The organism is Streptomyces sp. STR69 (genome assembly GCF_024519455.1).
Taxonomy (GTDB): Bacteria; Actinomycetota; Actinomycetes; order Streptomycetales; family Streptomycetaceae; genus Streptomyces.
The window spans coordinates 56,235-113,905 of the sequence record NZ_JALJRY010000032.1 but is presented as its reverse complement, the minus strand read 5'-3'; the positions used below and the strand labels follow the sequence as shown (position 1 = coordinate 113,905).

The window sequence follows — 57,671 nt, the reverse complement described above, 5'->3', positions numbered from 1 at the left end:
CTCCTTCACGATGAGCGCGCGTACGGCGTTCGGCAGGGTGGTCATGGTGCCGGTGCCGAATCCGAGCCAGCGGGCGTAGGACATGGTCGACTTGATGTCCACGCCGGGGCGTACGGCGTTGGCGGAGGGCATCGCACCGAGGTAGAGCCAGTGTTCGCCCCGGGTGGTGGGCACGACGTGTGTGGGCGGCAGGTTCTGGCGGGCCCACGCGATCGCGGTGGCGTTGTCCAGGTCCACGGCCGTCAGCCCCGCTCCTCCGGGGTGGTAGGCGACCGCTTCGGCGTGCAGCCAGGCGCGGCGCCAGGGGCCGGAGGTGATGACGTGTGGGTCGGTGGTCGCGGCGGCCCACGCGTGGCAGACGCCGGGGCAGGCGCACGGGCCCGGGGTTTTCATGTTGGGCCGGCCGCCGCAGGCGTTGTTGGCGCAGCGGCGGCAGTTGCCGAACGGTACCTTCCCGGCTCGTAGGGGCAGTGGGGGCAGGCCGGAGGCGGCCAGGTCGAGAGCGGTTTGGAGGTGCTCTCCCCGAAGGAGGGTCGGTTGGGTCATGCTGGAGACCTCCGCAGGTCTGTTGAGGACTGGAGACAAGGGCGGCCCGGCTTTGGCGAGACGGGGCCGCCCTTGACATTCGCGGGAGTGCTCAGGCCGCTTGCCGGCCGGGGAGGAGCCTGCCGTCGGGGGTCCGGTGCAGGGCTCCGCTCTCGGTGAGGGTCTTGATCTCGCGGGAGACGGTGCCCTTGTTGAGGCCGGTCGTGTCGGTCACGTCTTTGGCAGTGCGGGCCCCGGAGTGCACGGCGGCGAGGACCTTGTCCCGGTTGGTCACCGCCCCGACGGGTGAGGGCGTGTTCTTGACCAGGTGCAGCGGCGTACGCGGAACCCGTCCGCCCGTGGGCGGGGCCGGAGTCCAGATCGATGTGGGCAGGGCGCGTACGCCGGCGTCGTCGAGGGTCCAGGTGCGCAGCATGCGGGGCCCGTAGCCCTTGAGGTAGCCGTGGCCTCGGTATGCGCGGCCGTCGGGGATCTGGTGGGGTGCGTAGTGCGCGCAGTCGTCGAGGGCGACCTGGGCTTGTGTCGTGCCGGCCACCCGCAGCGAGAACCGGGTGAGGAGGTTGGGTGCGATCAGCTTGTGCACGCCCGGCGCCCCGCCGTCGGTCAGCGGGTACTGCGTGGCCCACCACAGGACGACACCGCGCGAGCGGCCGAGCGAGGACAGCTCGATCAGCCGCTGCAGCCGGTCTTTGTCCTTGGTGATCAGGGCGAGGATCACCTGTCCCTCGTCGACGACGACGGTGAGCTGCCGGCCGTCCCACACGCTGATGCCACGCGCCTTCATGTCGGTCTTGCGGCGGGTCATCTCCGCGTGCGCCTGGTCCACGGCGTCGGTGATGTCGTCGCGTTCCACGGCGACGCGGCAGACCGGTTCCCAGATGTTGGCCTCTTCGCCCTTGCCGTCGATCAGGAGCAGGTCGCCGCGCAGGTGGGCGGTGGCCATAAGAGGGCGGAAGGACCAGGACTTGCCGGTGCCGGAGGCGCCGGACACCAACAGCCGCTCGTCGAACGGGATCAGGACTTCATCGCCTGTCTCGGTGTCCAGGCCGAGGTTCATCATCAGCGGGTCGGACGGGATGCGGTCCGGGGTCCACAGGGAGGGGACGCCCGCGGCTGCCGAGCGGGTGGCGAGGGTGAGGACGGCCCAGCCGCCGCGTGAGGCGGAGGTGATCCGTATGCGCAGCGCGGTGCGGGCACCGAGCAGCGCACGGATGGAGTCGGCCTTGTCTGCGAGTGTCTTGACCGTCCATGTCCCGTCCAGGCGGATCTCACAGCGGATGCCGCCCGGCTCCATGGCCGGGGGCGTGGTGACCGTGCCCGACAGACCACGATCCGGGGCGTGCTCGACCCAGTACGAGGGGTCGAGGCGTTCCATGAGCTGACGCTCTTCCACCGAGACCGACTCGTCCACCGGCACGCGGAGCCTGCGCCGCCCGAGCGCGAGAGCGGCCACGTTCGCCCCGATCAGCACGGCCGACGTGGTGGCCGGCCAGAGGGTGAGGTGCGCGGTGGACAGGAGCGCGGAGGCGATCGTGCTGGGCACGGCGTGCATCGAGTGCGCCTGGATGGCGCGGGCCTTGAGGGTGGTGGGGTAGTTCACCCGGGCGGCCTTGAGTTTGGCGCGGGTGTCGCGCTCGTGGCTCAGGGCTGCCTTGGCCGCGACGCGGGCGGCGCGGCGGCCGGCCGCGAACGGGTTGTTCGACGCGGCGCGGGCGGCGTGTTGCTGGGACTTGGCGGTGGCGTGTGTGGAGCGCGCGGCGTTGTGTTCCTTCTGCGCGGCCATGAGCTGCTTCAGGTGCTCGGGGGTGCGCAGCTTGTTGCGCCGCTCGGCTTCAAGGTCCCAGCGGGCCGCGAACGGAGCGCACACCGGGGCGAGTGAATCGAGTGCCGTGGTGGTGGTGTTGGTGGTGGTCGACCATGCTTGCTTCCAGTCCACGTAAGGGTCCTCCAAGACCGTGGATGAGGGCCGGTGCGCCGTTGCGTGGCGTCACCGGCCCGTTGGGTTGCAGGGGAGTGGTGCTGTCGGTTGCGTCGAGAGCGCCGGTTGCACCCCTGCAACCGCATCTGACCTGCGATGTTGCAGAGTTGAGGGGTGGGGAGGGGTGGGGCCCTACGCGCACGCGCGCGTAGAGCGGCGGAAAATGAGGCTGTGCAACCCACTCACGGGGCCGTGAACGGCCGTTCATGGTCCGGGGGATGTGCACCCACACGCGAGGGGGTTCGGGTTCTGTGCGGGCCGCCTACGGCTTCCGCCCGAATCAGGGCGGGCGGAAGCCGTTCAGTGCTTGGGGCGGGCGAGCTTGAGGGTGATGCCGCCAACGCTGATGGGGCCGGCGGTCTGGGCGATGACGGTGACCGCGTGGACGGCGGTGTCGAGGAGCGCGCACAGGGCGGCGACCAGTCCCCAGCAGCCCATGGCGGTGGCTCCGGCGACGACGACCGGGAACAAGTAGTGGCCCAGGGGGCGCCCGTTGTGGTCGGTGGCCTGGACGATGACGACGACCGGCTGCCCGGTGGCTTCGGCGCGGCGGTAGACGTCGGCGGGAAGGTGCGGGGCGATGATCCCCGGCGGGTCACGATGTGCCATCTCAGGGCTCTCCCTCAGGTCAGTTGGAGTCGGCGCACGGCATGCACACGCCGAGCGAGGCGGGGGAGGGCGAGACGCCACCGGTAGGAGGGCAGCGACCCACTCGCGTGCGCGGTAGTCATCAGCGGCCGGTACCGGCGAGATCGACCGGAACGCCGCTGACCGCGCCGCGCAGTTCGGCGTAGCGGGTCGAGACCCAGCCCACCGACCAGCCGCACAACTCCGCAGCCGTGCGCACCGACATCCCCTCGGCATGCGCGGCGGCCACGATCGCGCGGGCGTCGTCCTCGGACAGCTTCTCCGTGGCAGGACCGGCGGACAGCAACGCGGCCCGTTCACGCGCCGCCCGCTCCTCGCGCTCCGCCTGTTCACGACGCTCCCGCTCAACACGCTCGCGCTGCTCGCGTTGAGCGCGTTCGGCGGCCTCACGTTCACGGCGTTCACGCTCCCGCTCCCGCTGTTCACGCTCACGGTCCGCGCGTTCACGCTGCTCGCACTCGGCACGCTCCCGCGCCTCTTCACGCTCCCGTTCCTCACGCCGTGCGACGGCCTCCCGCTCGGCCTGTTCACGGGCCATGCGTGCCTCATGCTCACGCTGTTCACGCGCCAGTGCCGCCGCATGCTCACGTTCCTCACGGGCCCGCCGTACGGCCTCATCGCGCCGCTCGATCGCAGCGCGCTCGCGTGATTCCCGCTCCGCTTGCTGCTTGGCTTCCAGCGCCAGCACGGCGGCGGTGATCGCGCGCCGGTAGGCGAGTCCGGTCTCTGCCGTGACGATCAGCAGCAGCGGGGCGACCGCGTGCACGGCCACGCCCACCAGGTCGTTCTTCAACGCGGAGTCGGCGACGTTGAGGGCGAGAGTCATGCAACCGGTCATCCACCGCAGCGCGATGGGCCACCGCCCGCCGTTGCCCCCGAGCCGGGCGAGCACCGCGTCCAGCCTGACCACGATGACCACCGCCGCATCCACCACCAGGGGCAGGATGGGCGCGGTCCAGGCCCACTGGGCGGGGGTGTGGGCGGAGGCGAGCGGGGTGACGGTGAGGATCGAGTAGAGCATCGCGCCCGCCACGATCAGCCACGTGCCGGCCGACAACGCCCGCTCCGCCGAACGGATATGAGCAGCGTTCATACGCTCACCCCCGACCATGAACACACCCGAATCGCCGCGATCAGGACCATCGGAGAGGCGGGGTCGTCGGGGGTCTCGCTGTCCTCGGTCCACTCCCACTCAGCGCCCGGCACCGGCGCGAAACCGAGCACGCTGAGCGCGTCCGTACGGTCCATGAACGTCGGAACCGAGTGGCCGAACCGGTGCTCCGGCCACTGCTCGGTGGTGTTCAGCAGGACCACGTACAGACGCCAGCGGCCAGCGCGGACGGACATCTGCGCGGTGAACTCCCGCACGGCGTTCTGGCCGCTCATGCCGCACCGCCCCGGTGGGCGGTCGCGGCCTGGCCCGCCAGCGCGGTCAGTAGCCGGCGGCGGGCCCGGCGGATACGCCGCACGTCCAGCTCGCTGGGGGTGCGGTCCATGGTGATGATCTGCGCGTCCAGCAGGTCGACGTCCGCAAGGATCGCGGGCATCTCCAACTCGATCGCGTCCAACTCGGCGTCCGTCGGCTCCGCGAAGTCTGCGAACGCGGTAACAGCCTCTTGAACAGTGACGATGTGGTCCATTGGGTCGTGTGCCCTTCCACAGGTGAACGGCCCGAACAGCGGCCCCGGTGTTCCAGCACCGGGGCCGCGCGCCGTTGAAGGTGAAGCCGCGCAGGCTGCGCGGCGCGACCAAAGATCGGCCGCAGTGCCCCGACCGGGAGTTGAACCCGGCCTACGACCATCGGGGCGGTTGCGCTGTACCGCGCACGGGACAGGACCCGCACGCGCCCGCCCTCTTGCTTGCGGAGGTGGGGCGGATTTCCCTCAGGTGCACTCTGTTGAGTTGTCAAGGAACGACCAGCTCAGGGCCCCCATGGCGTGCTAGGAGCTATCCCGAACCGACATGCCATGGCGAGCCCAAGGGCAGCCATCCCCCCGCTGTCCTAGGACTGCGGGGGGCGTGGGAGGACTATGGCATCGCAGTCCTAGGACTGTCAACAGTCCTAGGACTGTGCTTCACTAGTGCGTGTCGAAGGGAGTTCTGCTGTGGCACCGAAGTGGCGTGAACTGGCGGACCGGGTCGCGGAACAGATCAGGAATGGCGACTACGCGCCAGGGGCTCAGTTGCCCCAGATCAGGGAGCTTGTAGAGGCCGGCGAAGGCTCAAAGGCCACCGTCCATCAGGCGTACAAGGCGCTTGAGGCCGAAGGCCTCGTGACGTCGACACGAGGCCACGGCACGATCGTGCGTCCGCGCTCTGCCCTCAAACGGCTCGGCATCACCCGCTACGACAAGGTCAAATGGCGGGACAGCGACGAAGTCGCGTTCATCGCTGATCGCGTGGCGTCGGGGCGTGCCTACGACCGGAACGAGCAGACGCAGACCGTCAACCGCGTCGCGGCGGACACGATGATCGCTGAGGGGCTCGGTGTCCCAGTTGGCTCACCGGTGTATGCACGTGCTCGCCTCGTGAAGGAGGGCACGCAACCGACGCACACCTTGACCAGCTACTACAGGCCCGAACATGTCGAAGGAACCCGCATCGTCGATCCAACGCCAGGCCCCGCCGGCCGTGGCGGCGGATATCGGGTGCTCTACGACGCCGGGTACGAGATCGACCACATGAAAGAGGCGTTGTTCGCTCGCGTGCCGACAGCGGACGAGGTGAAACTCCTACAACTTCCTACGGGTGAACCCGTAGTTGAGCTTCACCGGACGACATACACAGCAGATGGCACAGTGGTCGAGTTCGCCGTCGGCATCCACGCAGCCTCGCGGTTCGCCTGGGAGTACGAGTTCGAAGTCCCCGACTCCGCCCGGGACAAGGCCAAGGAAGGTTCCGCGTGATCTCCGCTCAGGACTGGGAAGATGCCCGGCTTCTCTGGGACTTCCAGTTGATGCATCACGAGCCGCGTCCCTGCTCGGTCGGCCTCGGTCTTGGCAGCCACGACCTGGGCGTAGCCGACACCACCGTTGACCTGTACCGGCGCGGCATGATGCCACTGATCGTCTTCACGGGCGCGACCAGCCGGACGACACAGGGCCGCATGCCGCGCGGCGAGGCCGAGCACTATCGGGACCGTGCGCTTGAACTCGGCGTTCCCGCGGACGCCATCCTCGTCGAGCCCCATGCCCGGAATACCGGGCAGAACATCACCCTGTCCCGCGCCCTGCTCACAGAGCGCGGAATCAAGGTGTCCTCCGTGCTTCTCGTCAGCAAGCCCTACGAGGAACGTCGGGCCTACGCCACGGCCCGCAAGCTCTGGCCTGAGGTGGAGTTCGTGAGTGCGTCGACTCCCATGACGCTCTCGGCGTACGCGGACTCAATCCAGGACGCACGGCTTGTCATCGACATGCTCGTCGGATCTCTTCAACGGCTGCTGATCTACCCAGCTCAAGGCTTCATGATCCAACAGGACGTACCCGACGAGGTGATTCGGGCGTATGAGCGGCTTGTGACGAGGGGTTTTACGAGCCGAGTCGTTCCTGAGGCTGCGGGAAGTGCTGGCAGCTCAAGTGCTTGAGTCCTCAGGGCGCACCGGCACGAGCAGGGACGGCCGATCGACGCACGGCTCGGCGTGGACGTAGCCGTGGATCGCTCCCGCCGAGTCGCTGTCGAATGGGCGTCGCTCGTACGGCTCGTCGTCCTCGATCGGCTCCCAGCAGGCGCCGCACAGGCGTTGGCCAATCTGCTCGGCGATCTCGTCCTCGGCGGTCGGTGAACCGAGCGGCCCGGGGTGCAGGTACAGGGTCAGCAGACCGCGGGCTGTGACTGCGAGGTCGTACGTATCGGGGAGTTGGGCGGTCGGGGAGCCTGTGGTCTCTTTCAGGAGGTGAGACGTGCGTACGAGGATATGGACCGCTGTACGCCGGGTCTCGCCTCGCATGCGGGGCGAGAGGTTCCGTACCTCCGGTGCCAGGAGCTGCACGTGTCCCTGAAGCGTCTCGTTCAGGGTGCCCAGCGCGTCTCCGGTCGGCAGACGGATGCTCAACAGCACGGACTCGTAGGTGTGTTGGATCGTGTCGGCGTCGACAGGTAGCAGCGTGTTACTCACCGGCCGTCGCCTCCACGAGTCGGTGCAGGCCGTACGCGACGAGCTGTGAGACGGCCTCTGGGCTGCACAGGTGGCCGGGGCCGTCCATCGGTACGCACCAGCGCGATCGGCCCAGGCTCGGGTTGGTCGCGATGACGTCCGGCACACCGAGGAAGCAGCCCGGTTCGAGGCATTCCGCGTGCACCTGGCGGGACTGGTCGCGCCACTCCCGCCGGTCCACAGCGCTGCGGGGCACGAGGATGTAGTAGCGCTGGATGTGCGTGTCGACGAACACCGGCCCTCCGTACAGCGCTTCGGCGAGGAAACCGTCGATCTTCTGCACGTCTTCCGTTCCCGAGGCGGCTTGCACGAGGGTGGCCGAGAGGCGCACCGCGGTGAAGAGGGCCCCGCACCGCAGGAGTGCGACGCCCATCATCGACCACTCCGTGCGCGCCCTCTCCCTGTCCGGCGCCGACAGCAGGAGCCACTGACCAACCGCCAGGTTCCGCTCCGCTCTGGTGTGAACGAAGACACCGGGCTGCGCCTCGACGGGCCCGAGGGTTTGGGTGGTGTCGGGAATCGTCATCCGTGGGCCTCCGCGGGCAGACAGCCGGCGGGCCCGAAGGCGGCGCCGAGCGCGATCGGATCGGTCAGGCGTCCAGAACCATCCGGCCGCTCCAGCCACACGCGGCCCCCGGCAGGCCGGTTGAGGGGCGGGCAGTACAGCGGCCACCCAGGCGGGTGCACAGTGAGCCGCGTGATGTCGTCGAGCTGGTGGGCGGCGCCAGGCGGGATGAGCCACCAGGCGCATTCGGCCTCGGGGTAGGCGAGCACAGGGCCGAGCCGCTTCGGCGGTACGCGCTGCATGGCGACGACGGTGCGCAGGAGCGGGGCCTCGGCGGCGAGCCAAAGGCGGCCGGTCGGAACAGGGGCGAGGCCCCCGGCGGACCATGACCGAAGGGCGTCATCTGGGGTGGGGTGGGCGCCGGTGAGCCACTCACGGCCCGCGTGACGCGGTGTGCCCCGGCGGGTACTGGTGGACATGCCCAGGACCGTAAGGAAGCCGGTTGCTGCAATGAGCAGCGATTTCTCCTGATTTCCCACAAGGCCGGAGAGGCTTCCGGAGGTTGCTCACATCAGGTCGAGTGTCGCCCGCGCGCGAACGATGACCCGGTGCGCCTGGGGACCGGTGACTGCGGCCTGTTCGAGCTCGTTCCACACCGTCCGGTACAGGTCGACCTCGGCACGATCGGTCAGACGCAGTTCCGCGCCGATCGTCTCGACCATGACGAGCCGGTCATCGAACAGCCAGAAACCATGCGTGGGCACGACCGTGAGATCCGCGCCCAGCGGCACGATGCCGAGGTGTACCGAGGACATGCCGAACACCCCGGTGAGCCGGTCGAGTTGGCCGGCCATCACCTCGCGTGGGCACAGAAGCATGTGGAGGGCGGGCTCCCAGATCAGAAATCTGAAGTCCCGGCCGGGCATGTAGAGGGCCTGTTGGCGTTGCATGCGCGCGTTGACGCCGGCCTCGATGTCGGGCGGCGTGCGATGCAGGGCGGTCGTGCGCTGGAACATGTGCCGGGCGTACTCCGCGGTCTGAAGCAGGCCCGGGATGCAGGCCGTCTCGAAGTTGCGGACCTCGGCGGTCGAGTTCTCCGTGGCCTGCCAGGCCTCTTGCCGGGCGCGTACGCCGGCGGCGAGTTGCCGTCGCCATGCCGCGTAGTGCGTCTCCAAGGAACGGAGACGGCCCATCAGCTCGGCTTGCACCTCCGGGACGCCGAGGGCGCTGGCCAAGGCACGCAGGTCCTCGGCGGTCGGAGACTGCTTGGCGTTCTCCAGCTTGGACACCTTCGACGGCGGCCAGCCGAGCTCGGCGGCGAGCTGCTTTCCGTTCAGCCCGGCCTCGACGCGCAGCTCACGCAGCCGAGCGCCGAGGGCGATGCGGGCGGACTGGTAGTCGCTGCTCACTGGGGGTGCGTGTGCTCCTTCTCGTACTCCTCGAAGGTCACCGCGGAGCGCCATGCCGCATCGCGGTAGCTGGTATGGCGCTGGATCTCGGCGGGGTCGTCGGACAGTGCCACTCCGAGGAATCGGTCGTTCTCCCCGAACTTCAGCAGAGCCACGGTCCGGTTGTCGAACAGCCAGAAGTCGTACAGGGGCAGCCCGAGGTTCGCGACGAGGGAACGTGCCAGGTAGCGGATGTCCTCGCCCGCGGCGAGGTTCTGGGGTGTTCCCCACAGCTCGAAACGCAGGTAGTCGGACGGAGGTTCGTCGACGACGCGGACGCGTTCGACACGCTTCCCCTTGGCGGTCTCCTCCCGCATCAGACGTAGCCACGGCTCGAACCAGTCGAGGCCAGGGTCTTCGCCGACGAGGAAGCGCCGATACGGCTCGTCCTCCTCCGGAATGCCGTACGAGGTCCGCACCTCCAGCCGGAACGCTGCGGCCTGGAAGTCCCGGAACAGCTGGAGAAACGCCTCGCCGGTGACCAGATCAGGCACCGGTCACCTTCCCGGCGTAGAGCTCGAAAAGCACAGCCGGAACGACAACGGCATCCTCGCCGGGCTTGACCTTCAGGAGCTGGCTTCGCTTCTCGGGGTCATTCAGTGCGAGGCCCTGAACGACGATGTCACCCGTCTCGGTGTCGCGATAGAAGCTGGGGCAGCCGCCGCCCTGTGAGGTGTTGCTGCTGCCGAGAAACTCAAGTGCCATGGTATCCGCCTCCCGTGTCGGGGTTGGGCTGCCAGTGTGCTCGGCATGGCGCGGTCACGGGCTTCGATTGCTCGAAATTTCTCGACAAGTTATCAGGACGGCCAGATCCCCTGACGTGGCGGTGTTCGTACACGCTCAACTCCACCAGCACGGGCCCGACCCTCCTGATGCGCCGCATCCAGGCGCACAGCCAAAGCAGAGGCAAGCGGTGTCAAGCATCAACCGAGACACGACAGCCCCACGCGTTACAACTTTCTCTACTAATTCGAGCAGAGGAACTTGCCGACGAACTTCGCGAGGCGGGCCCTGCCGAGGTGCAAGTCTTCGGAATCGAGGGCCCAACATGGTCACTCGTCAAGACCGTCGAACAGCAGCCTGGCGAGGGCCCTACCGATGACCTAAGCACGTCTGACGTGGCTGCCGCTCAAATGGCTGAGCAATATCCGGAGTTGCTCGCCGCTAGTTCGCACTTGCTTGCGCTGCGACGTGCCCCGCAAGTGCCTCTACGTAAAGGCAATACGTGTGGTCAGCGAAAACCTATCCGTCTTAGCACGGATGCAGCGACAGGGTCCCCATTGGCTTAGACTATCTTCAGATACCGAGGCGAAAAGCTATCGGTCGATCTTGAATCGTCGCATCGCGATTGTGGCTTGGCGTAGCTTTATCGTGAAGTCCTCGCTTCGGGCAACCTTGTCAATTCCCTGAGTCCTATTTCCCCTAAGTGCACTACGGTATTCGCGATCCAGAAGGTTTACCATGGCACCAAGAAGGGCGTCCGTCAGGTGTTCACTCCTGATGTTCAGGATATCTCTCTGCGCTGGTCGCCTCATTCGCGTCAGAGTGAAAGAGCTCATATATGCAACGTGGTATCGCCAGTTCTCGGCAGTCTCACCTAGTAATGGTCGATCCTCGGCATATTGCGCCAAGAACTCGCCGATTCGTATATGTATATCAAGGACGAGACCGTATAGGTCGATATCATTTTCGGCCGAGAAGACCTTATAGTAGTGCGAGTCGTCCAAGAGGAGCGATTCCGAGTACTTGAGGGCGGTGTGCGGCTCTCCCACAATAAACGCAGTGTATTCTCGCGCCAGCCGTGACATGCTGACCACTTGCTCCAGCGTCACACCCAGATTCTTGTAGTAGTTCGCCCGTCGCTCGTAGTAGTACCTGTCGCGTGCGAGTGCTTCCTCAATATCCTTCTGGATCTTCTCGGTAGCACGAAGCGCACCCGGTGGGAGCTGCGTCTGACTGTTGGTCGCACGAATGATGACGTCTCTCGCGCTCCCTGCGGACGGAGGAACCATAACCCTGACGAGTACCGAGCGGTCATTGTGGTGCCCGGCGTTTTGGAAATGATTGAATATCTCGTGGCTCGTCTGCAGCCCGTTCACGATCTGAGGATCCCTGACTACGATTTTCTTTCCGGCGATCCTGACCTCTTCCGCTACAATGGTCACACCGTTATTGAACCACCAAAAATCTTCGCGGTGGTTAGACCTCAGAGTCTCCTCAATCGCACTATTGACGGAAGTGCGCCCCGCATAGTCTCGAACGTTAGATTCGAATAATTCGAGACGTAGCGCATCATTGGGTGAAGTGATGAAGTTGTAGTATTCGTCGAGACGCACCAGGCAAACATAGCCTTCGCCAAGTGATGTACTCATGGGAGTCTCCATGAATATCATTTCGGAGACGGTTGAAGCGCCCCGAGCTGATAGCTCCCTGAGTTCCGCTGCCCCCAGGTACTCGACATTACATTTCGTTTGAGACGCAACCTTGGCTAATTCGCGAGCCAGCCGGGCACCTTTCGCCTGAACGTTAGGGTGCGGTGATTCCACTGACCGGGTGGCGTAGATCACCTTGATCGAAATTTCAGGGAATGATGACGCGAGAGCTTCTAGGACATTGAGGAATCTGCCAGTGCGGTCCAACAATTTGGCATTCGTTGATTCGGCTAGCTCTTTGGGGTTGCGATCCATATCGAGCAGCAAGGGAAGGTGATAGTGCAGTTTCTCAAAGGCCGTCTCTTGGAATCCTGGTGAGATTTTTGCCTGCAGGATGACGAGTTGGATCTTCTTGGCCCGAACCGTCACGTGGCGCTCAATGTTGGCGGATACATAGCGATCGTCAACGAAAACCCAAAGCCCATCGACTCCGCAATCGTGAGATCCATCAACAATTCCATCTCGGAGTTCGTCAATGTCTAGATCGAGATCTTGCAGTGCCGTACTCGCAGCAAAGTAGTTAAAAAAGTCGTCCATCTTTTGATTCGGTGCGAGCCGACGCCTTTGGTCCTCAAGGATGCGGTCTAGTAGGCGTTGATCGTTACTCTTCACAGCCATCTGCGGAGCCCCCCCCACCTGCCACGCACCCATACGACTTGCGAACTCTCATCTTGGCTATGAGCCACCCGAGTCGGCAAGATGCAAGGCTCAACTTGACTGTCGAGGCCCAGACTCGGGGCTGCCGTATACGCTCAAAGTTCCCCGCCCTACTCAAGACCCAGGGGCGGCGCGGGCACGCCGCCCCTGCACGACCCCGCACCCCCCGCATCCGATGACCTACTGGCGGACGCTCTAAGACCCAGGTCAGGTGACCTGTAGTCGCGTGATCTTGGGGACTGTAAATCTGTCGTAGCCCGTCTACTGCCTGCCGGGAGCGGCGAGTGTCTTCTGGGCTCCGGCAACGAACCTGCTCCTCAGCGTGTCTAGGCTGCCCGACGCGACACCGTACTGTTGGACGACTTCGTCTGCGGCTAGTCCTGGATACCGCAGGGCATTGGCTGCCTGGAGCATCGCCTCATAGATGGCCTGCGCCAGGTTCGCCATGTCATCAGGGCCAGTGACCGCCACTGTGGTTGCAGACCGTTTCAGCGCGGCGAGGGCAGCATTGGCGGGTGTCCAGAGCTCCCTGCGATCCAGGCCTTCACGCCATTCCGACGATATGCGGACGGTTGTGATCGGGCCAAGAGCCGCCTGGACCGCGTCGCACTGGTCGAGGACCGTTGCGAAGGCCGCACGCCGCTCATCACGCAGGCGGTGCCGGACGTCAACTGCCTCTTGATCTGTCACCTGTCTACGGGTCGCCTGTGCCTGTACGTAGGCTCCTCCCAGAGCCCCGAGTAGTGTGCCTGCGATCCCGAGCGCGGCTGCCCACACAGCTGCATTTCCTTGATCCATGCGGCACATCATGCCCCCAGAGGGGTGCTGCGGGCAGAGGCCTGACGGCTTGTCGTTGATCTTGCATCGGTGTCTTAGCCGGGCCGCCTGTGGGCCGTCAAAGGGGGGCCCACAGCGACCAACAACGGCCAATGACAACCCCTCGACCACAGGTCAGCGCGGCGCCAACGTCGATCGCCCAAGGTTGCTCCAGCCGACGTCACTTCCTGCGCAACAAGCGGCAGGAGTGGGAGGAGTACCGCAGCGAGGTCACCGCGTTCGAGCTGCGGAAGGACCTGCCGGTGCTCTAGCCCGGCCCGTTCTGCTTCTGTCCTACCTCACGAACGCGGGGGACACGGCCGCGGTGCTGATGCGCCGCGGCTTTCCCGTGCCGTCCGCCGGTACCGCGTACAGGTCCGCGCCGTAGTCGCCGGGCAGTGCGTAGACGATGGTGTGGTCGTCCCGCCACACCGCCTGGTCGTCCACGCTGCGGGGCTCCGCCAGCGAAGTCTCTTGCATCGTGCGGAGGTTGAGCACGTACAGGTGCCACGGGGCGTCCTTCGGGAGGCCCTGCACGCGTTTCTTGTAGGCAATGCGGGTGCCGTCGGGCGACAGGGACGGGCATTCCACGTTCGTGTGGATCGTGGTGACCGTCCGAGCGCGCAGGTCGCCCTTCACCAGGTACGTGCTGCCCTTTGTCGCCAGCGTCGCGTAGAACGTGCGGTCGTCCGCCGCGAAGGTCACGCCCCAGAAGTTGGCGTCGGCCGCGTGGTGGACGTGACCGTCCTTGAGGATGCGGAACGACTCCAGGGACGGGGTCAGTCGGCCCGTCCTGGTGTCGACGATCGCCGCTCGCGTGGAGAAGTTCGTACCCGCGTAGGAGTCGCCGCCGACGAACGCAGTCCAGGCCGCGAAGTGACCCGTGGGGGAGACACGGGCCCGGGAGGGGATGCCGGGGACGTCGTAGTGGGCCTTCACTTTGAGGTGGGCGTCGAGGATCAGCGCGCGGTAGGTGTCCGTGACCGTGCCGTGGACCGCCTGGAGGCAGACTCCCGTGCCCGAACTGGCGTAGAAGCGGAGGCACTTGAGGCCGGAGGCGGTGCGTGGGCCGGAGGGGTCGGAGGCCGGGACCGTGGTCAGTTCGTCCCGGTGGGGGCCCCAGGCCATGTTGCGGAACACCATGGTGCCGGGCGACACGAGGGTGACCCGGCCCGCGGTGACCTGCGGGCCGCCGGGCTGGACCTGGTCCCGCTGCCCGGCACGCGCCGACGCGTGGAGTACCGAGGCGACGGCGATCCCTGCCAGCAGGACGATTGCCGTGGTGAGCACGAGGACGCGGTTGCGCAGGGTCATCGGACAGGCTCCAGTACTGATCGGCCGGGACGGAGTCTCAGCGCGAACACCGCGCAGACCGCCAGTGCCGCCGCCGACGCCATGAGCGCCGCCCGGTCGCCCCACAGCGTCCACGCCGCCCCGAAGCCCAGCGAGCACACGAACCTCGCCGCCGCCTGGCCTGTCTGCACCAACGCGAGCCCCGACGACCGCAGTTCCTCCGGCACGCTGTCCGAGGCCGCCGCCATCAGTACGCCGTCGGTCGCCGCGTAGAAACCGCCGTGCAGGAGGAGGACGGCGTAGGGGAGGGCCGCGCCGTGCCAGGAGGTCAGCAGCAAGGCGTACGCCGTGAGGAGGGCGCCGTGGCCGGCCAGGAATATCCGCCAACGGCCGACGCGGTCCGCCAGGCGGCCCAGTGGTACGGCGAGCAGCAGGAAGGCCGCCGCCGTGCCCAGGGGGAGCAGGGCGAACCAGCGGTCGGGGACGCCGAGGCGGCGTTGCAGGAGCAGGTACACGAAGGAGTCGCTGACCGTCGCCAGGCCCAGCAGCAGCGCGCAGAGGGTGATGCGGCGGAGGTCGCGACGGGCGAGCAGGGCGAAGGCGGCGCGCAGGGTCGGACGTACGACCTTCTCGGCATCCGGTACCGGTGCCGGTGTTGGTGTCCGTGTTGGCGCCGGCACGAACAGCACCAGCACCAGGACGCCGATCACCGCCACGCAGAAACTCACCGTGAACACCGCGTCGTACCCGTCGACCGTCGCCCGCAGGATCAGGAACGCCACCAGCGGGCCGAGCAGCGCGCCCGCCGTGTCCATCGCGCGGTGTACGCCGAAGGCACGACCCCGGTTCTCCGGGGTGGAGGAGAGAGAGATCAGCGCGTCGCGCGGTGCCGTGCGCAGGCCCTTGCCCGTGCGGTCGGCGGCCAGGATCAGGCCGATGGGGGTGAGGGTGTGGGCCAGGAGCAGGAGGGGTTTGCAGGCTGCCGAGACGGCGTAGCCCACGCCCGCCACCCACTTGTGGCGCCCGCCGCCCCGGTCGGCGAGGTGGCCGCCGGCCAGGCGGACGAGTGCCGAGAAGCCGTTGTAGATGCCGTCCAGGAGACCGAAGCCCAGCGGTGACAGGCCGAGGCCCGTCACCAGGTACAGCGGCAGCACCGCGGTCACCATCTCGGAGGACACGTCGGTGATCAGGCTGACCGCGCCGAGTGCGAAGACCGTGGGGGCGACGACGGCGGACACCCGCGCCGTACTACGGGCAGTACCCGTAGTACCCCCGGCACTTGGTTCGGCGTTGGCGCGGCTGTCCGCCACGTACATCTCAGGACGCCCAGATGCCGGTGATGTCTGCGGCCGAGGCCGCGTTGCCCGCGTGGGTGGACAGGCCCTGGGAGTCCTCCAGGGTCCGCAGCAGGTTGTAGTGGTTGTACGTGGTCGAGGACGTGGCGCCCGCGGTCACCGGCTGGCCGTAGAGGACCGTCGGGATGCGGTTGCCGCTGAGCAGGTTGTCCTCGTCGAAGGTGACGACGAGCAGGCTGTTGTGCGTTTTGGCCCAAGTCGCGTACGCGCCGAGGTTGTTCTTCAGCCAGGTGTCACCGGTCGCCACCGAGCAGTCGTGCATGTCGCTGCACAGGTTGGGCGTCACGAAGGAGATGTCGGGGAGCGTCGTGTAGTCCGTGGGGAACTGCGCGAAGGTCTTCGCCGTCGACGTTGCGACGTTGGAGAAACCGAACCACGGGTTGTGCTTGCGCGCGTAGGTGCCGCTGCTGCACGTCGTCGAACCCTGGCTGGGCAGCGTCTCGTTGTAGCTGGCCCAGGTGCCGCCCGCCGCCGTCACCTCGGAGGCGAGGTTCGCGGCCGAGGAGAAGCCCGCCGTGTAGCAGCTGTCGCTGGTGATGCCCTGGGTGGAGCCGGAGAACAGGGCGAAGTAGTTCGGCTGGCTCGGGTGGGTGATCCCGTACGACTGGGTGAGGGCGGCGCCGCCGGACGCGAGCGAGTTGATGTAGGGGGCACTGGAGGAGCCGATGACCTGGCTGTAGGCGTGGTTCTCCATCACCACGACGACGACGTGGTCCGGGGTCGGCACCACGGTCGCGGCGTGCGCGGTCGAGGCGGTGCCGAAACCGGTCCAGACCCCGACGGCGGCTGCCGAGAAGGCGAGCGCGGACGCCACGACGGCGCGGCTGCGGCGGTACACGGAACCAACGGAACCGCTGGAACTGCCAGGACTGCTGGAACTGCCGGAATTGCCAGAACTGCCGGACACTTCAACCTCCGGGTGGGGGGAGGACGGGGGTGACGGTGCGGACAGAGCATGCACACGCCAAAATGCCCGCATCCCACCGCTCCCAACCCGATGGATGAAGAAGAGATGAACTACTGCTGGTGGCGAACTACTGTTGCGGGCCGGCCAGTTGGGCCAGCACCTGGTGCAACGGCTCGGTGGCCCGCTTCCGGTACTCCTGGATCGCCCAGCCGTTGCCATCAGGGTCCTTGAAGTACATGAACGTCGCCCCGTCCTGCGGTGCGAACTGCACCGGCTCGCTGACCTCAAGCCCGCGCGCGGTCAGCTCGTCGTAGGCCGCCTTCGCGTCCTGCACGCAGAGCTGCATGCCGTGGTACGTCCCCGGCTGCGGCGTCCCGGTCGGCACCTGCAGGCCGTCGACCAGCGCGATCGAACAGCCGGACCCCGGCGGCGTGAGCTGCACGATCCGCACGCCTTCCATCACCTCGCCGTCGAGATCCACATGGAAACCGACCTTGTCCTGGTAGAACGCCTTGGCCCGGTCCACGTCGGAGACGGGGAGAAGGATCACTTCGAGGGTCATGTCCATGGCTTGACTCCTTTGTCAGGCACGTCTGTCAGGCGTGTCACTCGAACCGCCAACGCGTCTGGCTGAACGGCTCCCCCTTACCGAAGCCGAAAACCGTGCGGGGCGCCACAGCGAAGACGAACGCGTACCCGCCACCGTGGTGGAAGGCCCCGTCCCGCACATCGAAACGCCAGAAACTGCCGTACTTCGCCTCCCACGCGGCGGCCAGCTCCCGCAGCCTGCCCTCGTCCTCGACCCGCACCGCCGCACCCTCGACGACCAGGTCGTATCCCTTGTCCCAGGTGCTCGTGCCGGTCGTCAGCACGACATGCGGGTTGTCGGCGAGGTTGCGCGCCTTGCGCTCCTCCGGCCCGGTGCAGAAGTGCAGCGCCCCGTCCGCCCACACCGCCGGCAACGGCGTCACATGCGGGCGCCCGTCGGGCCGCACCGTCGAGATCCAGAACTGCTCGGCCGCCGAGAGCCGCGCCTCGGCCGTGGCCCAGTCGGGCGCGGTGGCCGCCGGGTCGCTGTAGCGGGGGTCGAGACGGGTTCGCGGTGCGTTGTCGGTCATCGGACACCCCTGGGCCGTGTCCCTGAGTCGTACGTCATCGGCTTCCCTTCCGAAGTCGTCGGTCGTCCCCCGGCGGAGACCCCGTACCCCTCCGGTAGTGGAGACCCCATACCCCTCCGGAACTCATCGCCGCACGCCCCGGCGCCCCCGCCCGCACCTGCGGTTAGGCTCGGGACGTCACGACCTAGATCGGAATGACCTAGATCGGAATGACCCAGATCCGCACGACCTTGATCCGAGGGAGGCCGAGGATGACGGCGCCGGGACGCAGAAGCAGTACCTTCACGCGGCTGCTGCGGCACGGTTTCACCGATCCCTCGGCCGCCGAGCGGCTCCTGGAGAGCGCGGAGCTGGCGCCCATAAGGAACGACCCGGTCCTGTTGGAGGCCCTCGGCGCCACCGCCGACCCCGACCTCGCCCTTCAGGGTCTCGTACGACTCCTGGAGGCGCAGCCCGAGCCCACCGCCCGGCGCGAGCTGACGGACACGCTGATCGCGGCGAAACCCCTACGGGACCGGCTGCTCGGTGTGCTCGGCGCCTCCGCCGCCCTCGGCGACCATCTCGACCGGCACCCGCGCGACTGGCACGCCCTCGTCATGTACGAACCCCGCGACCTCCACCCCGGGGTGGAGGAGTTCGAACGCGGGCTGGCAGAAGCCACCGACCCCGTCGCCCTCCGCGTCGCCTACCGCCGCTGCCTGCTGTCCATCGCCGCCCGCGACGTGTGCGGCACCACCGACCTCGCGCAGACCGCCGCCGAACTCGCCGACCTCGCCACCGCCACCCTGCGCGCCGCCCTCGCCATCGCACGCGCCGCCGCACCCGACGACGCCGCGCTGTGCCGGCTCGCGGTGATCGCGATGGGCAAGTGCGGCGGCCACGAGCTGAACTACGTCTCCGACGTCGACGTCATCTTCGTCGGCGAGGCCGTCGACGGAGCCGACGAGGGCAAGGCGCTCCGCGCCGCCACCAAGCTCGCCGCGCACATGATGCGGATCTGCTCCGAGACCACCGTCGAGGGCTCCATCTGGCCCGTCGACGCCAACCTCCGCCCCGAGGGCCGCAACGGCCCCCTGGTCCGCACCCTCGCCAGCCATCTCGCCTACTACCAGCGCTGGGCCAAGACCTGGGAGTTCCAGGCCCTGTTGAAGGCCCGCCCGGTGGCCGGCGACCTCGCGCTCGGCGCGGAGTACGTCGCCGCCCTCGAACCCCTCGTGTGGAAAGCGGCCGAGCGCGAGAACTTCGTCAACGACGTGCAGAAGATGCGCCGCCGGGTCGTCGAGAACATCCCCGCCGCGGAGATCGACCGCGAACTGAAGCTCGCCCCCGGCGGCCTGCGGGACGTCGAATTCGCCGTCCAGCTCCTGCAGTTGGTGCACGGCCGCGCCGACATCTCGCTGCGCAGCGGCACCACGCTCGTCGCGCTCCAGGCCCTCGCCGCCGGCGGCTACGTCGGCCGCGAGGACGCCGCCCGGCTCGACGACGCCTATCGCTTTCTGCGCACCATGGAACACCGCATCCAGCTCTACCGGTTGCGCCGCACCCACCTGGTCCCCGTGGAGGAGGCCGACCAGCGCCGCCTCGGCCGCTCGATGGGCCTGCGCACCGACCCGGTGGCCGAGCTGAACCGCGAGTGGAAACGGCACGCGACGGTCGTACGACGCCTGCACGAGAAGCTCTTCTACCGCCCACTGCTCGACGCGGTCGCCCAACTCGCCCCCGGCGAGGCCAAGTTGAGCGCCGAGGCGGCCCGCGAACGCCTGGTGGCCCTCGGCTACGTCGACCCGGCCGCGGCCCTGCGCCACATCGAGGCCCTCGCCTCCGGCGTCACCCGCAAGGCCGCCATCCAACGCACCCTGCTGCCCGTCCTGTTGGGCTGGTTCGCGGACTCCGCCGACCCGGACGCGGGCCTCCTCAACTTCCGCAAGGTCTCCGACGCGCTCGGCAAGACCCCTTGGTACCTACGGCTGTTGAGGGACGAGGGCGCCGCCGCCGAGAACCTCGCCCGCGTCCTGTCGGCCGGCCGCCTCGCCCCCGACCTCCTGATGCGCGCCCCCGAAGCGGTCGCCCTGCTCGGCGACGGCGACGGCGGCAGCGGCCTCGAACCCCGCGAACGCGCCCACCTGGACCAGGAGATACTGGCCGCGGTCGGCCGCGCCGACGACGCCGTCCAGGCGGTCACCTTCGCCCGCGGCGTCCGCCGCCGCGAACTCTTCCGTACGGCCGCCTTCGACATCGTCGGCTCCTACGGCACCGAGACCCAGCCCGCCGCGGCCGACCAGGGCGCCCTGGTCGACCGGGTCGGCGGCGCCGTCTCCGACCTCACCGCGGCCACCCTCGCCGGCACCCTGCGCGCGGTCGTCCGCGAGAGCTGGGGCGACACCCTGCCCACCCGCTTCGCCGTCATCGGCATGGGCCGCTTCGGCGGCCACGAACTGGGCTACGGCTCCGACGCGGACGTCCTGTTCGTGCACGAACCCCGCGAGGGCGTACCGGAACGCGAGGCCTCCGAGGCGGCCAACAAGGTCGTCTCCGAGATGCGCCGGCTGCTGCAGGTCGCCAGCTCGGACCCGCCCCTGCTGATCGACGCGGACCTGCGTCCCGAGGGCAAGTCGGGGCCACTCGTACGGTCGTTGAACTCCTACGAGGCGTACTACCGCCGGTGGTCCCTGGTCTGGGAGTCGCAGGCGCTGCTGCGGGCCGAACCCGTCGCCGGGGACGAGGAGTTGGGGCGTCGGTTCATCGAGCTGATCGATCCGCTGCGGTATCCGGCCGAGGGGCTCGGTGACGACGCCGTACGGGAGATCCGGCGGTTGAAGGCGCGGATGGAGTCCGAGCGGTTGCCTCGCGGCGCGGACCCTACGCTGCACACCAAGCTGGGGCGTGGGGGGCTCTCCGACGTCGAATGGACCGTGCAGCTCATGCAGTTGCGGCACGGGTGGGTCGAGTCGGGGCTGCGGACCACGCGTACGCGGGGGGCCCTTGCAGCGGCGTGCGCTGCCGAGTTGATCTCGGCGGAGGACGCCGCGACCTTGGACGAGGCCTGGGTGCTGGCGACGAGGGTGCGTAACGCGGTGATGCTGGTGCGGGGGCGGGCGGGGGACACGTTTCCCTCTGATCCGCGTGAACTGGCTGCTGTGGGGCGGTACTTGGGGTACGGGCCCGGTCATGTGGGCGACATGCTCGACGACTATCGGCGGACCACGCGGCGGGCCAGGGGTGTGGTGGATCTGCTCTTCTACGGGGCGTGAGCGGGTTGTTCTTCGGCCGACCGCCGATGGGGGCCGGTCGCGCAGTTCCCCGCGCCCCTTCAGGGGCGCTCCAGTGAGCGTTGGCCTGAGAGCGAACCGGTGGCCACCGCCCGCGGCAAGGCGTACGGGAAGGCGCCGTACCAGAGGCGGGAGACCGTGAGGCCGAAGGCCAGGCAGAGCATGCCGCCGACGGCGTCGAGCCAGAAGTGGTTGGCGGTGGAGACGATGACCATGAGGGTGGCCGCCGGGTAGAGGAGGCCCAGGATGCGGACCCAGGGGAGTTTCGCCAGGGCGAAGATCGTCAGGCCGCACCACAGGGACCAGCCGATGTGCATGGACGGCATCGCGGCGTACTGGTTCGACATGTGCTTCAGGTCGCCGGAGGCCATCGAACCCCAGGTCTGGTGGACCATGACGGTGTCGACGAAGTGGCCGCCGTTCATCAGGCGGGGCGGGGCCAGCGGGAAGAAGTAGTAGCCGACCAGGGCCACGGCCGTGGTCGCGAAGAGGACCAGGCGGGTCGCCGCGTACCGGCCCGGATGACTGCGGTACAGCCACACCAGGACACCCAGCGTCACCACGAAGTGCAGCGTGGCGTAGTAGTAGTTCATGCCGACGATCAGCCAAGTCACCGAGTTCACGGCATGGTTGACCGACTGCTCGACGGCGATGCCGAGGTGGTTCTCCACCCGCCAGAGCCAGTCGGCGTTGCGGAGCGCCTCACCCCGCTGTTCCGGAACCGCGTTGCGGATCTGTGAGTACGTCCAGTAACTCACCGCGATCAGCAGGATCTCGAACCACAGCCGAGGCCGGCGCGGGGTCCGCAACCGGCGCAGAAAACCCTGCCCCGCGGCGTCCGCGACGGGGCTCGGAACGGCTTCTTCACGGCCTTCCAATGTCGTCACGGTGGTCTCACCCATAGACACAAAGTCTGCCAGAAAAGGCTTCCGCGACCGATCATCCCTTGGTCGGGTCCGGCTCGCATGTTCTACGACGAGAAGAGTCCCCGTACTACTACCAGCGCACGGGAAGCCGCCTTGGTTTCTCCCCCTTAGGGACGATTCCGTTCCCCGGGCGCCGAAGCCGTTGAACCCCGTACCACCAGTTCCGGCATGAACACGAACTCACTGTGCGGCGCAGGGGTCCCGCCGATCTCCTCCAGCAACGTCCGCACCGCCGCCTGTCCCATGGCCGGCACCGGCTTGCGGATCGTGGTCAGCGGCGGGTCGGTGAAGGCGATCAGCGGGGAGTCGTCGAAGCCCACCACCGAGACCTCCCGGGGCACCTCCAGACCCCGCTGCCGGGCCGCCCGTATCGCGCCGAGCGCCATCATGTCGCTCGCGCACACGATCGCCGTGCAGTCGCGGTCGATCAGCGCGGCGGTGGCGGCCTGCCCGCCCTCCAGCGTGTACAGCGAGTGCTGGACGAGCCGGGTCTCCACGTCCTCGGCGGTCAGGGCCAGCTGGTCCTGCATCGCGCGGACGAAGCCCTCGATCTTGCGTTGTACGGGTACGAACCGCTTGGGGCCCAGGGCCAGACCGATGCGGGTGTGGCCGAGCGAGACGAGGTGGGTGACGGCGAGGGTCATCGCCGCGCGGTCGTCCGGGGAGATGAACGGCGCCTGCACCTTCGGCGAGAAGCCGTCCACGAGCACGAACGGCACGCCCTGCGCCCGCAGTTGCTCGTAGCGCTGCATGTCCGCGGAGGTGTCCGCGTGCAGTCCGGAGACGAAGATGATGCCGGCGACCCCGCGGTCGACGAGCATCTCGGTCAGCTCGTCCTCCGTGGACCCGCCCGGGGTCTGGGTGGCGAGCACCGGGGTGTAGCCCTGCCGGGTCAGCGCCTGGCCGATGACCTGGGCCAGGGCGGGGAATATCGGGTTCTCCAGCTCCGGCGTTATGAGACCGACCAGGCCCTCGCTGCGCTGCCGCAGCCGTACCGGACGTTCGTAGCCGAGCACGTCGAGGGCGGCGAGGACGGATTGGCGGGTGGTGGCGGCGACGCCCGGCTTGCCGTTGAGGACGCGGCTGACGGTCGCTTCGCTCACCCCCGCCTGGGCGGCGATGTCGGCAAGCCGTGTGGTCACGGGAGTGGACTGTACCGGCCGTCGGCGCGCTGCGGGTTGCTGCGTCATCGCGATCCCTCGTGTTCTGGTCAACGTACGACATGCGGCAAGTGCTTGCAGAGTCTTGCACAAGTGTCCCATTGCCCGCTCAGCCGCATCAACACTGGGTTGCGCGAGGGTCGAGGAGAGGTCACGGGCGGGTAACTCTCCCGCCGTCTTGCAGTTTTTTGCAGCAAGGACTTTCGCAACGCTTGCATCGCTGTTACGTTCGGCGACGCCCGGCGGCGGCGAAGGAGCGGTCGGCGAGTCACAGGGGCGGCGGACGGGCCCGCCCCCTGCGGCACACGGGCTTTCACCCTCAAGGAGAACTCATGCGGCGTGGCATAGCGGCCACCGCGCTGGTGGCGTCCCTCGCCCTCGCGGCGACGGCCTGCGGCGGCAGTGACAGTGACAGCGGCAAGTCGGACGGGCCGGTCACCATCACCTGGTGGGACACCTCCAACGCCACCAATGAGGCACCGACGTACAAGGCCCTGGTCGCCAAGTTCGAGGCCGCCAACAAGAACATCAAGGTCAAGTACGTCAACGTGCCCTTCGACCAGGCGCAGAACAAGTTCGACACCGCCGCCGGTTCCAAGGGCGCCCCGGACGTGCTGCGTTCGGAGGTCGGCTGGACCCCCGCCTTCGCGAAGAAGGGCTACTTCCTGCCGCTCGACGGCACCGAAGCCCTCGCGGACCAGGCCAAGTTCAAGCCGAACCTGATCACGCAGGCCCAGTACGACGGCAAGACGTACGGTGTGCCGCTGGTCACCGACACCCTCGCCCTCGTCTACAACAAGGCGCTCTTCGCGCAGGCCGGGATCACCCAAGCCCCCACCACCTGGGACGAGTTGAAGACCGACGCGGCGACGATCAAGGCGAAGGCCAAGGTCGACGGCTACTGGGGTTCCACCCAGGCCTACTACGCGCAGACCTTCCTCTACGGCGAGGGCACCGACACCGTCGACGCCGCCGCCAAGAAGATCACCGTGGACTCCGCCGCCGCGAAGAAGGCCTACGGCACCTGGCTGAGCCTGTTCTCGGGCACCGGTCTGCACAAGGCCGACACCACCGCCGACGCCTACGCCCACATCCAGGACGCGTTCGTCAACGGCAAGGTCGCCGCGATCATCCAGGGCCCCTGGGAGATCACGAACTTCTACAAGGGCTCGGCCTTCAAGGACAAGTCCAACCTCGGTATCGCGCAGATCCCGGCCGGCTCCACCGGCAAGTCCGGTGCCCCGACCGGCGGTCACAACCTCTCGGTCTACGCCGGCTCGGACTCCGCGCACCAGAAGGCGTCCCTGAAGTTCCTCAACTTCATGACCTCCGCCGCCTCCCAGTCGACGATCGCGCTGAAGAACTCGACACTGCCGACCCGCGACGACGCCTACACCGCCGCCGTCAAGGCCGACCCGGGCATCGCCGGCTTCCAGGGCGTCCTGGGCGTCGCCCAGCCGCGCCCGGCGCTCGCCGAGTACAGCTCGCTGTGGGGTCCGCTGGACACCGAGCTGCCCAAGGTCGCCGGTGGCAAGGAGTCCCTCGACAAGGGCCTGAGCAACGCCGAGTTGGCGATCGCCAAGCTGGTCCCGGACTTCAGCAAGTAGCCCCGAGTGGCCGTCGGATCCGCCAGATCAGGTACTGGGGGGACGGATCCGACGGCCATCGGCCTGAGCCGCCGCAGCCCTGAACTCGCCGTACCCGCTTGAACTTCCAGAAGGTGTCGAACGAACCATGACAGTCGCCATCGACCGCGCGACCGGCAAGCGCCACGGTGACCGCGCACCCCGCCCCGGGCCCGGCCAACGCCTCAGGTCCGGCTACCAGAAGCACTGGTACGCGTACGCGATGATCATCCCCGTGGTCGTCGTGCTCGGCGTCCTCGTGCTCTACCCCCTGGTGTACGGCCTGTACCTGACGCTCACCGACGCCAACAGCCTCAACACCGCGCGCACGATCGGCGTCAACCACATCGACGCCACCTACAAGTTCATCGGGTTCGACAACTACAAGGACATCCTGTTCGGCCCGACGTCGTACGACCGCTTCTGGTCGCACTTCATCTGGACGATCGTCTGGACCGCGGTCTGCGTCACCCTGCACTACACGATCGGCCTGGCCCTCGCCCTGCTGCTCAACCAGAAGCTGCGCGGACGCACCCTGTACCGGCTCCTGCTGATCCTGCCGTGGGCCGTCCCCACCTTCGTCACCGTGTTCGGCTGGCGCTTCATGCTCGCCGACGGCGGCATCATCAACACCGCGCTGCACACCCTGCACCTGCCCCAACCCGACTGGCTGGAAAGCACGTTCTGGCAGCGGTTCGCCGCGATCATGGTCAACACCTGGTGCGGTGTGCCGTTCATGATGGTCTCGATGCTCGGCGGTCTGCAGTCCATCGACGCCTCGCTGTACGAGGCCGCCGAGATGGACGGCGCGAGCTCCTGGCAGCGCTTCCGCCACGTCACCCTGCCGGGCCTGAGGTCGGTCAGCTCCACCGTCGTACTCCTCGGCGTCATCTGGACGTTCAACCAGTTCGCCGTCATCTTCCTGCTGTTCGGCAACACGGCCCCCGACGCGTCGATCCTCGTCACCTGGTCGTACTACCTCGGCTTCGGCCAACAGCCGCGTGACTTCGCCCAGTCGGCCGCCTACGGCATCCTGCTGCTGGCCATCCTGATCGTCTTCACCTCCTTCTACCGCCGCTGGCTGAACCGCAATGACCAACAGCTCGCGATCTGAGACAGGAGCCCCCATGAGCAGTACGACCGACACCCCGCCCCAACGGGTGCGCCGCCGGGGCGAGTTGAGCCGCTCCGGCACCCTCGCCTCGCACGGCATCCTGATCGTCGCGAGCCTGATCGCGCTCTTCCCGATCGCCTGGCTGGTCTTCCTCTCGCTGGGCCCGGACTCGGACGACTACCTCCACCCGGCCGGCATCTGGAAGAAGATGACGTTCGGCAACTACTCGTTCGTGCTCCAACACACCGAGTTCTTCGACTGGTTGAAGAGCTCGATGATCGTCTCGCTCGGCACCTCGTTCATCGGCGTGACGATCGCCGCGACCACCGGCTACGCCGTCTCGCGGATGCGTTTCCCCGGCTACCGGAAGTTCATGTGGGTCCTCCTGGTCACCCAGATGTTCCCGATAGCGGTACTCATCGTGCCGATGTACCAGATCCTGGCGGACCTGCAGCTGATCGACAGCTACCTTGGTCTCATCCTCGTCTACTGCTCGACCACGGTGCCCTACTGCGCATGGCTGCTGAAGGGCTACTTCGACACGATCCCGTTCGAGATCGACGAGGCCGGACGCGTCGACGGGCTGAACCCCTTCGGCACGTTCGCGCGACTGATCCTGCCGCTCGCCAAGCCGGGCCTGGCGGTCGCCGCGTTCTACAGTTTCCTCACGGCTTTCGGCGAGGTCGCGTTCGCGTCCACGTTCATGCTTTCCGACACGAAGTACACGTTCGCGGTCGGGTTGCAGACGTTCGTGAGCGAGCACGACGCGCAACGCAACCTGATGGCTGCGACGGCTGTGCTGATCGCGATACCTGTGGCCGCGTTCTTCTATCTCGTGCAGAAGAACTTGGTCACCGGGCTTACTTCGGGCGGCACGAAGGGCTGACGACGGGTTCGTTGTCGGCTGCGGCGCCGTCGTGGCTGGTCGCGCAGTTCCCCGCGCCCCTTGAGGGGGGCGCTGCCCCCTCACCCCCTGAGACCCGGGGCGGCCGTAACGTCCATCCGACCCCGCTGACGTTACGGCCGCCTCGCCCCAACTTCCGTTACGTACCAAGGACGCCATGACCCAGCAGCACTCGGCCATCGCCCCGGCACCGAACCCCGCCAAAGCCAAGCGCGGCGACTGGTGGCGGGATGCGGTCATCTACCAGGTCTATCCGCGCAGCTTCGCCGACAGCAACGGCGACGGCATGGGTGACCTGGAGGGCGTACGCTCCCGACTCCCGTATCTGCGTGACCTCGGTGTCGACGCCGTCTGGCTCAGCCCGTTCTACGCCTCCCCGCAGGCGGACGCGGGCTACGACGTCGCCGACTACCGTGCCGTGGACCCGATGTTCGGCAATCTGCTCGACGCCGACGCGCTGATCCGTGACGCCCATGGTCTCGGTCTGCGTGTCATTGTCGACCTCGTTCCCAACCACTCCTCGGACCAACACGATTGGTTCAAGCGGGCGTTGAGGGAAGGCCCGGGCTCGCCGCTGCGGGAGCGCTATCACTTCCGCCCGGGCAAGGGCGAGCACGGCGAACTCCCGCCCAACGACTGGGAGTCCATCTTCGGCGGCCCGGCCTGGACCCAAGTCCCGGACGGGGAGTGGTACTTGCACCTCTTCGCGCCCGAGCAGCCCGACTTCAACTGGGAACATCCGGCGGTGGGCGACGAGTTCAGGTCCGTCCTGCGCTTCTGGCTCGACATCGGCGTCGACGGATTCCGGATCGACGTGGCCCATGGGCTGGTGAAGGCGGAGGGGCTGCCCGACCTCGGCTCGCACGACCAGGTCAAGCTGCTGGGCAACGATGTCATGCCGTTCTTCGACCAGGACGGCGTGCACGACATCTACCGGCAGTGGCGCCTGGTCCTCGACGAGTACGCGGGCGAGCGCATCTTCGTCGCCGAGGCGTGGACCCCGACCGTGGAACGGACCGCCAACTACGTCCGCCCGGACGAGCTCCACCAGGCCTTCAACTTCCAGTACCTGTCGACGGATTGGGACGCGAAGGAGCTCCGTACGGTCATCGACCGGACACTGGAGGCCATGCGGCCGGTGGGCGCCCCCGCCACCTGGGTCCTGTCCAACCACGACGTCACCCGGCACGCCACCCGCTTCGCCAACCCGCCCGGCCTCGGCACCCAGATCCGCACGGCCGGGGACCGGGAACTGGGCCTGCGCCGGGCCCGCGCGGCGACGCTGCTGATGCTGGCGCTGCCCGGCTCGGCGTACGTCTACCAGGGCGAGGAACTCGGCCTGCCGGATGTCGTCGACCTGTCGGACGAAGTGCGCCAGGACCCGGCCTACTTCCGCGGCGCCGGACAGGACGGGTTCCGTGACGGGTGCCGGGTGCCGATCCCGTGGACCCGCACCGGATCGTCGTACGGTTTCGGGAACGGCGGGAGTTGGCTGCCGCAGCCGGACGGCTGGGGCGAGTTGAGCATCGAGGCGCAGACCGGGACGGCCGGCTCGACGCTTGAGCTGTACCGGGCCGCGCTGGCCGCCCGCCGCACGCAGCCCGACCTCGGCGCGGGCGACTCGGTGGAGTGGCTGCGGGCGCCCGAGGGCGTACTCGCCTTCAGGCGGGGGGAGTTCGTGTGTGTCGCGAACACGAGCGGGGAGTCGGTGACGACGTCGGCGTACGGCCGTCTGCTGCTCGCCAGCGGTGAGGTGACCGAGGCGGACGGCGAGGCGAAGCTGCCCGCCGACACGACGGTCTGGTGGACCACCACCCCGTAACGGCGAAGTTCTTGCAGCAACTTCACACGGCCCGCTGCCCTTTTGGGCGGCGGGCCTTTAACATCTGGCCACCGCAAGGTTTCCACGGGATTTCAGCAAGAACCTTCAAGAACCTTCAACGAAGAAGGAACCCCACATGGCCAGCAGTAGATCACTTGCAGGCGCCTTCGCCCTCGCCGCCGCGACGGCGGTCCTGGTGCCCGGCACCGCACACGCCTCCCCGCCCGGCACCAAGGACGTCACCGCCGTCCTCTTCGAGTGGAACTTCGCCTCCGTCGCCAAGGAGTGCACCAACACCCTCGGCCCGGCCGGCTACGGCTACGTGCAGGTCTCCCCGCCCGCCGAGCACATACAGGGCTCGCAGTGGTGGACGTCGTACCAGCCGGTGAGCTACAAGATCGCCGGGCGGCTCGGTGACGCGACCGCCTTCCAGAACATGATCAACACCTGCCACGCGGCGGGCGTGAAGGTCGTCGTCGACACGGTCATCAACCACATGTCGGCGGGCAGCGGCACCGGCACCGGCGGTTCGTCGTACACGAAGTACAACTACCCCGGCCTGTACTCCTCGTACGACATGGACGACTGCACCTCCTTGGTCAGCGACTACGCCAACCGCGCCAACGTGCAGAACTGCGAACTCGTCGGCCTCGCCGACCTGGACACCGGCGAGGAGTACGTCCGCGCCACCATCGCCGGCTACATGAACAGCCTCCTCGGCTACGGCGCCGACGGCTTCCGCATCGACGCGGCCAAGCACATCCCGGCGACCGACCTCGCGAACATCAAGTCCCGGCTGAGCAACCCGTCGGTGTACTGGAAGCAGGAGGTCATCTACGGCAGCGGCGAGGCCGTCCAGCCCACCGAGTACACCGGCAACGGGGACGTCCAGGAGTTCCGCTACGCCTACGACCTCAAGCGCGTCTTCAACAACGAGAACCTCGCCTACCTGAAGAACTACGGGGAGGGCTGGGGCTACATGAGCAGCTCGGTCGCCGGAGTCTTCGTCGACAACCACGACACCGAGCGCAACGGCAGCACGCTGAACTACAAGGACGGCGCCAACTACACGCTGGCCAACGTCTTCATGCTCGCCTACCCCTACGGCGCCCCGGACATCAACTCCGGCTACGAGTGGTCGGACACGGACGCCGGACCGCCCAACAACGGTGCGGTGACGGCCTGTTGGCAGGACGGCTGGAAGTGCCAGCACGCCTGGCCGGAGATCAAGTCCATGGTCGCCTTCCGCAACGCCACCAGCGGCCAGTCCCTCACCAACTGGTGGGACGACGGCAACGACGCGATCGGCTTCGGCCGGGGCAGCAAGGGCTACGTGGCCGTCAACCACGAGTCGTACTCGCTGACGCAGACCTACCAGACGTCACTGGCCGCGGGCACGTACTGCAACGTCCAGAACAACACGTCGGTGACGGTGAACTCCAGCGGGCAGTTCACCGCCACCCTCGGCTCCAACACGGCGCTGGCGATCTACGTCGGGAAGCCGACCTGCTGATCCATCCGCTGCGTCCCGATGACGGCCAGCAGGCGCAACGCCTCCTCCGACGGTGAGCCCGGGGTGGCGGTGTAGATCACGACCTGCTGGTCCCGGTCGGTGATGTCGAGGGCGTCGCAGTTGACGGTGACCGGGCCAACCACCGGGTGCTGGAAGGTCTTGGTCAGGGTGGGCTCGGCGGACACGTCGTGCGACTCCCACAGCCGACGGAACTCCTCGCTTCCGGCGAGGAGTTCGGCCACCAGCCCGGTCACCGCCGGCGAGTCGGGGTAGCGGGCGGCGACGGCACGCAGCCGCTGTGCCGAGTGCCGGGCGAAGGCGTCGACGTCCGACACCCCGTACAGCCTGCTGCCTTCCGGGCGCGGGGTGAGGAAGGCACGGCGCAGGAGGTTGCGGTCGCGCGGGGGCAGGGCGGAGAAGTCCTCCATGAGGGCGGCGGCGAGATCGTTCCAGGCCAGTACCTCGAAGGTCGCGGACGTCACGAAGGCCGCGGCCTGCGGCAGCCGGCGCAGCAGGTCGAGAAGGCTCTGCCGCACCTCGCGCGAGGGCCCGGGCGGCGGTCCGGGCGGAGCCCCGGCGAGGTGATGGAGATGCCCGCGCTCGGCGTCCGACAGCCGCAGCGCCCGCGCGAGACCGCCCAGCACCTCCCGCGACGGACGCGGCCCCCGGGCCTGTTCGAGCCGTGTGTAGTACTCGGTCGAGATGAACGCCAGCTGCGCCACCTCCTCGCGCCGCAGCCCGGGTGTACGGCGACGCGGACCGCGCGGCAGCCCCACCTCGGCGGGGGAGATCCGCTCGCGCCTGCTGCGCAGGAACGCTGCGAGTTCTTGCTTGTCCACGCCCCCAGTGTGCGCCGGGCGCGGGGCCCCATCCAGGTACCGCCGGTGCCTGGATGAGCCGTGGCCTCGGGGCCAGGCTCGAAGCCATGGAAAACACCGCGATTACCCACCAGGGCCTGCTGACCGACAAGGTCGCCTTCATCACCGGCGCCGGCCGCGGTATCGGTGCGGCTGCCGCCCGGCTCTTCGCCCGCGAGGGCGCCCGGGTCCTGCTGGCGGCCCGCACCGAGGACCAGCTCAAGGCGGTCACCGAGGAGATCCGCGCGGCGGGCGGCACCGCGGACTACGTGGTCTGCGACCTGGCCGACGCGGCGAGCGTCCGCGCCGCCGTTGACCGCACGGTGCAGGTCTACGGCCGCCTCGACATCGCCTTCAACAACGGCGCGATCGCCCAGCACCCCGGCCCCCTGGACGAACTCCCCGAGCCGGACTTCGACCACATCACCAGCGTGAACCTCAAGGGCGTATGGCTGGCCATGACCGCGGAGGTCAAGGCCATCCGTGCCACCGCCTCCGGCGGCGCCATCGTCAACAACTCCTCCATCGGCAGCCTCCGGGCCAACCCCGTCCTGCCCGTCTACGGCGCCCTGAAGCGGGCTGTCAACAGCCTCACCCAGTCCGCCGCCGTCACCTACGGCCCCGAGGGCATCCGCGTCAACGCGGTCGCCCCCGGCGGCACGCTCACCGAGATGGTTCGCGACTGGGACGCGGCCACTCCCGGCGTCATCGATCGTATGAAGTCCATGACCCCGCTCGGCCGCACGGCCGCCCCCGAAGAGATCGCCGAAGCCGCCCTCTGGCTCCTCAGCGACCGGGCCTCCTTCGTGTCGGGCGCGATCCTGCAGGTGGACGGGGGAGCGGGCGCGTGAAAGGCCGCCACCGGCGGCGCAGCTCCCGGTGGCGGCCCGCCCCGCCGTGAGGTCAGGGCGTGACGTCGATGTGCCGCGCCAGCGCGGTGACCGACAGGTCGCCGTGGTCGACCCACTGGGGGAAGGCCAGCGTCTTGTGCCGGGTGGAGCCGGGCGGGGTGATCTCCAGGAAGGAGGCGCGCACCGCGCCCGACGTGCCCGTGTTGGCGTGGGTCCAGGCGACGACGGCCTCGGCGCTCTGGCCGTCCTTGAGGGTGAGGGTCTTCTTCCCGGGGTTGTGCGCGTACCAGGTGTTGCCCCAGTGGGTGTGGGCCGTGAGCTTCTTGTGCGCGGAGTTCTCCAGACCCAGACCCGGGTAGCCGCGCAGCGCACAGGTCTTGCCGCTGAGGTTGCGCAGCGTGATGACGACACCCTGGTGGTTCATGCCACCGGCGAGCTGCCGGCCGAAGCCGGCCTTGAGCGCCCCGGCGGAGCAGGTCGGCGTCGCCTTCGCGGTGCTCGTGGAGGTCGCGGCGTTCGCGGTGGTCGCCCAGGCCGCGAGACCCAGCCCGGCGACGGCGGCCAGACCGATCACCGTACGCCCGAAGCGGCGGTCGGCGCGGTGCCGGGGCTTGGCGGGGCCGGCCTGGGCGGTGGTGTTCTGCTGCTCGTTCACGATGATCGTGCTCCCACTCCTGCTCCGCGACGCGGGCCGCTGTGTGCGCCCCGCGCCCTCCTTTGGTGTCGTGCACTGAGTCCGATGCGCGCCACCGCGGATTTGTTCGGAGAAATGAGCGGGAGTTCGAGAAGAGCTACTTCCAGGTGTCGCTCGCCGTGTAGCCGGACGAGGTGCCCGTCGTGTACGAGCGGTTCGTGCCGGACTCCCAGGTCACGGTCCCTGAGCTGTCCTTCTTGATGTACTTGTACGCGAAGGTCGTGCTCTTGGGGACGATGACGAGCTTGCTCCAGGTCGGGTACGACGCCGAGGACAGCGGGATCGCGTCGCTCGTGTTCCAGGAGCCGAGCGAGGCGATCGAGCCGACGACGTAGACGTTCGTGCCGAGGGTGGTGGTTGCCGTCTCATTGAAGGTGACGTCGGTGGCGTCGGCGTCGGCCACGTTCCAGGAGTTGTTGAGCGAGACCCCCGAAGTGGTCGTCGTGGCGGCCCTGTTGGCGTTCGACTCCCATGTGACGTTTCCGGACGAGTCCTTCTTGATGTACTTGAAGGCGAAGGACGTGTTGGTCGGCACGCTCACCGCCCCGGACCAGACCGGGTAGCCGGACGAGGACAGTGCGACCGCCTTCGAGGTGTCCCAGCCGCCCAGCGCGTCGATGGAGCCGACGACGTAGACGCTCGTGCCGGACGTGGTGGCCGCGTACTCGTTGAAGGTGGCGGTCACCGTGGAGCCGGACGAACCGCCGCCGCCGGTGTCGTCGCAGCCGACCGTGCAGGTGTAGGAGGAGTTGTAGAAGGCGATCGCGCTCTTCGCCGGGATGGTCAGGGACGCGCTGCCGCCCGCGACGGTGACGGTGGACGCGCCGCCGTCGACGACGTTCGAGTACGTGCCGTCGGCCATGCCCGTGGTGAAGGTGTAAGTCGCCGCCGAAGAGCCGTTGTTGAGCGCGAAGAAGCCCGCTCCGCTGCGGCCGAAGCCGATCACGCTCGACGACTTGGTCTGCCAGTCGGAGACGGCGGCCGTGTCGACCGTGTTGTGCCAGGCGACCATGCCGACGACCCCGGTGTCCCGGTCGAGGCAGTACCAACTGCCGCCGGAGCAGTCCGTGTCGGTCGCGAACCCGGACGAGTTCGGCGGTGCCTGGTCGCTCTGCGTCCACTCCCAACTGGCGTACACCGTCGGCGTGGACCACTTGTAGGCGAGCTGGAAGAGGTTGGCGAGCTTGTAGGTGTCGCCGTCCTTGTAGCTCATGTGCAGACCGTTGCGCTCGGTGTCGTGGTTGGTCACGAAGGACACCGAGTTGGCGGCCGGGAGGATGCCGCTGCTCTCCAGGGAGGACAGGTCGCTCACGTTGCCCTGGAAGGCCGACTTCATCCTGCTCGCGTAGGTGAAGTCGAGGACGTCACCGGAGGCGTAGTAGTCGCTGGGCTGCGGGGTCGAGCCCGGATAGATCTCCTGGAAGACGTACGGTGCGGCGCCCGCCGTCGTGCTCGTCAGCTTGCCCTCGATCGCCGCCAGGTCGGTCTCGGGGATGTGCTTGGCCGCGTCGATCCTGAACCCGTCGACGCCGAGGGCGAGTTGCTTGTTGAGGAAGTTCGCGATGCCCGCGCGGACCGAGTCCGAACCGGTCTTCAGGTCGGGCAGGCCCAGGAGTTCGCAGTTCTGGACCTGGGTGAGGTTCGAGTAGTCCTGGATGGTCAGGTCGGAGGTGGGGCAGTCCGCGGAGGTGTGGTAGTCGCCGGGGTCCCAGTCCGGGGTGTCGTACTTGCTGGTGATCGTGGTGCCGTTGTAGCCGGTACCGGTCTGCGCGGCGGTGTGGTTGATCACCGCGTCCGTGTAGACCTTGACACCCGCCGTGTGGCACGCGCTCACCATGCTCGCGAACTGGGCCGCCGTACCGAAACGGCTGTTCAGGTTGTACGAGTACGGCTGGTAGACGTCCCACCAGTAGTAGTTGGTCTGCTTGAGCGACTCGGCGGGCGGCGCCACCTGGACCGCGCCGTAGCCGGCCGGGCCCAGTACGTTCGTGCACTCCGAGGCGATGGAGTCCCAGTTCCATTCCCAGAGGTTGGCGATGACGTCGCCCTTGGCGGAGGTGTCCGCGTGGGCGGTGGCGGCGGGGAGGGCGACCACGCCCGCCAGGGCGAGGGCCCCGGCGGCCACGGCACCGGCCGCGCGCCTGATGGTTCCCGGTGTTCGGTATCTGCTCATGAGCGGCTCCGAAAGGGGGGTTCGGGGTTCAACAACTGGTGAGCGTGGGCCAGCTGAGAAGGACACGTCAAGGTTGCGGATGAAAGTTCTTTCTGTGACTTTCACATGTCTTGCTGCAACCCTTGCGTCAGCGATACCGTCTCGCCGGGGTCGGACCCGAACTGAGCCGCGATCGCAAGGAGTTCACGCCTGTGATACCGAGATGGCCGGCGCCCCGCACGCGCCGTACCGAGCGCCGGAGAAGGGCCACGGGCATCGTCGTCGCCGCACTTCTCGCGGCGTTCGTCCAACCCCTCGCCGCCCACGCCGCGACCCCGCCCGCACCCCCGTCCGACGCGAAGCTGGCGGCCACACCCGCCCGGCACGACGACACCCGCGAGCAGTTCTACTTCGTGATGCCGGACCGCTTCGCCAACGGTGACACCTCCAACGACCGGGGCGGGCTGACCGGTTCACGCCTCAGCACCGGCTACGACCCCACCGACAAGGGCTTCTACCAGGGCGGCGACCTCAAGGGCCTGACCGACCGGCTCGACTACATCAAGGGCCTCGGCACCACCGCCATCTGGATGGCCCCGATCTTCAAGAACCAGCCCGTGCAGGGCACGGGGGCCGACGCCTCCGCCGGCTACCACGGTTACTGGATAACGGACTTCACGAAGGTCGACCCGCACTTCGGCACCAACAAGGACCTCGCGACCCTCATCTCCAAGGCCCACGCCAAGGGCATGAAGGTCTTCTTCGACGTCATCACCAACCACACGGCCGACGTCGTCGACTACGAGGGCAAGTCCTACGACTACCTCTCCAAGGGCGCCTTCCCCTACCTCACCAAGGACGGGCAGCCCTTCGACGACGTCGACTACGCGGACGGCACGAAGACCTTCCCCGCCGTCTCCACCTCCTCCTTCCCGAAGACCCCGACCGTCCCCGCCGACAAGGCGGACGTGAAGGTCCCGGCCTGGCTCAACGACCCGACGATGTACCACAATCGCGGCGACTCGACCTACGTCGGCGAGAACGCCACCTACGGCGACTTCTCCGGCCTCGACGACCTGTGGACCGAACGGCCCGAGGTCGTCAGCGGCATGGAGAAGATCTACGAGAAGTGGGTGCGCGACTTCGGCGTCGACGGCTTTCGCATAGACACCGTCAAGCACGTCGACATGCCCTTCTGGACCCAGTGGGCGACGGCTCTCGACAAGTACGCCGCCGCGCACGGCCGTAGGAACTTCTTCATGTTCGGCGAGGTCTACTCCGCCGACACGTCGGTCACTTCGCCCTACGTCACGCAGGGCCGCCTGGACGCCACGCTCGACTTCCCCTTCCAGGACGCGGCCCGCGCCTACGCCTCGCAGGGCGGCAGCGCGCAGAAGCTCGCGAGCGTCTTCGGCGACGACTACAAGTACACGACCGACAAGGCGAACGCCTACGAGCAGGTCACCTTCCTCGGCAACCACGACATGGGCCGCATCGGCTACTTCCTCGACCAGGACAACCCGAAGGCCACCGACGCCCAGCTCCTCGCCAAGGACAGGCTCGCCAACGAGCTGATGTTCCTCAGCCGTGGCAACCCCGTCGTCTACTACGGCGACGAACAGGGATTCACCGGCTCCGGCGGCGACAAGGACGCCCGCCAGACGATGTTCGCGTCGAAGGTCGCCGACTATCTCGACGACGACGAGATCGGCACCGATCGGACGGCGGCGAGTGACTCCTATGACTCAACTGCCCCGCTGTACAAGGAGATCGCCGCTCTCTCCAAGCTGCGCAAGGACAACCCGGCACTGACCGACGGTGTGCAGACCGAGCGTTTCGCGGCCGACGGTGCCGGTGTCTACGCCTTCACGCGGACCAGTGGCAGTGCCGAGTACGTCGTCGCCCTCAACAACGCCGATACGGCCAGGACGGCGACGTTCGCGACCGGTTCGCCGGACATGAAGTACCGGGGGATCTACGGGACTTCGGCCGACGCGTCGAGCGGCGCCGACAACAAGGTGACGGTCACCGTCCCGGCCGGTTCCGCGATCGTGCTCAAGGCGGTTGGTTCCCTTGCCCGGCCGGTGAGCAAGCCGACGATCACCCTCAAGGCCCCGGACGCCGGAGCGACCGGCATCGTCGAGCTGGGCGCCGACGTCAACGGCGGCCAGCTCAACAGGGTCGTCTTCGCCGCCCGGACCGGCAACGGCAAGTGGCAGACGCTCGGTTCCGCCGACCACGCCCCGTACAAGGTCACCCAGACCATCGGCAAGGACGTGGCGCCCGGAACGGCCCTGCGGTACAAGGCAGTTGTGGTCGATTCCACCGGGCGCACGGCGAGCGCGACAGCGGCCTCCACCTCCGGCATCCCACCCGCCGCGGAGATCCCCACCGCCTCCTCCCGCGACTACGCGGTCGTCCACTACAAGCGCACCGACGGCGACTACGACAACTGGGGCCTCTACGCCTGGGGCGACCTGGCCGACGGCGAGGCGACGACCTGGCCGGCCAGTCACCCGTTCGTCGGGCGTGATGCCTACGGCGCCTTCGCCTACGTCAAGTTGAAGCCAGGGGCGACGAACGTCAGCTTCCTGGTGATCGACAAGGACGGCAACAAGGACGTCTCCGCCGACCGTTCGATCGATGTCACCAAGACCGGCGAGGTCTGGATCGAGCAGGGCAAGGAGGCCGTGCAGACTCGGCGCCCGGAGTATCCGGCGCAGGACACCGCCAAGGCCGTCATCCACTACCACCGGGCGGACGGCGACTACAGCGGCTGGGGGCTGCACGTCTGGACGGGTGCCGCGAACCCCACCGACTGGTCGAGCCCGCTGCAGCCGGTGAAGACCGACACCTACGGCGCTGTCTTCGAGGTGCCGCTCAACTCCGGTGCCAGCAGCCTCAGTTACATCCTCCACAAGGGTGACGAGAAGGACCTGTCCACCGACCAGTCGCTCGACCTCAAGTCCAACGGGTACGAGGTGTGGCTGCTGAACGGCCAGGAGAAGTACCTCCTGCCGCAGCCCGCCGGCAGCGCGGCGGCCCTCGACCTGACCACCTCCAAGGCGGTCTGGATCGACCGGAACACGGTCGCCTGGAACGGGTCCGATGCCGCCGCCTCCACCCAACTCCTGTACTCCCACGACGGTTCGATCGCCGTGCAGGACGGCACACTGACGAGCGACGACGAGCGCCGGCTGCGGCTGTCGAAGACCACGCTCACCGACGCGCAGAAGGCCAAGTTCCCCTATCTGAAGGACTACACGGCCTGGTCGGTCGATCCACGTGACCGGGACCGGGTGCGAGGGGCCCTGACCGGACAGCTCGTCGCCTCCCAACGGGCCGTCAACGGTGCCGTGTTGGCGGCGACCGGGGTGCAGATCGCCGGTGTCCTCGACGATGTGTACGCCGGCGCGACCAAGGCCGAACTCGGTCCGACCTTCCGCAACGGCCGTCCCACGCTGGCCGTTTGGGCGCCGACGGCGCAAAACGTGTCCCTCGATCTCGACGGCTCGCCGAAGAAGATGAGCCGCGATGCCACCACCGGCGTCTGGTCCGTCACCGGTCCGGCCTCCTGGAAGAACAAGCCGTACCGGTACGTCGTGAAGGTGTGGGCACCGACCGTCCGGAAGGTCGTCACCAACCAGGTCACCGACCCCTACTCGGTCGCCCTCACCGCCGACTCCGCGCGCAGCCTCGTCGTGGACCTCGACGACAAGTCCCTTGCCCCCAGCGGCTGGTCGAGCCTGAAGAAGCCCAAGGCGGTGGCGCTGAAGGACGCCGAGATCCAGGAGCTGCACATCCGGGACTTCTCCGTCGCGGACAAGACCGTCCCCGCGAAGGACCAGGGGACGTATCTCGCCTTCACCGACAAGAACAGCGACGGCTCGAAGCACCTGCGGTCGCTGGCCGAGTCGGGGACGTCGTACGTGCATCTGCTGCCCGCCTTCGACATCGCCACGATCCCCGAGAAGAAGTCCGAGCAGTCGACCACCGACTGCGACCTCGCCTCCTACGCGGCCGACTCGGAGCGGCAACAGGCGTGCGTGGCGGCCGTCGCCGCGAAGGATGCCTACAACTGGGGTTACGACCCTTACCACTTCACGGTTCCGGAGGGTTCGTACGCGACCGATCCGGACGGCACCGGCCGTACCGTCGAGTTCCGGAAGATGGTCAAGTCGCTGAACGAGGACGGGCTCCGGGTCGTCATGGACGTGGTCTACAACCACACGGCGGCCAGTGGTCAGGCGGACTACTCGGTCCTGGACAAGATCGTGCCCGGCTACTACCAGCGGTTGCTGGCCGACGGCAGCGTGGCCACCTCCACCTGCTGTGCCAACACGGCCACCGAGAACGCCATGATGGGCAAGCTCGTCGTCGACTCCGTGGTCACCTGGGCCAAGGAGTACAAGGTCGACGGCTTCCGCTTCGACCTCATGGGGCACCAGCCGAAGGCCAACATCCTCGCCGTACGCAAGGCGTTGGACGCGCTGACCCTCGCGAAGGACGGCGTCGACGGCAAGAAGATCATCATGTACGGCGAGGGCTGGAACTTCGGCGAGGTCGCCGACGACGCCCGTTTCGTGCAGGCCACGCAGAAGAACATGGCCGGCACGGGCATCGCGACCTTCTCCGACCGGGCCCGTGACGCGGTGCGCGGCGGCAGCCCCTTCGACGCCGACCCCGGTGTCCAGGGCTTCGCGTCCGGGCTCTACACCGACCCCAACTCCTCCACGGCGAACGGCACTTCGGCCGAGCAGAAGGCCCGTCTCCTGCACTACCAGGACCTCATCAAGGTGGGCCTGAGCGGCAATCTCGCCAAGTACCGGTTCACCGACACGGACGGCAAGGAGGTCACCGGTGCCGAGGTCGACTACAACGGCACGGCCGCCGGATACGCGGACGCGCCCGGCGACGCCCTCGCCTATGTCGACGCGCACGACAACGAGTCGCTGTTCGACGCGCTGACGTACAAGCTGCCCGCCGGGACCAGCGCCGCCGACCGGGCCCGGATGCAGGTCCTCGCGATGGCCACCGCCGCCCTCTCGCAGGGGCCGTCCCTCTCCCAGTCCGGGACCGACCTGCTGCGCTCCAAGTCCCTGGACCGCAACTCCTTCGACAGCGGCGACTGGTTCAACGCGATCCACTGGAACTGCGCCGACGGCAACGGCTTCGGACGGGGGCTGCCGATGGCGGCCGACAACGCCTCCAAGTGGCCGTACGCGAAAGGCCTGTTGACATCGGTCAAGGTGGGCTGCGGGCAGATCGAGGGGGCCTCGGCCGCGTATCAGGAGCTGCTGAAAATCCGTACGACGGAGGGTGTCTTCTCGCTCGACACGGCCGGGCAGGTGCAGGCGAAGCTGTCGTTCCCGCTGTCCGGGAAGGACGAGACGCCCGGGGTGATCACCATGGAACTCGGTGATCTCGTGATCGTGTTCAACGCGACGCCGAGCGGGCAGGAGCAGCGGGTGGACGCCCTGGCCGGCACCGGCTACCGGCTGCACCCGGTGCAGGCGGCGGGCGCGGACACGGTGGTGAAGTCCGCTTCGTACGACAAGGGGACCGGCACTTTCGTGGTTCCGGAACGCACTGTGGCGGTATTCACCCGGACATCCTGAAAGCGCATTATCGTGGTGGGGCAGGCTGCGGACACCGGCCTGCCCCACCGGTGTGTCAAAGGGCCAGGTCTGACAAATGGACGTCAATGGCAAGCTGACGCACGCGACCGTGCTGCTCGTGGACGACGAGCCCGCGAGCCGGTTCGCGGTCGAGAGTGTGCTGAGCCGGGCAGGCCATCGGGTCATCGCGGTCGGCAGCGGCGGCGAGGCGCTCACCGAACTCGACGTACGGCTGCGCAAGGGGAATCTGCCCGACGTGGCCCTGATCGACGTGCACCTGCCGGACATGAGCGGGTTCGAACTCTGCCGGCTGCTCAAGGAACGGCCGCGCATGGCGGGCCTGCCGGTCGTGCACGTCTCCGCCCTCGCCGTCCCCCCGAGCGACCGCTGCCCGGCGCTCGACGCGGGTGACGAAGCCTATCTGACGGTGCCCGCCGAGCCCGAGGAGATCGAGGCGGCCGTCCGGGCCGCGGTCCGCGCCGCCCGGCTGCGGGCCGACGACCAGGCGCTCGTCAGACGGCTGACCCTGCTGTCGGAGATGATCGTCACCATCCAGGCGGCGCGCTCCCTCCAGGAACTCGTCGAGGTCGCCGCCGACGGCACCGCACGGCTCACCAACACGCCGGCCGCCGTGTTCGTCCTCGACCGGGACGACGAGCTGTACCGCGGCCTGCCCCGGGAGCGCACCTCGGTCGCGCTGCCCGACCCCGGCGCCGACCGGGCCGTGGCCCGGCTGCTGCGGCGCCTCTCCCAGGGGCAGTCCGGGGTGCAGATCACCACGGTGCCCGCGCCGCTGTGGCCCACCGGCTACTTCCGGCCCGGCGTGGAGCACGACGCCCGGCTGGCGGTGGTCCTCACCCAGGAGGGCCGGGCCCCGGTCTGCCTTGCCGCACCCACCCGCGGGCTGCGCCGGGTCGGCCCCGAGGCCGAGGCGCTGCTGGCGCAGCTCGCCCAGGCCACCGCGCTCGCGGCCGAACCGCTCCTCATGTACCAGGTCGAACGGCATGTCGCCCTCACCCTCCAGCGCAGCTTCCTGCCCAAACCGGACCAGCTGCCCGAACTCCCGGGCGTCGACGCCGCCGTCCGCTACGTGCCCGCCTCCCAGGACGCCGAGATCGGCGGCGACTTCTACGCCGTACTGCGGGCCGGCGGGGGAGTGCTCTTCGCGGTCGGCGACGTCGTCGGGCACTCGCTGGAGGCGGCCACCGTCATGGTGGAGATCCGGCACGCGCTGCGCGCCTACTGCGTCGACGAGAGCGACCCGAGCGTGCTCGCCGAGCGGCTGGACCGGATGCTGCGGCACTACCACCCCGAGACCACGGCGACCATGTGCCTGGCCCTCGTCGACCCCGGCACCGGGCGCGCCCTGATCTCCAACTCGGGCCACATCCCGCCGCTGATCGTCCGGGACTCCGGCACCGCGGACTACGCCAAGGCGGCGGGCCCCCTGCTCGGCGTGGGCCTGTCCCACCCGCCGCCCACCGAACTGTTCCTCGAACCCACCGACCGGCTCCTGATGATCACCGACGGCCTGATCGAGACGCGCGGCACGGACATCGCGGCGTCCATGGAACACCTCCGCGCTGCCGCCTCCGGCGCCCTGCCCGGCCTGGACGCCCTGTGCGACACCCTCCTCGACTGCTTCGGCGTCGACCGGGAGGACGACATCGCGATGCTGGCGCTGCGACTAGGGTGAGCGGCGGGTTGTTGGCTTAGAACAGGAGTTGCTCCATGCCGCAGATCACCGTCGACCACTCCCACACGATCTCCTTCGACCAGGACGGCTTCGCCCGTGCGCTGCACGAGGCGGTGGTCGAGATCGCCGCGGCGAAGCCGGAGGCGTGCAAGACCCAGTTCCGCCCGAGCGAGTACACGGCCTTCGGGTACGAGGGTCTCGACGAGCTGGGACACACCGTCGTCCATGTCACCCTCGGCCTGCTCGCCGGACGCACCGAGGAGACCAAGGCCAAGCTGACCGAGAAGGTGCTGGAACTCCTCCGCGAGTACGTCGACGAGGACGGCTCCGTACTGCACGCCTCCGCCGAAGTGCGCGAACTCGACGCGTCCTACCGGAAGTTCGAGCGCTAGGACTCCTCCTGGACGCTGTCCTACGACGCCAGGGCGATGAGCCGGACGACGAGGTCGCTGAACGGCCCGTCGCCCGGCTCGTTCCTGAGGGACTCGCGGAGGAGGGTGCTGAGTTCCTCGTCGTACGCCGCGCTCACCGCCGCCAACGCCCCGAAGTCGTGCACGAGTTGGCGTTCCAGATCGGCGCGCGGGATACGCCGGCCGTCCAGCCAGATCAGTGCCGTCGACTCGACCAGCGAGATCCATGAACGGATCATCAACTCCAGCCGGGCGGGCGGCTGTTCGACCTTCATATGGGAGAGGATCTGGAGGTACGCGGCCTGCCGCACCCCGTCCACGAGCGCGTTGGTGGTGGACGAGCCGACAGCCGGACCGCCGCGCATCAGCGCCGCGAAACCGGGCCCGTGGTCGTCCACGAAGTCGAAGAACCGGCCCATCGCGAGCAGCAGCCGTCCCCCCAGCGACCCCTCCTCGGGGACCACGAACCGCCCGGCGAGGTCGTCCGAGGCGCGCTGCAACGCGGCCTCGTACAGGCTGAGTTTGCCGGGAAAGTAGTGGTAGACGAGCGGTCGCGAGATGCCCGCGGCGGCGGCTATCTCGTCGATGGAGACCTCGTCGGGCGAGCGGTGGCTGAACAGGTCGAGAGCGACGCCGATCAACTGCTGTCGCCGTTCCTCGACCCCCATCCTGCGGCGAACCCCGGTACTCATGCGAACACCTTACCGATCTGTTCCGGCCCCGAACGGGCCGGACCGACCAGGGTTGTTCACATCACCTCATCACAGATCCAACACCAGACGCGCACTTCGGGCCCGGGACACGCAGATCAGCATCGAGTCGGCCCGCTCGGTGTCCGTCAGCAACTCGTCCCGATGCTCAACTTCCCCTTCCAGCACCCGCTGTTGACAGGTTCCGCAGAATCCCTGCTCGCAGGAGTAGAGGGTGTTCGGCAGCTCCGCGCGGACGGCGGCGAGCACCGTGGAGTCGGCCGGTACGGTCAACGTCCGTCCGCTGCGCCGGAGTTCGAGCTCGAAGGCTTCGCCCTTGGATGAGGCCCGGGGAGCGAAGCGCTCCAGACGCACGTCCGGGAAACGCTCCGCGACGGCCGCCATGAGCCCCTCCGGCCCGCAGCAGTAGACGACGGCGCCCTCCGCTACGTCCGCCAACTCCCCGTCCAGATCCGGCAGTCCGGCCACCACGGTCACCCGGTCCGCGCCGAGCTCCTCGATCTCCGTCAGGAACGGCATCGACTCCCGCGTCCGACCGGCGTACAGCAGCCGCCAGTCGACGCCCTCCGGCAGTGCTCGGAGCATCGACAGGATGGGCGTGATCCCGATGCCGCCGGCCACGAAGACATACGCGGGCGCCTCGACGAGCGGGAACCTGTTGCGCGGCCCCCGCACCTCCAACTCCGCGCCCACCCGCACCTGTTCGTGCACCTCGCGCGACCCGCCCCGCCCGTCCTCGACCAGCCGTGTCGCGACCGTGTACGACGAGGTGTCCGCCGGATCCCCGCACAGCGAGTACTGCCGCACCAGCCCCGAAGGCAGCACCAGATCGATGTGCGCCCCCGGCTCCCAGCCCGGCAAGTCCCTTCCTTCCAGACGCAGTTGTACGACGCCGTCGGCGACCGTCTCCCGCGCGGCGACCCGCAGCCGTAGTGCCCGTGAGCGCGGCCGGCCGGAGGTCGGCGGGTCCAGCGCGGGCAGCGGCCACAGCGGTGAGACCCGCACCCGGCGCCGCAGCGCGCGCCGGGTCAGCAGCGCGGCACCGGCCAGCACCGCGACCGTGAGCGGCTTCGGCACTACTCCGCCCTCTTCTCGGCGGCCAGTGCCGCGGGCGAGGAGGCGAGATAGGCGACGGCCTGCTCGGTGCTGCCCTCCTGGGAGGGGTGGTAGGCGCGGCTCAGATAGCGGGGTATGGACCTGAGCATGTCGCCGGTCGCGGGCAGGGTGCCGCGTCGGCCGGCGACGTAGAAGTCCTTGAAGCTCGCGCGGCGGTCGACGAGGGTCGGGTCGTTGGCCATGAAGAAGCGGGCCCCGCGCTGCCACAGGAACATCAGCGCGGTGAACGCGGTGGCCCAGGTGCGGGCGCGCCGCCGGTAGCTGCCGTCGACGTGCAGGAAGAGGTCGAAGGCGACGGACCGGTGCTCGACCTCCTCGGCGCCGTGCCAGCGCAGCAGGTCCAGCATGGTCGGATCGGCGCCGCGCCGGTCCAACTCCTCGGCGTTCAGCACCCAGTTGCCGAGGAACGCGGTGTAGTGCTCGATCGCCGCGATGGTGGCGACCCGCTCCAGCAGCCACCACTTCCGGGCCCGGCCCGGGGGCAGGGTGCGGTCGCCGAGCAGCTTCTCGAAGAACCAGTCGACCTGCGCGGTGTACGGGGTCGGATCGAGTCCCAACTCCCGTAGATGCGGGAGGACTTCGTCGTGGGCCTGGGAGTGCATCGCCTCCTGGCCGATGAACCCGATCACGTCCTCGCGCAGCCGGTCGTCCCGGATGAGGGGCAGCACCTGCTTGTAGACGTGCACGAACCACCGCTCGCCGGCGGGCAGCAGCAGATGCAGCACATTGATCGTGTGCGTGGTGAACGGATCACCGGGCACCCAGTGCAGCGGGGTGCCCTCCCAGGAGAAGGACACCCTTCGGGCCTTGAGCGGCTGCTTGTTGGACATGGCGTCAATGTACTGACGGGTAAGTCCGTGGGGAACCCTTGTGCGGGTACTTGTTGACGCCAGTGTCAGCTACGCCGGTGTCGGCTAGCGGAGGCCGGTGATCGTCCTGCCGTCGTCCAGTGTGCCGTTCAGCTCGGCCTGGACGCCTTGTTTGGTCTTCACGGCCAGCAGGCCGCCCTGCGCCGAACCGTTCACCCCGCCCGTCGCCCTGATCGACTTGGTGTCCTTGCCGCCGGCGGCCAGCAGATACCAGCTGCCCGCCGCCGACTTCCACAGCACTCCGGCCAGCACCTGCGGATCACGCGCCCCGCACGCCGCCACGTCCTGCGCCTTCGCGGCGACCGCACCGTACGTCCCGCCCGGCGTGCGGAACTGCGCCAGCACCCGCTCGCCGCCGCCCCGCCAGGTCTCGGCCCGGGTGCACACCCACTCCGCCGCGCCGCTCGCGTCGGGCAGCGGCTGGGCGGCGTACTGCCAGGCGTTCACGGACCGTACGCCGAGCGAGCGCATCGCGCCGAGGGAGCAGGCGAAGGGCGCCCAGGCACGCTGCGTCTCCGCGCCGGACACCTCGTGGGCCGAGCCGGGCCGGCCGGCGGTGAGGTGCGCCGGGACCAGCTCGCCGAGGTCGCTCATCAGCCGGGTGCCGGTGTCGTCGGTCAGCTGGAGCACGTTCCAGGACGTGCACGCGCCGGTCTGCTGGGCGGGGGACGCGAGCGGCGAGGTGATGCCGTCGGTGAGGGTCATGGGCAGGGCGCCGGCGCTCGGCTTCAGCAGGTCCCGCTCGGCCGCCTTCCTCACCCAAGGGGCCGTCAGATAGCGGACGTTGCCGTCGGCCCGGTCCAGGACCACCGCGTTGGCCTCGGTGCCGGTCGCGCCGTCGACCCGCGCGAAGTCCAGCGCCGCGCCCTTGGTGCCGTCCTTGGGTTCGGCGTAGCGGGCGATGCGCAGACCGTCGTAGAGGATCACCACGCGGGCGTTGTCGACCGTTCCCGCGTACAGGAGTTGGGGCGGTCCTGCCGGGCCGCCGGAGGGGGTGCCGGGGGTCGCCGAGACCTGGACGGACGCGCCGGGGCGGGCCCAGACGGCGAGGGCGCGGCGCAGCAGGGCGGTGTTCTCGGTGAGGTCGCCGCGGGCGGGCCAGACGGAGAAGTCCTTGCGGGTGGCGGACTTCCAAGCGGTGGGCACGACCCTCGTCAACTTGCCGGGGTTCAGGGCGGCTTCGGCCGCCGGGTTCGCCGCGTACGCGGGTGCGGCGGCGCCGTCCGGGCCCCAGCCGCCGCCGGGCAGCGCGAGCAGCGCGCCGCACACGGCGACGGCCGCCGCGGCGGCGAGCGCGGCCTTGCCGTGCTGACGGCGGCGCATCAGATCGGTGGGCCGGGCGTGCAGCGAACAGGGGTCGAACTCGGGGGAGTTGAGGAGTTCGAACTGCGTAGGCGCCTCGTCGGTCTCGCGCAGCGCCGCGTCCACCTCGTCGACTCCGGCCGCCGCCAGCACCCGGCGTACGTCGCCGTCGGGCAGCTTCTCCAGGCCGCGCAGCGCGTACACCGCGCGAGCCGGGCCCGACAGGGCCGACAGCCGCTGGTCCAGGGCGAGTTCGTCGGCGCCGCCCGAGCGCGGGAAGAGCCGCAGGCCCCACACCTGGGGGAGCAGCGGCGGGAGTTGGGAGCGCTTGGGCCACGCCCGGAACGACAGCGGGAGGCCCGCCTCCAGTGCCGTACGCACGACCTGGAGGCGGACGAAGGCGTAACCGGGGTCGCCGTCCCGGCCGGTCGACTGGGCCGGGATCGCGGACGCCGACGCGCGGCCCCTGGGCAGGGCGCGCTGGGTGAGGGCGTGCGCGGTCAGGACGCGCCGGTTGCGGCCGAGGCTCGGGGGGAGCACCAGATAGGCGAGCCGGACGAGCCGTGGATAGTGCTCGACGAGCGCGGCCTCGGCCTGTTCGACATCGACGACCGGGGCGGTGGGTGAAGCTGCGGGGCGCTTGGCGACATCCTGTGACTGCACGTTCAGCAAAACGAGCGAATCGTGAGTTGGTCACCGCCACCCGGGCGACTCGGGCGGTTCAGTCGGCCGGTTCGACCAGCGCCCGCGCGTAGTTCGCCATCGACCGCTGGTAGCGCGGCAGATGGGGCGCCAGCGCGCCCAGCACGAGGGACAGGCCCTCACGATCGCGGCCCAGGCTGGACAGACACAGCGCGAGGCACGCGCGTACCGCGTCGTCCAACTCGTCCGAGGGGCCGTCGAGTTCGGGTGTGAGCAGCTTGACGCCCTCCTCCGCCCGTCCGATGTTCCGCAGCGAACTGGAGAGTTGGATCTTTGCCCGCCGCCCCTTGTAGGCGCTCGCCCCGCTCAGCCCGCGTGCCAGCGCCTCCTGGTACAGCGGAACCGCCTGGTCCGAGTGGCCGGTCGAGTCCCAGGCGCAGGCCCGCTCGAAGGGGCCCAGCGGACTGCCGTCCGGCAGTTCGGCGACGAGCGCGTCGATCACGGCCCGGAAGTCGGCGGCCCGCTCCTCGGGGTAGTCGTCGAAGGTCGCCCAGGCGGCGGTCGTACGGTCTTCCCAGTCTTTGTTCACGGGCGCCACCTTCGCAGACGTGTACAGCCGAGGGCCACGGGTTTGAGTGCGGGGCCCGTTGTGTCCGTATCGAAGGAGAAGGCCCCTCGTCGGGGCCGTCTGCGGCATGCTGCTGACCGGACTACCGGAGGAACGACAGATGAGGCTGACCCGACCGATGCTCGCGGTGGCCGGCGCCACGGCGGCGCTGGCGCTGGTGGGCTGCGGCGCCGACACCAAGGCCGCGACCATACCGACGGCGGCCACCGGCAGCCTGGAGAGCCTGGCGGCCAAGGTGAAGTGCACGCCGGACATCCAGACCGACGCCGACGAGCTCCGCCAGGCCATCTGCAAGATGAGCTACGGCAAGTTCGTCCTCGCGACCTTCGCCACCGACCGCGGCCAGCGCGAGTGGATCAACGACGCCAAGGACTACGGCGGGTTCTACCTCGTCGGCCGCAAGTGGGTCGCCGTCGGCACCGACAAGATCGTCAAGAAACTGCAGACGACGCTCGGCGGCGACGAGGAGATCGGCACCGACCACTCGAAGCACACCAGCTGAAAGCTGTGTCACCGGTTCACACCCCTCAAAGGGTCCACACCGGTTAGGCCAGTACACACACGAAAGCGGGCGGTGGGAGAACCCACCGCCCGCCTTCGTGCTACCGGGTGCTACCGGCTAGCTGCGCTCACTAGCACTTCTTGCCGGTGTTGACGCAGTTGGCGATCGTCGCCGCCAGGTTGTTCTTGGTGACGCTGATGAAGTCGTCGTGGTCGGTCGACGCCTTGTGCAGCTGCTCCGGGAAGCCGTCCACCGCGTAGGCGTTCTTCACGGTGCCGTCCGCCTGGATGGTGGGGGGCGTGATCTTGTAGACCAGACGCATCGTCAGCTGGGGGATGGCCTTGAAGCCGTTCCCGCAGACACCGCTCGCCGGGTCCGCGAAGGCCACGTGCGTACGGTGGTTGGCGCTGTCGATGTTCACGCCGTCCCAGCAGCTCTGGAACGCGAAGGTGCGGACCACGTTGCTGCCCTGCGGGCAGATCGGGTACTGCTCCGTCAGCTGGACCTTGTTCTCGAAGCCGGTGCAGCTCCAGTGCGCGTTGGCGTTGGCCAGACCGTTGGTGAGGGTCTTGGCGTCACCGGTGATGATGCGCAGGAACTGCGGCATCGCGACGACCTTGCTGGCCGGCGAGCCGACGTACTTGATCTGCGCCGACTGCGGGGTCAGGATCTTGCCGACGTTGCCTTCCTTGCCACCGCCGAGCGCGTTCGCGTCGAACTCCTGCGAACCGTCCTGCACACGCACGACCGGCCAGTAGTACGCCGAGAGGTCACTCTGGTTCTGGCAGCTGGAGGGGGCGGCCAGCAGCGAGTCGTTCGTGGAGAACGCGTTGACCTTCTGGTTGCCGACGTAGTCGTGCTCGTGGTGCGCGCCGTTGGTCACGCCGGGCGCCACGATGACGTTGTCGGTGTTGTGGTTCTTGTTGGCGTTGACACCACACCGGGTGGTGAAGGAACCGGTCGAGGCCTGAGCCTGCTTCTGCGGCTTCGCCTGCACGTTGTTCGCGACCTTCGTGATGTCCACGAAGTCCGCGGCCGTCGGGCCGTTGCCGGCCTGACCACCGTTGTTGGCGGCGGGCGCAGAGGCGCTGGCACTCGGGGCAGCGGTGTTGCCGTTGTTCTGGCCGCCGTTGTTCTGCCCGCCGTTGTTCTGACCACCGTTGTTCTGACCACCGGCGGTGGTGTTGTTGGCGGTCTGCGTCGTACAGGCAGCGAGCTGCGCCAGTGCAGCCGCGTTGACACTGCCGCCCACTCGCTGGATGTCGATGCGGATACGGTCGATCGTCGCGGCCCGCTTCTCCTTGAGGGGGCCGACGATCGCGTTCTGCACGAAGCTTGCGTCGTTGGCCTGTGCCTGGCGCGTCGAAGCGAGCCGTGCGTAGGCCTCGGTGATCTGCTTGTCCAGGTTCGCCAACTCGGTGGCGACGCCCTGACGAGCCTTCTGCGGCACGTTCGTCAGCTGCTGGCCGACGTCCGGGCAGGCGATCGTCGCGACAGCACTCGCCGCGGCGGCCTTCGTCTGGTTCTGGCCCGACGAGTTGGACTCGTGAGCCGAAGCGTTCATCTGCGCCCAGAGCAGCCCGGCCCCACCGAGCGCTAGGGCAGCCGAGGCGGCAATGGCCTTGGTGGCCATCGGCGTACGGCGTTTACGATCATTGCGTCCCATGGAACTCCTCTGACTTCCTTGCGGGGCAGCGAGGCGCCCGACAGGAGTGAAGCGGCTCCCTTTGATACGCAGGGGGTCCCAGGAGTGTTCAGCCGTCTCATAAATTGATGAGAGGTTCCTGGGTAAGTCCCCTCTCAACTGGCCCCTAAACACCGGCAGTTGTGATCAACTCACAGCTAGTGCTCAGCGTTCCTGGTCCAAATAGGCCAATACCGCCAGCACGCGGCGATTGTCGTCGTCCGAGACCTCCAGCCCCAGTTTGGCGAAAATATTGGACGTGTGCTTCCCGATCGCCCGTTCCGTCACGACGAGTTGCCCCGCGATCGCCGCATTCGACCGTCCCTGCGCCATCAGCTCCAGCACCTCGACCTCCCGGGGCGTCAGCCGTCCCAGCGGCCGGTCGTCGGCCGCCCGTCGCGCCAGCAACTGCTGAATCACCTGCGGATCCATCACCGTCCCGCCGCCCGCCACCCGCCGTACGGCGTCCACGAACTGCTCCGCGTCGAACACTCGGTCCTTCAGCAGATAGCCCACCCCGCCACTCCCGTTGGCGAGCAACTCCCGCGCGTACAACTGCTCCACATGCTGCGACAGCACCAGCACCGGAAACCCGGGCCGCTCCCGCCGCGCTCGCAACGCGCACTGCAGCCCCTCGTCGGTGTGCGTGGGCGGCAGCCGTACGTCGACCACGGCCACGTCCGGCGCCAACTCGGCCAGCGCCTCGGTGAGTTCGGGCCCGCTCTCCACGGCGGCGGCGATCTCGAAGTCGTAGGCCTCCAACAGCCGCACCAGCCCGTCCCGAAGCAGGAACAGGTCTTCGGCTAGGACAACACGCACGGAATCTCCATGGTCACCACGGTGGGACCGCCCGCGGGGCTGCTGACGGCCAGGACGCCGTCGAATGTACCGAGTCGCCGCCCGACTCCGGAGAGTCCCGACCCCGCCCCGACCACGGCACCACCCCCACCGTCGTCGGTGACGGAGATCCGCAGCATCCCCTCCGCGTGGCGGAGGTCGACCCAGATCCGGTCGGCACCGGAGTGCTTGACGGCGTTGGTCAGCACCTCGCTCACCGCGAAGTACGCGGCCGACTCGACCGGCGCGTCCGCCCGCCCGCCCCCGATGTCCACGTACACCTCCGTCGGCACCGGCATCCGCAGCGCCAACGCCCTTACGGCATCCCCGAGTCCACGCTCCGCCAGCACCGGCGGATGGATACCGCGCACGAGGTCGCGCAGCTCGCCCAGCGCCTCGGCGGAGGACTGACGCGTCCGGGCCAGCAGCTCCCTGGCCTTCGCCGGATTCTTTTCGATGAGCGCCTCGATCGTGCCGAGATCCATCCCCATGGCCACCAGCCGGGCCTGAGCGCCGTCGTGCAGATCGCGCTCGATCCGCCGCAGCTCGGCCGCCGAGGAGTCCACGGCGTCCCGCCGGGTCTCGGTCAACACCCTTACCCGCTCGGCGAGTTCACCCTGCCCCGGAGCGAGCACAGAACGCGTCAGCAGAAAGTGGATCCGCAGCAGCACGGGCGTGAGGAAGTAGGAGGCGACGAGCAGCGCGACACCCAGCAGCCCCGCGAGCAGCGCACTGCCCTGCCCGCTCACCGGCACGAACCCGTACCACCACCCCACATACGTCCCGTCCGTGAACACGCGCCACAGCCCGAAGGCCAACGCGAACCCCTCCAGCGGATAGAACACCAGGGCAGCGGGCACCAGCGCGGTGACGAACCCGGCGGTCATGTCGACGAACAGCCAGCCGAGCAACCGGAAGGTGACTTTCCAGGACTTCGCCCCGCTCGGCTCCACCGGAATCCGCACCCCGCACCACTGCACGGCAAACAGCCGCCGCCGATTCGCGTGCGCCCGCACGCCGGCCAGCACCCAGGGCGTGGTGATCAGCCCGATTCCCACAGGCACGAGCACAAGGGAGACGACCATGAGAACGAAGAGGACGAGCGACCCGTAGAGGGAGATGAGAGCGAGGGCGAGGCCGCGCAGCCCGGCCGTGACGACTGTACGGGCCCTGTTCGTGTCCATAGGCCCAGTCTCACGGAGCACGGCGACAAGGTCACGGGGCCCGCGCACCGTGATGGGGGTGTCGCTACCAACACCGGTTCCCTGCGGCTTTTGCTTTTAGGGGCGCGGGGAACTGCGCGACCAGCCCCCACCGGCCCGCACCCAACGAACTACGCCACGAACGGCACCCCAAGCACCTTCGCCTCCACAACAGGGTCAAGCCCCACCCCCGGCCGATCCGGCCGCTGCGGCGCGGAACCCCCGATGCCCTGCAACCACCCCCACGTATCAGTCACCGTCTCCTCCACAGGACGACAGCTCAACCCAGTCGCCACCGCCCGGGACACATCCGCGCCGTGCAACGCGTCGTACCCCTCGCTGCCGGCCGGAATCCACACCGGCAACTGAGTCCACGGCTCGATACCCGCCCCGAGCACCACCTCGGGATCGGTCCACCGCAACTCGGCGCCCCCACCAGTGACCCGCACACACGCGTCCAACAACGACCCCATCGTCGCGTGCCCCTGCGGCGAGATCAGGTTGTACGCCCCGCTCAACTCCCGCTCCACCGACCCGAGCACCCACTCCGCGAGATCCCGCACATCCACGTACTGAAGGGCGAGCCCCCGCGGCCCCGGCGCCAACACCGGCCCGCCCCGCGCGACCCGGGTCAGCCACCACGGCAGCCGCCCGATGTTCTCGTACGGCCCGAGGATCAGCCCCGCCCGCACGAACACCGACCGCTCCGCCCCGAACGCCCCGAGCGCGGCCAGCTCCCCGCCCCGCTTGTCGCGCGCGTAGTCCGTCTTGTCGGCGTCGGGCTCGGCGCCCTCGACAACGGGCGCGTCCTCGGTGTACCCGGCGGGCGGCGCCCACGCGTACACCGAGCAGCTCGACACATACACATACCGGCCCGCCCGCCCGGCGAGCAGCCGCGCAGCGTCGTGCACCGCGCGGGGCGCCGCCGACCAGGTGTCGACGACGGCGTCCCACTCGCCCTCGGCCAGCGCGTCGAGCCCACCGGGCGCGGTGCGGTCACCCCGCAACGCCCGTACCCCGGGTAGGCCCGGGGGTCCGGGGGGTGTCCCCCGGAAGAGCACAGCGTGCCGTCCCCGATTGAGGACGGTCACCTCCCAGCCCCGCCCGAGGGCCGCCTCCACGACGGCCCGCCCCGCGAACTCCGTACCGCCCAGCACCAGAAGTCTCATACGGCGACTCTGCCCGCGCGGCCCACGGAACGGAACGCGAATCTGCCGTCAGCAGACGATCAACGCGCGGTCGGCGGCGTGTACTTGTACCCGACCCGGCGCACCGTCTGGATCGCCTTGCGGTGCTCGACGCCCAGCTTGCGGCGCAGCCGGGCGATGTGGACGTCGACAGTACGGCCGTCGCCCACGTGCCCGTAGCCCCACACCGTGGTGACCAGCTGGTCACGGGTGTGCACCCGGTTGGGGTGGGCAACCAGGTGGGCGAGGAGTTCGAACTCCAGGTACGTGAGGTCGAGTTCCTCGCCCTTGAGCTGCGCGGTGCGCTGCACGGTGTCGATACGGACGAGCGGTTCGGCGTCGACGGTGATGCCGGGCACGCCGTCCGGCAGGACGTCGGGGTGCCCGGTCCGGGCGAGGTGCGGGCTGTCGGCCGGGATGAGGACGAGGTACCCGACCATCGGCGGCTGCCCCGGCAGGGTCGGCAGTGTGTGCGGCGGCGCAGGCAGCCAGGTGGCACCCGGCGGCAGGAACTCCGCGACGTCGATCACCTCGTCCCGGTCGACGGCACGCAGATGGTTCCGCGCGCCGTTCGGGGCGGGGGAGGGGGCCGGAGCGTTGAGAGTGGCGGAGGGCAGAGAACGGATGATCGCCATGAGAGGTCAGCTCTTTCGCGCGAGAGGTTCGTCGAGGGACGTACATCGAGTCGCGCAGGCCGGAGGCCGAGGGTGTACGGCTTTAGAGGGCCGGCGCGTTCATCGCGCGACAACACACCCGGTCGAAGTCATGGTGCTGACGGGAAGGCCAGAAGGGCTCCAGGTCATGGCGACCCGTCGCTCCGCACTTCTGGTAGTTGCCCATGGGCCCATTGAAGCAGACACACGCCCGCAACAGGACCCTTCTCTCACAGCTTGGACGCCCCCTTGGCGGGAAATTGACGTCCGGCCCCTCATCCCACCAGCCGTCTGTGCCAGGTCAGCGGCTTGACGTCGATCGCCTTGTCCAGATCGCCGTCCCAGTCGGCGGACAGCCCGGCGCTCCGGAGCGCGGCCAGGACCTCGTGCCCGACGGCCGTGGCGGTCTCGTCCGAGCCGTCGAACCCGCCGTAGTGCAGAGCGAGTCCGTGCCCCTCGACGGCGTGCTCGGTGACCTGCTCGTGGAAGAAGACGAACCCCCGGGCGCCCTCCCGCTTCGCGCCTATCTCCGCGAGGCCGCACCCTCGGCAGCAGCCGAAGTTCTCCCGGGCGGTGATGCCGCTCGCGTTCAGCGTCTCGAAGGCGCGGGTGAGCCGGTCCGGGTCGGTGACGCCGTTCCAGGCCGCCTGCTCGACCACCCGCTCCACCCACAGTCGGTCCACCAGCCGCGCGGCCTGCGCACGGGAGACCGGCCGCTCGTCGCCCTTGACCAGGTAGTCCTCGGCGATCTCGGTCAGCGTCCTCCGGTCGTCGTAGCCGCAGCGCAGCCGTGTCCTGACCCGCTCCTCGACCTTCTCCCGTACCTCGTCCGGCAGCTCGGGCACCTCCTCCCGGGGCCCCAGGTCGACCGGCTCCCAGCCGAGGCCCGCGTGCCAGCGGGCCGTCTGCCGTGCCCAGGCGGTCAGCAGCTCCGCCACGCGCACGGGATCCGTGAGGTTCGTGCCGTAGAACTCGTCCTCGCTCAGGCGGTGTTCCAGCCGGTAGTCCCCGCCCTCCTCGTGCCACACCTGCGCGAACACGTCCGGGAGGTCGGGTATCCGCTGCACGATCAGGAAACGGTCGCGGGCGCCCCCGATCCGCGCCACCACCTCCCGCAGCCGTACCGCCGAAGTCCGCGTGTACGTCTGCCCGTTCTCCGTCTCGACCTTGATGTCGAGGTCCTTGTCGATGCCCCCGTTGCTGTCCATGGATCAAGACTCGCACGCGCCACTGACAACGCGAGGGGGCGCCCACCGTGACGGTGGACGCCCCCTCGCGCAGGTGCGGGGCGGATCAGACCTGGCCGGCCTTCTCCAGAGCGGAGCAGCACGTGTCGACGATGAGGCGCGTCACGAGATACGGGTCGACGTTGGCGTTCGGACGGCGGTCCTCGATGTAGCCCTTGCCGTCCTTCTCGACCTGCCACGGGATACGCACCGAGGCGCCGCGGTTGGAGACGCCGTAGGAGTACTCGTTCCACGGGGCGGTCTCGTGCAGGCCCGTCAGGCGGTCGTCGATGCCGGCGCCGTAGTGCTTGACGTGGTCGAGGGGCTTGGAGCCCTCGCCGAGGGACTCGCACGCGGTGATGATCGCGTCGTAGCCCTCACGCATCGCCTTGGTGGAGAAGTTGGTGTGCGCGCCCGCGCCGTTCCAGTCGCCCTTGACCGGCTTGGGGTCGAGGGTCGCGGAGATGCCGAAGTCCTCGGCGGTGCGGTAGAGCAGCCAGCGGGCGATCCACAGGTGGTCGGAGACCTCCAGCGGGGAGACCGGGCCGACCTGGAACTCCCACTGGCCGGGCATGACCTCGGCGTTGATGCCGGAGATCGCGAGACCGGCCTTGAGGCAGTTCTCCAGGTGGGCCTCGACGATCTCGCGGCCGAAGATCTCGTCGGCGCCGACACCGCAGTAGTAGCCGCCCTGGGGCGCCGGGAAGCCGCCCTCGGGGAAGCCCAGCGGACGGGCGCCGTCGAAGAAGGTGTACTCCTGCTCGATGCCGAAGATCGGCTCCTGCGCGGCGAACTTCTCGGAGACCTCGACGAGCGCGGCACGGGTGTTGGACTCGTGCGGCGTCATGTCGATCTCGAGGACCTCGCACATGACGAGGATGTCGTCGCCGCCGCGGATCGGGTCCGGGAAGCTGGCGACCGGCTTGAGCACGCGGTCCGAGGAGTGCCCCTCGGCCTGGTTTGTGGACGACCCGTCGAAGCCCCAGATCGGGAGCTCGGCGCCCTTGGCGTCGTCGGCCAGAATCTTCGTCTTGGAACGGAGCTTGGCCGTCGGCTGGGTGCCGTCGATCCAGATGTACTCAGCCTTGAAGGTCACGGGCCACATCCTTCGGGGTGGGTCATTCGTCGCACTTGCGGGTGCTGCGGCGCAGCGGCACTGGAGCGCCGCGATTCATGCCGGGCAGCCTGTCAATATGCGATTTCCCGATCATTGCCCAAGTGTGAACCCCGTGTTACCTGGTGGCGCTGTGTCGCGATTCACGTGCGCTGCGCACGGCTCGCGGGGGAGACCGCTGTGAACCCGCTGTTCGCACTCGCAGACGGCCGACGGACGGGTGCGGCAGGACGGCTCGTATGCGATGGGGTTGGCCCCCGGGGAGTGCGCGGCGGCTGTGAACGCGTCGGTCCCGCTGCTTCTGGCCGGAAGCAGCGGGACCTATGACACGTACCTGGTGGCGGCCCGAGCGACAGGGCCGTCACCTCACCGGTTTCTGGGACCTGGAGCGTCACCCCACCTTCTGGATCAGAGCGCGGCGGATGAGGAACTTGCCGGGCTCACGGACCTGTTCGAAAGCAGCGTTGTTCAGCAGGACACAGCTACCGGAGACCGAAGTCACCTTCACCGTCGTGGACTTGTTGTTGTCCAGGTTGGTGACCTTCAGCGTCGTTCCTGCCGGGAACTGGTTGCTGGACGCGGCGGGCGCACCGGCCTCGCCGGAGAGCGTGACGGTCGAGCCGTTGCACACCTGGCTGCCCGCGGCGGCACCGGCACCGGTGCCGGTGTTGCCCGCCGAAGGGGTCGCCTTGGAGGTGGCCGCGGGTGCGGGTGCGGACTGCGCGGGCTGTGCGGCCTGGGAGCCCTGAGCCGACTCCCCAACCGTGCAACCGGACGCCTTCTGCTGCACCTTGATCTGCGCGATGACCGCCTCGCGGTTGGCGATCCGCGCCGCCGACTGTGCGTCGGGATTGGCCTTCTGGCCGGCGATGAAACTCTGGTTGTTGCCGAGGGCGGTGGCGAGCCCCTGGCAGACCGTCGAGTTCGGGGCGGACAGCGTCTTGGCGTTCTGGGCCGACGACTGCGACGCGTTCGACGTGGTGGCGAGTGCGAAGGCCCCGCCTCCGGCGACCGCCGCGGCGGTGACCAGCAGCGCCAGCTTCTTCTTCGTGCTGGCAGTTCTCCTACGCGACATGCGCGTCTCCTGTGGGGTAGGGGACCGTACGCCGCTATGTACGGGATACCGAACGATGTAACTCACCCGACACAGAGGTCACTGAAGTGACGTACGCCACACGGGTGTTGTGAATCGGTCGCCGCGCACCCGCTACCGGGACAGCGCCTCCCGTACGGCCTCGTCACTGCGCGCGACCACCGCCGTACCGTCGTCCGCCGTGATGATCGGCCGCTGGATCAGCTTCGGATGCGCGGCGAGCGCCGCCACCCACCGCGCCCGCGAACTGCCGTCCCGTGCCCACTCCTTGAGCCCCAGCTCCTTCGCCACGGCCTCCTGGGTGCGGGTGATGTCCCACGGTTCGAGCCCGAGCCGCTCCAGTACGTCCCTGATCTCGGCCTCGCTCGGTACGTCCTCCAGATAGCGGCGGACGGTGTACTCGGCGCCCTCCGCGTCGAGCAGGCTCACGGCGCTGCGG

At 68.6% G+C, this 57,671-nt stretch carries 51 protein-coding genes and 1 pseudogene (2 of these 52 cut by a window edge); 14 read left to right on the top strand and 38 right to left on the bottom strand.

Features of this window, described 5'->3' with window-relative positions; all coding sequences use genetic code 11:
• From OC490_RS40545 to OC490_RS40520, 6 genes are all read right to left on the bottom strand, one after another.
• A protein-coding gene (locus OC490_RS40545; RefSeq protein WP_262063056.1) for a DNA primase crosses the window boundary here: on the bottom strand, positions 1–546 show its 5' portion. It extends 309 nt beyond the left edge of the window; 546 of the gene's 855 nt are visible here — the first part of the coding sequence; its start codon is at positions 544–546; the stop codon falls past the left edge of the window.
• Positions 547–637: 91 nt separating this feature from the next.
• A complete protein-coding gene (locus OC490_RS40540; protein ID WP_262063055.1) occupies positions 638–2,482 on the bottom strand; it encodes a type IV secretory system conjugative DNA transfer family protein in 1,845 nt (614 codons plus the stop codon).
• Between the two features lie 342 nt (positions 2,483–2,824).
• A complete protein-coding gene (locus OC490_RS40535) occupies positions 2,825–3,133 on the bottom strand; it encodes a hypothetical protein (protein WP_262063054.1) in 309 nt (102 codons plus the stop codon).
• A gap of 121 nt (positions 3,134–3,254) precedes the next feature.
• Positions 3,255–4,265, bottom strand: coding sequence for a DUF2637 domain-containing protein (locus OC490_RS40530; RefSeq protein ID WP_262063053.1), 1,011 nt, complete (start codon positions 4,263–4,265; stop codon positions 3,255–3,257).
• The gene (locus OC490_RS40525) at positions 4,262–4,558 is read right to left on the bottom strand and encodes a DUF6303 family protein (protein WP_262063052.1); all 297 of its coding nucleotides are present in this window, start codon (positions 4,556–4,558) and stop codon (positions 4,262–4,264) included. The genes OC490_RS40530 and OC490_RS40525 overlap by 4 nt, the downstream gene beginning before the upstream one ends.
• Entirely contained in the window at positions 4,555–4,812 is a 258-nt protein-coding gene (locus OC490_RS40520; RefSeq protein ID WP_262063051.1) for a DUF6284 family protein, read from the bottom strand. Before OC490_RS40520 ends, OC490_RS40525 begins: the two co-directional genes overlap by 4 nt.
• A 465-nt stretch (positions 4,813–5,277) precedes the next feature.
• Between OC490_RS40520 and OC490_RS40515 the strand changes: the two genes are divergently transcribed.
• Both OC490_RS40515 and OC490_RS40510 read left to right on the top strand, forming a co-directional pair.
• The gene (locus tag OC490_RS40515; protein WP_262063050.1) at positions 5,278–6,078 is read left to right on the top strand and encodes a GntR family transcriptional regulator; all 801 of its coding nucleotides are present in this window, start codon (positions 5,278–5,280) and stop codon (positions 6,076–6,078) included.
• A complete protein-coding gene (locus tag OC490_RS40510; protein ID WP_262063049.1) occupies positions 6,075–6,755 on the top strand; it encodes a YdcF family protein in 681 nt (226 codons plus the stop codon). Before OC490_RS40515 ends, OC490_RS40510 begins: the two co-directional genes overlap by 4 nt.
• On the opposite strand, the gene OC490_RS40505 is transcribed toward OC490_RS40510, so the two are convergent.
• The 8 genes from OC490_RS40505 to OC490_RS40465 all read right to left on the bottom strand — a co-directional run bounded on the left by OC490_RS40505 (position 6,744) and on the right by OC490_RS40465 (position 13,165).
• A complete protein-coding gene (locus OC490_RS40505; protein ID WP_262063048.1) occupies positions 6,744–7,286 on the bottom strand; it encodes a DUF6415 family natural product biosynthesis protein in 543 nt (180 codons plus the stop codon). The two genes, OC490_RS40510 and OC490_RS40505, sit on opposite strands and share 12 nt — an antisense overlap.
• Positions 7,279–7,851 carry a hypothetical protein gene (locus OC490_RS40500; RefSeq protein WP_262063047.1) on the bottom strand — a complete coding sequence of 191 codons (573 nt, stop codon included), beginning with the start codon at positions 7,849–7,851 and terminating at the stop codon, positions 7,279–7,281. The genes OC490_RS40505 and OC490_RS40500 overlap by 8 nt, the downstream gene beginning before the upstream one ends.
• Positions 7,848–8,309, bottom strand: coding sequence for a hypothetical protein (locus OC490_RS40495; protein WP_262063046.1), 462 nt, complete (start codon positions 8,307–8,309; stop codon positions 7,848–7,850). The genes OC490_RS40500 and OC490_RS40495 overlap by 4 nt, the downstream gene beginning before the upstream one ends.
• 87 nt (positions 8,310–8,396) lie before the next feature.
• Positions 8,397–9,239, bottom strand: a complete 843-nt coding sequence (locus tag OC490_RS40490) for a helix-turn-helix domain-containing protein (protein ID WP_262063045.1) — start codon at positions 9,237–9,239, stop codon at positions 8,397–8,399.
• The gene (locus tag OC490_RS40485) at positions 9,236–9,772 is read right to left on the bottom strand and encodes a DUF6879 family protein (RefSeq protein WP_262063044.1); all 537 of its coding nucleotides are present in this window, start codon (positions 9,770–9,772) and stop codon (positions 9,236–9,238) included. Before OC490_RS40485 ends, OC490_RS40490 begins: the two co-directional genes overlap by 4 nt.
• Positions 9,765–9,983, bottom strand: coding sequence for a hypothetical protein (locus OC490_RS40480; protein ID WP_262063043.1), 219 nt, complete (start codon positions 9,981–9,983; stop codon positions 9,765–9,767). Before OC490_RS40480 ends, OC490_RS40485 begins: the two co-directional genes overlap by 8 nt.
• Before the next feature lie 611 nt (positions 9,984–10,594).
• On the bottom strand, positions 10,595–12,247 hold the full coding sequence (locus tag OC490_RS40470; RefSeq protein WP_262063042.1) for an AIPR family protein: 1,653 nt from the start codon (positions 12,245–12,247) through the stop codon (positions 10,595–10,597).
• 381 nt (positions 12,248–12,628) lie between these two features.
• Positions 12,629–13,165, bottom strand: coding sequence for a hypothetical protein (locus tag OC490_RS40465; RefSeq protein WP_262063041.1), 537 nt, complete (start codon positions 13,163–13,165; stop codon positions 12,629–12,631).
• A 203-nt stretch (positions 13,166–13,368) separates the two neighbouring features.
• On the opposite strand from OC490_RS40465, the pseudogene OC490_RS40460 reads away from it, so the two are divergent.
• Positions 13,369–13,455 (top strand): annotated as a pseudogene (locus OC490_RS40460) (glutamine synthetase); the annotation flags it as partial.
• A 22-nt stretch (positions 13,456–13,477) separates the two neighbouring features.
• On the opposite strand, the gene OC490_RS40455 reads toward OC490_RS40460, so the two are convergent.
• From OC490_RS40455 to OC490_RS40435, 5 genes are all read right to left on the bottom strand, one after another.
• Complete coding sequence (locus tag OC490_RS40455; RefSeq protein ID WP_262063040.1) at positions 13,478–14,497, bottom strand: TolB family protein; 1,020 nt, start codon at positions 14,495–14,497, stop codon at positions 13,478–13,480.
• On the bottom strand, positions 14,494–15,792 hold the full coding sequence (locus OC490_RS40450; RefSeq protein ID WP_262063039.1) for an MFS transporter: 1,299 nt from the start codon (positions 15,790–15,792) through the stop codon (positions 14,494–14,496). The genes OC490_RS40455 and OC490_RS40450 overlap by 4 nt, the downstream gene beginning before the upstream one ends.
• A 1-nt stretch (position 15,793) precedes the next feature.
• Positions 15,794–16,669 (bottom strand): alkaline phosphatase family protein, encoded by an 876-nt coding sequence (locus tag OC490_RS40445; RefSeq protein WP_262063038.1) that lies wholly within the window; start codon positions 16,667–16,669, stop codon positions 15,794–15,796.
• 196 nt (positions 16,670–16,865) lie between these two features.
• On the bottom strand, positions 16,866–17,306 hold the full coding sequence (locus OC490_RS40440) for a VOC family protein (protein ID WP_262063037.1): 441 nt from the start codon (positions 17,304–17,306) through the stop codon (positions 16,866–16,868).
• Positions 17,307–17,343: 37 nt separating this feature from the next.
• The gene (locus OC490_RS40435; RefSeq protein WP_262063036.1) at positions 17,344–17,856 is read right to left on the bottom strand and encodes a pyridoxamine 5'-phosphate oxidase family protein; all 513 of its coding nucleotides are present in this window, start codon (positions 17,854–17,856) and stop codon (positions 17,344–17,346) included.
• A 251-nt stretch (positions 17,857–18,107) separates the two neighbouring features.
• On the opposite strand from OC490_RS40435, the gene OC490_RS40430 reads away from it, so the two are divergent.
• Complete coding sequence (locus tag OC490_RS40430; RefSeq protein WP_262063035.1) at positions 18,108–21,107, top strand: bifunctional [glutamine synthetase] adenylyltransferase/[glutamine synthetase]-adenylyl-L-tyrosine phosphorylase; 3,000 nt, start codon at positions 18,108–18,110, stop codon at positions 21,105–21,107.
• A gap of 59 nt (positions 21,108–21,166) precedes the next feature.
• On the opposite strand, the gene OC490_RS40425 is transcribed toward OC490_RS40430, so the two are convergent.
• Together OC490_RS40425 and OC490_RS40420 are read right to left on the bottom strand one after the other, a co-directional pair.
• Positions 21,167–22,027, bottom strand: coding sequence for a phosphatase PAP2 family protein (locus OC490_RS40425; protein ID WP_262063034.1), 861 nt, complete (start codon positions 22,025–22,027; stop codon positions 21,167–21,169).
• Positions 22,028–22,158: 131 nt separating this feature from the next.
• Positions 22,159–23,193, bottom strand: a complete 1,035-nt coding sequence (locus OC490_RS40420) for a LacI family DNA-binding transcriptional regulator (RefSeq protein ID WP_262063033.1) — start codon at positions 23,191–23,193, stop codon at positions 22,159–22,161.
• Between the two features lie 350 nt (positions 23,194–23,543).
• On the opposite strand from OC490_RS40420, the gene OC490_RS40415 reads away from it, so the two are divergent.
• The 5 genes from OC490_RS40415 to OC490_RS40395 all read left to right on the top strand — a co-directional run bounded on the left by OC490_RS40415 (position 23,544) and on the right by OC490_RS40395 (position 30,189).
• Positions 23,544–24,818: an extracellular solute-binding protein gene (locus OC490_RS40415; protein WP_262063032.1), complete on the top strand. Its 1,275-nt coding sequence runs from the start codon at positions 23,544–23,546 to the stop codon at positions 24,816–24,818.
• A 127-nt stretch (positions 24,819–24,945) separates the two neighbouring features.
• On the top strand, positions 24,946–25,950 hold the full coding sequence (locus OC490_RS40410; protein WP_262063031.1) for a carbohydrate ABC transporter permease: 1,005 nt from the start codon (positions 24,946–24,948) through the stop codon (positions 25,948–25,950).
• A 13-nt stretch (positions 25,951–25,963) separates the two neighbouring features.
• Positions 25,964–26,836 (top strand): sugar ABC transporter permease, encoded by an 873-nt coding sequence (locus OC490_RS40405; RefSeq protein ID WP_262063030.1) that lies wholly within the window; start codon positions 25,964–25,966, stop codon positions 26,834–26,836.
• Positions 26,837–27,011: 175 nt separating this feature from the next.
• Positions 27,012–28,676: a glycoside hydrolase family 13 protein gene (locus tag OC490_RS40400; RefSeq protein WP_262063029.1), complete on the top strand. Its 1,665-nt coding sequence runs from the start codon at positions 27,012–27,014 to the stop codon at positions 28,674–28,676.
• Positions 28,677–28,812: 136 nt separating this feature from the next.
• Entirely contained in the window at positions 28,813–30,189 is a 1,377-nt protein-coding gene (locus OC490_RS40395) for an alpha-amylase (RefSeq protein WP_262063028.1), read from the top strand.
• Here the strand turns inward: OC490_RS40395 and OC490_RS40390 are convergent.
• Positions 30,165–31,028 (bottom strand): helix-turn-helix transcriptional regulator, encoded by an 864-nt coding sequence (locus OC490_RS40390; RefSeq protein ID WP_262063027.1) that lies wholly within the window; start codon positions 31,026–31,028, stop codon positions 30,165–30,167. The two genes, OC490_RS40395 and OC490_RS40390, sit on opposite strands and share 25 nt — an antisense overlap.
• An 86-nt stretch (positions 31,029–31,114) precedes the next feature.
• Here OC490_RS40390 and OC490_RS40385 point away from each other — a divergent pair, with 86 nt between their 5' ends.
• On the top strand, positions 31,115–31,897 hold the full coding sequence (locus OC490_RS40385; RefSeq protein WP_262063026.1) for an SDR family NAD(P)-dependent oxidoreductase: 783 nt from the start codon (positions 31,115–31,117) through the stop codon (positions 31,895–31,897).
• Positions 31,898–31,949: 52 nt separating this feature from the next.
• On the opposite strand, the gene OC490_RS40380 is transcribed toward OC490_RS40385, so the two are convergent.
• Together OC490_RS40380 and OC490_RS40375 are read right to left on the bottom strand one after the other, a co-directional pair.
• Complete coding sequence (locus OC490_RS40380) at positions 31,950–32,552, bottom strand: DUF4232 domain-containing protein (RefSeq protein ID WP_262063025.1); 603 nt, start codon at positions 32,550–32,552, stop codon at positions 31,950–31,952.
• Between the two features lie 136 nt (positions 32,553–32,688).
• Complete coding sequence (locus OC490_RS40375) at positions 32,689–34,764, bottom strand: carbohydrate-binding module family 20 domain-containing protein (protein ID WP_262063024.1); 2,076 nt, start codon at positions 34,762–34,764, stop codon at positions 32,689–32,691.
• A gap of 191 nt (positions 34,765–34,955) precedes the next feature.
• On the opposite strand from OC490_RS40375, the gene pulA reads away from it, so the two are divergent.
• The 3 genes from pulA (at position 34,956) to OC490_RS40360 (ending at position 42,449) form a co-directional block, all read left to right on the top strand.
• On the top strand, positions 34,956–40,361 hold the full coding sequence (gene pulA, locus OC490_RS40370; protein WP_262063023.1) for a pullulanase-type alpha-1,6-glucosidase: 5,406 nt from the start codon (positions 34,956–34,958) through the stop codon (positions 40,359–40,361).
• A 76-nt stretch (positions 40,362–40,437) separates the two neighbouring features.
• The gene (locus OC490_RS40365; RefSeq protein ID WP_262063022.1) at positions 40,438–42,057 is read left to right on the top strand and encodes a fused response regulator/phosphatase; all 1,620 of its coding nucleotides are present in this window, start codon (positions 40,438–40,440) and stop codon (positions 42,055–42,057) included.
• A gap of 35 nt (positions 42,058–42,092) precedes the next feature.
• The gene (locus OC490_RS40360) at positions 42,093–42,449 is read left to right on the top strand and encodes a 5-carboxymethyl-2-hydroxymuconate Delta-isomerase (RefSeq protein ID WP_262063021.1); all 357 of its coding nucleotides are present in this window, start codon (positions 42,093–42,095) and stop codon (positions 42,447–42,449) included.
• 20 nt (positions 42,450–42,469) lie between these two features.
• Here the strand turns inward: OC490_RS40360 and OC490_RS40355 are convergent, their stop codons facing one another.
• The 5 genes from OC490_RS40355 to OC490_RS40335 form a co-directional block, all read right to left on the bottom strand.
• Positions 42,470–43,159, bottom strand: coding sequence for a TetR/AcrR family transcriptional regulator (locus tag OC490_RS40355; protein ID WP_262063020.1), 690 nt, complete (start codon positions 43,157–43,159; stop codon positions 42,470–42,472).
• A gap of 69 nt (positions 43,160–43,228) precedes the next feature.
• The gene (locus OC490_RS40350) at positions 43,229–44,254 is read right to left on the bottom strand and encodes a PDR/VanB family oxidoreductase (protein ID WP_262063019.1); all 1,026 of its coding nucleotides are present in this window, start codon (positions 44,252–44,254) and stop codon (positions 43,229–43,231) included.
• Complete coding sequence (locus OC490_RS40345) at positions 44,254–45,123, bottom strand: metal-dependent hydrolase (RefSeq protein ID WP_262063018.1); 870 nt, start codon at positions 45,121–45,123, stop codon at positions 44,254–44,256. Before OC490_RS40345 ends, OC490_RS40350 begins: the two co-directional genes overlap by 1 nt.
• An 84-nt stretch (positions 45,124–45,207) precedes the next feature.
• Complete coding sequence (locus OC490_RS40340; RefSeq protein ID WP_262063017.1) at positions 45,208–47,127, bottom strand: hypothetical protein; 1,920 nt, start codon at positions 47,125–47,127, stop codon at positions 45,208–45,210.
• 58 nt (positions 47,128–47,185) lie between these two features.
• A complete protein-coding gene (locus OC490_RS40335) occupies positions 47,186–47,695 on the bottom strand; it encodes a tetratricopeptide repeat protein (protein ID WP_262063016.1) in 510 nt (169 codons plus the stop codon).
• Between the two features lie 139 nt (positions 47,696–47,834).
• Between OC490_RS40335 and OC490_RS40330 the strand changes: the two genes are divergently transcribed.
• Positions 47,835–48,236 (top strand): hypothetical protein, encoded by a 402-nt coding sequence (locus tag OC490_RS40330; RefSeq protein WP_262063015.1) that lies wholly within the window; start codon positions 47,835–47,837, stop codon positions 48,234–48,236.
• 130 nt (positions 48,237–48,366) lie between these two features.
• Here OC490_RS40330 and OC490_RS40325 read toward each other — a convergent pair whose 3' ends face one another.
• From OC490_RS40325 to OC490_RS40285, 9 genes are all read right to left on the bottom strand, one after another.
• Positions 48,367–49,902 (bottom strand): DUF1996 domain-containing protein, encoded by a 1,536-nt coding sequence (locus OC490_RS40325; RefSeq protein ID WP_262063014.1) that lies wholly within the window; start codon positions 49,900–49,902, stop codon positions 48,367–48,369.
• Positions 49,903–50,085: 183 nt separating this feature from the next.
• Entirely contained in the window at positions 50,086–50,739 is a 654-nt protein-coding gene (locus OC490_RS40320; protein ID WP_262063013.1) for a LuxR C-terminal-related transcriptional regulator, read from the bottom strand.
• Positions 50,724–51,941, bottom strand: coding sequence for a sensor histidine kinase (locus OC490_RS40315; RefSeq protein WP_262063012.1), 1,218 nt, complete (start codon positions 51,939–51,941; stop codon positions 50,724–50,726). Before OC490_RS40315 ends, OC490_RS40320 begins: the two co-directional genes overlap by 16 nt.
• 149 nt (positions 51,942–52,090) lie before the next feature.
• Positions 52,091–53,128 carry an NAD-dependent epimerase/dehydratase family protein gene (locus OC490_RS40310; RefSeq protein ID WP_262063011.1) on the bottom strand — a complete coding sequence of 346 codons (1,038 nt, stop codon included), beginning with the start codon at positions 53,126–53,128 and terminating at the stop codon, positions 52,091–52,093.
• A 59-nt stretch (positions 53,129–53,187) separates the two neighbouring features.
• Positions 53,188–53,781, bottom strand: a complete 594-nt coding sequence (locus OC490_RS40305) for a winged helix-turn-helix domain-containing protein (protein WP_262063010.1) — start codon at positions 53,779–53,781, stop codon at positions 53,188–53,190.
• 293 nt (positions 53,782–54,074) lie between these two features.
• Positions 54,075–55,007: a DUF6891 domain-containing protein gene (locus OC490_RS40300; RefSeq protein ID WP_262063009.1), complete on the bottom strand. Its 933-nt coding sequence runs from the start codon at positions 55,005–55,007 to the stop codon at positions 54,075–54,077.
• An 85-nt stretch (positions 55,008–55,092) separates the two neighbouring features.
• Positions 55,093–56,121, bottom strand: coding sequence for a glutamine synthetase (gene glnII, locus OC490_RS40295; protein WP_262063008.1), 1,029 nt, complete (start codon positions 56,119–56,121; stop codon positions 55,093–55,095).
• A gap of 409 nt (positions 56,122–56,530) precedes the next feature.
• On the bottom strand, positions 56,531–57,214 hold the full coding sequence (locus tag OC490_RS40290; RefSeq protein ID WP_262063007.1) for a septal ring lytic transglycosylase RlpA family protein: 684 nt from the start codon (positions 57,212–57,214) through the stop codon (positions 56,531–56,533).
• Positions 57,215–57,346: 132 nt separating this feature from the next.
• Positions 57,347–57,671, bottom strand: partial view of an arsenate reductase family protein gene (locus tag OC490_RS40285; protein ID WP_262063006.1) — the 3' portion only. Its footprint extends 35 nt past the window's final position; the window shows 325 of its 360 coding nt (coding positions 36–360); the start codon falls outside the window, past its right edge; it ends in the stop codon at positions 57,347–57,349.

Coding starts and splice junctions, on each gene's coding strand:
- OC490_RS40535 (WP_262063054.1), bottom strand. CDS start 3,133: ATGGCACATCGTGACCCGCCGGGGATCATCGCCCCGCACCTTCCCGCC.
- OC490_RS40530 (WP_262063053.1), bottom strand. CDS start 4,265: ATGAACGCTGCTCATATCCGTTCGGCGGAGCGGGCGTTGTCGGCCGGC.
- OC490_RS40525 (WP_262063052.1), bottom strand. CDS start 4,558: ATGAGCGGCCAGAACGCCGTGCGGGAGTTCACCGCGCAGATGTCCGTC.
- OC490_RS40520 (WP_262063051.1), bottom strand. CDS start 4,812: ATGGACCACATCGTCACTGTTCAAGAGGCTGTTACCGCGTTCGCAGAC.
- OC490_RS40500 (WP_262063047.1), bottom strand. CDS start 7,851: ATGACGATTCCCGACACCACCCAAACCCTCGGGCCCGTCGAGGCGCAG.
- OC490_RS40495 (WP_262063046.1), bottom strand. CDS start 8,309: ATGTCCACCAGTACCCGCCGGGGCACACCGCGTCACGCGGGCCGTGAG.
- OC490_RS40480 (WP_262063043.1), bottom strand. CDS start 9,983: ATGGCACTTGAGTTTCTCGGCAGCAGCAACACCTCACAGGGCGGCGGC.
- OC490_RS40470 (WP_262063042.1), bottom strand. CDS start 12,247: ATGGACGACTTTTTTAACTACTTTGCTGCGAGTACGGCACTGCAAGAT.
- OC490_RS40465 (WP_262063041.1), bottom strand. CDS start 13,165: ATGGATCAAGGAAATGCAGCTGTGTGGGCAGCCGCGCTCGGGATCGCA.
- OC490_RS40455 (WP_262063040.1), bottom strand. CDS start 14,497: ATGACCCTGCGCAACCGCGTCCTCGTGCTCACCACGGCAATCGTCCTG.
- OC490_RS40450 (WP_262063039.1), bottom strand. CDS start 15,792: ATGTACGTGGCGGACAGCCGCGCCAACGCCGAACCAAGTGCCGGGGGT.
- OC490_RS40440 (WP_262063037.1), bottom strand. CDS start 17,306: ATGGACATGACCCTCGAAGTGATCCTTCTCCCCGTCTCCGACGTGGAC.
- OC490_RS40435 (WP_262063036.1), bottom strand. CDS start 17,856: ATGACCGACAACGCACCGCGAACCCGTCTCGACCCCCGCTACAGCGAC.
- OC490_RS40430 (WP_262063035.1), top strand. CDS start 18,108: ATGACGGCGCCGGGACGCAGAAGCAGTACCTTCACGCGGCTGCTGCGG.
- OC490_RS40425 (WP_262063034.1), bottom strand. CDS start 22,027: ATGGGTGAGACCACCGTGACGACATTGGAAGGCCGTGAAGAAGCCGTT.
- OC490_RS40415 (WP_262063032.1), top strand. CDS start 23,544: ATGCGGCGTGGCATAGCGGCCACCGCGCTGGTGGCGTCCCTCGCCCTC.
- OC490_RS40410 (WP_262063031.1), top strand. CDS start 24,946: ATGACAGTCGCCATCGACCGCGCGACCGGCAAGCGCCACGGTGACCGC.
- OC490_RS40405 (WP_262063030.1), top strand. CDS start 25,964: ATGAGCAGTACGACCGACACCCCGCCCCAACGGGTGCGCCGCCGGGGC.
- OC490_RS40400 (WP_262063029.1), top strand. CDS start 27,012: ATGACCCAGCAGCACTCGGCCATCGCCCCGGCACCGAACCCCGCCAAA.
- OC490_RS40395 (WP_262063028.1), top strand. CDS start 28,813: ATGGCCAGCAGTAGATCACTTGCAGGCGCCTTCGCCCTCGCCGCCGCG.
- OC490_RS40385 (WP_262063026.1), top strand. CDS start 31,115: ATGGAAAACACCGCGATTACCCACCAGGGCCTGCTGACCGACAAGGTC.
- OC490_RS40375 (WP_262063024.1), bottom strand. CDS start 34,764: ATGAGCAGATACCGAACACCGGGAACCATCAGGCGCGCGGCCGGTGCC.
- OC490_RS40365 (WP_262063022.1), top strand. CDS start 40,438: ATGGACGTCAATGGCAAGCTGACGCACGCGACCGTGCTGCTCGTGGAC.
- OC490_RS40360 (WP_262063021.1), top strand. CDS start 42,093: ATGCCGCAGATCACCGTCGACCACTCCCACACGATCTCCTTCGACCAG.
- OC490_RS40355 (WP_262063020.1), bottom strand. CDS start 43,159: ATGAGTACCGGGGTTCGCCGCAGGATGGGGGTCGAGGAACGGCGACAG.
- OC490_RS40345 (WP_262063018.1), bottom strand. CDS start 45,123: ATGTCCAACAAGCAGCCGCTCAAGGCCCGAAGGGTGTCCTTCTCCTGG.
- OC490_RS40330 (WP_262063015.1), top strand. CDS start 47,835: ATGAGGCTGACCCGACCGATGCTCGCGGTGGCCGGCGCCACGGCGGCG.
- OC490_RS40325 (WP_262063014.1), bottom strand. CDS start 49,902: ATGGGACGCAATGATCGTAAACGCCGTACGCCGATGGCCACCAAGGCC.
- OC490_RS40315 (WP_262063012.1), bottom strand. CDS start 51,941: ATGGACACGAACAGGGCCCGTACAGTCGTCACGGCCGGGCTGCGCGGC.
- OC490_RS40310 (WP_262063011.1), bottom strand. CDS start 53,128: ATGAGACTTCTGGTGCTGGGCGGTACGGAGTTCGCGGGGCGGGCCGTC.
- OC490_RS40305 (WP_262063010.1), bottom strand. CDS start 53,781: ATGGCGATCATCCGTTCTCTGCCCTCCGCCACTCTCAACGCTCCGGCC.
- OC490_RS40300 (WP_262063009.1), bottom strand. CDS start 55,007: ATGGACAGCAACGGGGGCATCGACAAGGACCTCGACATCAAGGTCGAG.
- OC490_RS40290 (WP_262063007.1), bottom strand. CDS start 57,214: ATGTCGCGTAGGAGAACTGCCAGCACGAAGAAGAAGCTGGCGCTGCTG.